The organism is Paenibacillus sp. BAC0078 (genome assembly GCF_054483875.1).
Window position 1 is genome coordinate 115,344 of record NZ_JBTLRW010000010.1, and the last position, 57,671, is coordinate 173,014.

Consider the following 57,671-nt stretch of genomic DNA (forward strand, 5'->3'; position numbering starts at 1 on the left):
CCGGGATAGACGGTCCGGCTGGTCGCCTTATCAATGACAATAAGCTGACCGCCATCCTCCGTCATGCTGGTGCTGTCAGCTATGATCCGATCTACGCGGATGCGGATAACCAATGTGCCCAGATTATCCAGCGTGAAGGTCGAGCCGGTGTACGACTTGATCTGGCGCACGGCCAGCAGGGAGTTCTTGCTGCCTTGGGTGTACCAGACATTACTGCCCGCACCCGCTGCCGCAAGCGGTTTCAACTCATCCTGCAGCGATTGGGACACTCCCTCCCGGTTGCCTGCTGTCATTGCTCCACCGTTCGTATCCATCAGCATCATCGAGTAGACATACTTCTCTGCACCCGCAAAGGCTACCAGCCGGTTAATGATTTTGTTATGCAGGAGCTGCCTTTCATATGGCGAAGGATCATTCTGTAGTTGCCGCAGGCATTGCTGAATTTGCTCATCCGAAACTACCGTAAAGGATAACTGCTCCAATTCCTTGAGCTCATTCTCAATGCTGATCGAGGACATTCCCAGCACCTCAGACGATTTTTCATAAATTTGATGGTCATAAATGCGGTATACATACTGCAGGAAGATGAGCGAAAACAGGAAGGACAGCAGGAGCAAAAATGAAATCAGCATAATCATTTTGTTAAAGATTCCGGAGTTTTTGAAAGCGCTCTTATTTTTGGAGGCCATAATCTTACTCACTCTGCTTTCTCTATGAATTTCTTATATTTTATACGAAAGTTTCTATTTTGGAAATATAAACCAAAGACCCGGGAACACAGTCCAATCCAACTGTACTCCCAGGTCTTTGGTTTAACTCTTTGGGGCAATCCCCGGCTTCGCCACAGTATTGCCTTAATTACCGGGTTTTCCTCAGCCCAGCATCATCCTGTCATCCGCCAGCTTATGCCCGCTGATGGATTCAAATTCACCCAGCAGGCGCTCGACGGTCAGGTCCTTCTTGCGCTCCTCATCAATATCCAGAATGATGGTCCCCTTATCCATCATGATCAGCCGGTTGCCTAACCGGATCGCCTGATCCATATTATGGGTAACCATCAGTGTCGTCAGCTTCATCTCACGGACAATCGACTCGGTCAGTCTTGTAATCAGCTCGGCACGCGAAGGATCGAGTGCCGCCGTATGCTCATCCAGCAGCAGAATCTGCGGCTGGGTGAAGGTTGCCATAAGCAGGCTGAGCGCCTGGCGTTCTCCGCCGGACAGCAGCCCCACCTTCGCACGCAGCCGGTTCTCAAGGCCTATGCCCAGCCGGCTGAGCTGTTCGCGGAACATCGTCCGGCGTGCAGAGGATACGCCAAAAGACAAGCCCCGGCTCTGCCCTCTCTTAAAGGCCATCGCCAGATTTTCTTCAATCGTCATATGCGGCGCCGTCCCTGCCATCGGGTCCTGAAAGACCCGGCCGATCCAGCGGGCACGCTGAAATTCCGGCAGGCTGCTGATGGGGTTGCCTTCAATGCGCACTTCGCCGAGGGCGGGCCTCATTACACCGGATATCACATTCATCAGAGTGGACTTGCCTGCGCCATTACTGCCGATAATCGTCACGAAATCTCCGGCACGCAGCTCCAGATCAATTCCCAGCAGCGCGATCTTCTCATCCGGGCTGCCGGGATTGAACAGCTTGGACACGTTATCAAGCTTCAGCATTAGCCGTGCCCCCTCTCTTGCTGCGCAAAGCCTGCTCGGCAAGCTCAGCACTCCGTTTGCGGGCCGTGTTCTTCTGCTTCAGGAAACGCCGTACTGACGGGAAGACCAAAGCAATGATGACGATAATTGCCGTAATCAGCTTCAGATCTGAAGACTTCAGCCACGGCACGCGCAGGGCCAGCGCCACCACGATACGGTAGACAATCGAGCCAAGTACAACCGCCAAAGTGGCGCGGAATATAGTTCCGGCTCCGAAGATCGCCTCGCCGATAATAACCGAAGCCAGCCCGATCACAATCATGCCAATCCCCATAGACGAGTCTGCAAATGAGGAATATTGGGCAATAAGTGCTCCCGAGAGCGCCACCATCCCGTTCGCCAGGCTGATGCCAAGAATAGTCGTTGAATCTGTATTGACCCCAAAGCTGCGGATCATCCGTGTGTTGTCGCCGGTAGCCCGCAGGGCAAACCCCAGATCGGTCCGCAGGAACAGATCCATCAGGAGTTTGACCGCAAGCATTACGAAGGGCATAACCAATAGAGGATTAATAGAGCTGAACAGGGTATCCTCGCCCATAAGCGAAACATTGGGTTTGTTGTCGAGTATCCGCAAGTTAATCGAATAGAGGGCAATCATCATCAGAATACCTGACAGCAGTCCATTGATCCTTCCCTTGGTATGGAGGAGTCCAGTGCACATGCCTGCCGCCATTCCGCCTGCCAGCGCACAGAGCGTTGCCAGCCAAGGCGAATAGCCATGTGTAATCATCATTGCGGCAATCGCTCCGCCGGTCGTGAAGCTTCCATCTACAGTCAAATCAGGAAAATCAAGAATACGAAAGGTAATATATACTCCCAAAGCCATAAAAGCGTAGATCAAGCCCATTTCTATGGCTCCAAGTATTGAATCATACATAGGCGTTTCCTCCCTGAAACGGATCCCGTCGTTTGATGGACAGCATAGCCGTTTCTGCTTGTGTCTATATGTTATTGAATAATATTGTTAGCCTGGTCAACTACTTCAGCCTTCATGGCATCAGTCACTTTAATTCCCTGCGCAGCCGCCGCTTTCAGGTTAAGGATGAGATCCAGCTTCTCCTGCTTCGTAACCTTCATATCGCCTGGGTTTTTGCCATTCTTCAGCACTTCCACAGCCATCTGCCCCACCTGGTAGCCATGATCATAATATTTGAACCCTACAGTAGCAAAAGCACCCTTCTCAACGGTGTCGCGGTCGGCGGAGAAGAATGGAATTTTGTTATCATTGGCAGTTTGAATAATCGTGTCCACGGCGCTTACCACCGAGTTGTCCAGTGTAATGTAAAAGGCATCCGCCCGGCCCACAAGCGATTCCGCCGCCTGCTTCACCTCTGAGGTATTGGTGATTGTTGCTTTGACCAGCTCAATGCCATGCTTGTCCAGCTCTTTCTTGGCAATGTCAGCCATAACCACAGCATTGGGTTCACCTTCGTTAATGATCAGACCCAGTTTTTTTACATTCGGGAACTGTGTGGCAATAAACGTCATCAGCCGTGTAATCGATTCAGGATTAGTATCGGATGCTCCCGAAACGTTCCCGCCGGGGTGATCCAGATCCTTTACAATCTTCGCGTCCAGCGGGTCGGTTACCGCCGCGAAGAGAACCGGTGTATCCTTGCTTACATTCTGTACAACAGCTTGGGCAGAAGGTGTCGCGATACCAAGCACCAGATCATTCTTATCCGCCGCAATCTTCTGGGCGATGGAGAGGTTGTTGGACTGGTCCGCTTGCGCGTTCTCCAGATCGACCTTCAGGTTCTCGCCTTCGACGATTCCGGCATCCTTGAGCGCGGCAAGGAATCCTTCCCGGGTAGCGTCCAATGACGGATGCTCAACGTATTGCGAAATAGCGATGGTATAAGATTTCTTGTCAGCAGATCCTCCGTTATCCGCTGCAGCACTTGCACCTGCTGAAGGCGCAGCTGCGCTGTCATTATTTTTGTTTGCTCCGCAGCCGGTAGCGGCCAGCATCAGGCACAGGCTCAAGCTCAACCATATTTTCTTTGTTTTCATAAATTAACCCCTTTTCTGGTTACAGGATCAGCGCGGGCATCAGAGTAAGCGTCTCAGCAGTATCGCTTTCATATATAAAAGCGTTAAAGCAAAAGCCCTCACGAATCCCGCAGCCATGTCGCAATTCTATTAGACCTATATTATATAAAGGATGATTTTCCGTCAATGATTTATCACTGCTAGATTACAATTGTTAGAAGCATAGATTTTTCCATATCATTTGCTGCTGACATTCATTCCCTTCCCCCGATCCACATAAAAATTCACTCCCTGCGCAAACTTAGATTACAGTTCTGAACATGGAGCGTGCCATATGACAACTAACAAACCTATAAAGATTGCTGCCGCCGTCCTCCTCACTGCAGCTCTTATATCAAGTACCGCCTGCAGCTACACTAAGCAAAAACAGACTCCAAAGGTCAATTCGATAACTCCTGCGGGTTCAAATGCAGGCAGCTACTATGAGAAATCCTCTTTCACCGACAAGAACGGCCTTTATTGGATTCCCTTAAAACCAGCGGCCGCATCCATCGGCTACCGGATGAAAGATGACACTTCGAGCGGAGGGTATGCCAAAATCGGATATACAGACGTAATGTACATGCTCCGTCCTAATTCCCCCCATGTATTCTCCCTCGGCCGGAAGGTTAAACTGCAAGAGGCTCCCATGCGGCGAAACGGTCAAATTTATATCACTCCGACCGCGCTGTCCAAGCTCCTGCAAACCGAGGTAGGCTGGAATCCCAGCACTGGAGAGATCAATATTGCTTCGCCGACTGTGCGTGGAGACCATACAAAGGCCGGGACAACCGCTACACCAAAGCCTTTGCGCATTCAAAGTCTGTCCGCAGCGGACAGCAGCGAGCTGGTGGCTTATGCCAAGAAGTTCCTGGGTGTTCCTTATGAATTCGGTGCAGGACCCTACGAAGAAACCAAGCGGTTTGACTGCTCCTCCTTCACCCGGCATGTCTTCAAGAAATTCGGGGTGAATCTGCCCCGTCTGGCCAAAGACCAGGCCAATCTTGGCACACGGGTAAACCGCGGTGAGCTTGCCGTAGGCGACCTGATTTTCTTCACGGTTCCCGGCCGCTTTGATAACAATGCGATCCCGGGGCATGTCGGCATTTATATCGGAGACGGCAAGTTCATTCACACCTGGGGTGATCCGGGCGTTCAGATCAGCGAGCTGGATAGCGGCTATTGGAGTAAAGTCATGCTGCATATGCAGCGGATACTCTAACCGGGCACAGCTGGCATACAAAAATTAATGCAAGGAGATCAGGGCTTCGGACAGCCGAAGCTCATTCAGGCTGCTGATCCGGCAGAAGAAGACTGGCCGCCCTTTTCCGCGACTAGCGTTCACTGCCTTAGCGGACTTTCACTGCCTAGTTATCGCCCGTACCAGGCACACCAGCAAAAAGCGTTCCCACGATGATACCGCAGGAACGCTTTTTTGTTTTGTCCGTTTCAGCAGTGGTTCCTTTCAGCGGAACATGCCCCATAACTTGATCAGGTGAAAAGTATTGCTGGGATCAATTTTTTGCGCGATAACAAATTTTACAATTTGGTCTTCCTGCACCGATGTCAGCCTCTCACCCAGAACTGCCGAAGCATTGCGCACCAGTCTTCGCACAACCGCTGTGTCCTGGAGCTCCTGCTTGGAAATTCCATTAATCATATTCTTAATGCGTTCTTTGACAGCCGGATTCTTCATCTTAAGCTTGATGCGTTCCACAAGCTGCGGACTGATTCCATATTGCTGATAACCCAAGCACAGCACCTCCAATCATATCCAATCATTCACAGTATATGAGGAGCAGCAGCGGCATGTGCCTGTTCAATCAATTAAATCTCCCTGGAAAATCTGCTCGTTCTGCAGATAACCCCGTAGTGGCGCATAATCGGGGGAGGTCCAGAACGCCGCATCCCTGAGCAGCCCTGCTGCATCATCACGGGCCATCTCCAGTACCTCGAAGTCAGCGGTCATATCCGCAAGCCGGAACTCCGGCAGCCCGCTCTGCTTCGTCCCGAAGAAATCCCCCGGTCCACGCAGCTCCAGATCTCGCCTCGAGACCTCAAAGCCGTCATCTGTATCGGTCATGGCTGTCATCCTCTCCCGTCCGATCTCCGACTTCGGATCGGCTATAAGCACACAGTAAGAGGCATATTGTCCCCGGCCTACCCGGCCGCGCAGCTGATGCAGTTGGGAGAGGCCGAAGCGATCCGCATCCATAATAATCATTAGCGTCGCATTCGGAACATCGACACCAACTTCAACAACGGTTGTCGATACGAGTAGTTGCAATTCATTGCTGTAAAAAGCGCGCATGACCTCGTCCTTTTCTGCCGGGGTCATCCGGCCATGCAGCAGACCTACCTTGTAATTTGGAAAAGCCTGCGACATCTGAATATGCAGATCAATCGCGTTCTGCACGTCCAGCTTCTCCGATTCCTCGATGAGCGGACAGATCAGATAAGCCTGCCGTCCCTGGTCAATCTCGCGGCTAACCAGCTTCAGGACCCTCTCCAGCAGATCAGGCTTGACCCAATAAGTTGTGATCGGAACCCGCCCTTTGGGGCGTTCTGACAGCGTGGATACATCCATATCGCCGAAGACGGTAATGGCCAGTGTACGCGGAATCGGAGTCGCGGTCATCGTCAGCACATCCGGGTTGTAGCCCTTGCGGCGCAGCACGCTGCGCTGGTTGACGCCAAATCGGTGCTGCTCGTCGGTGACCACCAGCCCAAGCCCACGGAAGAACACGTCGTCCTGGATCAAGGCATGGGTGCCGACCACAATGTCGAGCATTCCCATCTGCAGCGAGGCCAGCAGATCCTTGCGCTTACGTCCACTAACACTTCCTGTCAACAGGCCTACCGTAATCCCAAACGGCTCGAACATCTTTGTGAGCGAGCGCATATGCTGCTCGGCCAGAATTTCCGTGGGCACCATCAGCGCCCCCTGAAATCCCGATCTCACCGTGGCAAACAGCGCGATTGCCGCCAGCACTGTTTTGCCGGAGCCTACATCGCCCTGCAGCAGACGGTTCATACAATACTGCGCCCGCATATCATGCAGAATCTCCAGTTCAACATGCTTCTGGGCATCCGTCAGCTCAAAAGGCAAACTGCGCACGAACTGGCGAACGGTCGCGTTGTCCACGGTATGCACTACACCGTCCATTCTGCCGCGGGTCAGGACACGGAAAGCCTGCACCTTGAGCTGGAACAGAAACAGCTCTTCATACACCATTCTACGCCGGCCCTGCTGGCCTTCACGTGTATCCTCCGGCTGATGAATCGTGGCAATCGCCCGCTTGCGGGACATGAAATCATATTTCCGCATGATCGTATGCGGCAGGATTTCTGGAATCATCTCGCCGTACTGCTTAAGGCCCTGATTGATCATTTTACGAATCCAGGATTGGGTGATCTTGCCACCAACGGAATAGACCGGCTGAAGCGTACCGATCTTGCCTTCCCCCCGGTCCGTAAATTCATAATCTGTCACGGTGATGGCGTTCCGCTTCTGATCCCATTTGCCGGTAAGCACAATCTCACGGCCAACCGTCAATTGCTCCCGCACATAATGCTGGTTGAACCACGTAGCCGTGAACATCCACGGTTCCGCCACCATCTTGCAGCTTAAGCGCGACTTGCCTCCGAAACGCTGCAGTACGGGAATGCCAATGACCTTGGCAACCAGGGTCGCCTTGTCGCCATGCTTGACCTCGCTAAGCGAGCGGGGCCGAAAATCCTCATAGCGGAAAGGATAATACTCCAGCAGATCCTTCACTGTAAAGACGCCAAAGGCGTGAAGCTCACTTTGCTTTTGAGCGCTCACGCCATTTATTTGTTTCACTTCTATTGATTCGAGTGATAGCAGCATGTTCATCCCCTATTTACGCGGGCCAAATAAATACGGCTAAGGTTCCGTTGCCGACATGGCTCCCTACTACAGGTCCCACATTAGTCAGCACTTTCTCTTCCAGGGTAAAGTGCCCGGCTAGCTCCCTAAGGAACTCTTCGCCGGAAGCCGGTTCAGCCGTATGACCCACGGCCACATTGATTTTGTCCACACCCGGCAGATCTTTCTTGAACAGCTCGATCATGCGGGCTACTGCCTTCTTGCGGCCTCTCACCTTCTCGACCGCATAGATGATTCCTTCCGAATCAATGGAGAGAATCGGCTTAATATTAAGCAGCGTACCCAAAAAAGCTGAGGCTTTCCCGATTCTGCCTCCCTTTTGCAAATATTCCAGCGTATCTACGAGAAAATACAGCTTGCGCGACTGGCGCAGACTCTCTACTGTCTGTAAAATTTCCTCAGGACCTTTGCCTTCCGCAGCCAATCTCGCCGCTTGCACCACCATGAATCCGAACCCGTAAGAAGCGGATAGCGAATCTACAACGGTGATTGCCTCCCCATCCTCTTCCAGCATGGATTTAGCCAGAACAGCAGACTGGTAGGTACCGCTAAGTCCTGAAGAAATATGAAAAGATAGAATAGTGCTACCCGGGTTACGCTCCAGAAGGTCACGATATACGTTCATATATTGATCTGGCGACGGCTGAGATGTGGTCGGCAGTTGAGCCGCACGGGGTAGACGCTCATAGAATTGCTCCGGTGTCATATCCACATTATCCCGGAAAGTCTCCCCGCCGAACATCAAGTTCAGCGGAACAACCTCTATGCCATACGCTTCCGCCATGGCCGGCGGGATATCAGAAGTGCTGTCGGTGACGATAACGGTACGATTCATGAATTTCTTCCCCTACCTTTCAACTTAAGGCTCAACTGAGAAAAGATAATAATACAGCGGTTGTCCACCCTCATGAATCTCAACTTCAACCTGCGGATAGGTCTCTTCCAGCCAGCTTTCAAGCGATGCGGTAACATTATCTTCCGAATCCGCCCCGGTCAACACGGTGACAATCTCATCGCCGTTCTCCAGCATATTAGAGAGCAACGCCTGGCTTGCCGCCAGCAGATCATCCGCAGCGGTGACAATCTTGGAGTTCGAAATCCCGATATACTGGCCGGATTTGATCTCCAGATCCTCGATAACCGTATCTCGGACCGCATTCGTAATTTGCCCAGATTTTACCAGTGAAATGGCCTCAAGCATGTTGCTTGTATTGGCATCTACCGTATCTTCCTCCTGAAAGGCAAACGCAGCGGCAATTCCCTGCGGAATGCTCTTGCTTGGAATAACGGTGATCTCACGTTCACCCTCAAGCAGCTCTTTGGCCTGCTGGGCGGCAAGTACAATGTTCGAATTGTTAGGCAGAATGTAGACATGCTTCGCGGAAATAGACGATATCGCGTTCACGAAATCCTCCGTACTGGGATTCATCGTCTGTCCGCCGGACAGAATGGCATCTACGCCAAGGCTTCTGAAAATATCCGAGATCCCTTCCCCAGAAGAGACCGCAATGAATCCGTATAGCGCCATATCATCCGCCGGAGGAACCGCCGGTGACTGCACGCTGCTCTCTTCCTTCGGAATATCCGCAAATACATCCGGCATCGGCGCAATATCCATCCCTGCGGTCAGCAGGTCACGATGCTGCTCACGCATGTTCAGAATATGGATCTGGGTAATCTCGCCATACTGCAGCGCCAGATTCAGCACTTCGCCCGGAGTTTTGGAATGGACATGGACCTTGATGGTCTCATCATCCGAAATGACAATAATCGAATCGCCATTTACTGACAACGCTTTCCGAAAAACTTCCTCATCAAATTCCGCTTTCACGGCGCCGCCAAGCAACCGGTTAATGAAAAATTCCATATCATATAAAAATTCAATATCTTCCGTGGACAGTTGGGATTGTGCAGAAGACTGCACGGAGGACAATATATTCTCATGCTTAGTGAGCACCACTGCCGGTGCTGCGGCAGGAGCTGGAGCTTGTCCCTGAACAGACTGCGCTACTACTGCGCCACCACTCGTCAAGTACTGATGAAAGCCCTCATAAATGTACACCAAACCCTGACCGCCGGAGTCAACAACCCCAACCTGCTTAAGCACAGGCAGAAGCTCAGGCGTGTTGGCTAACGCTTCTTTGGCTTTGGCCAGGACTTCAGTCATAAGCTCAGTTACATCTGTTGTGCGGCGCGCATAATAGACGGCATGTCTGGCCGCTTCTTTGGCAACGGTAAGAATCGTGCCCTCTACCGGCTTCACCACCGCTTTATAGGCCGTATCCACACCGGTCTGCAGCGCTGCTGCGAACTGCTGCGCATTGAGTTCATCATATTGGGCTGCGTACCGTCCTAGCCCTCTGAACAGTTGTGACAAAATAACACCGGAGTTCCCCCGGGCGCCCATCAGGAGACCCTTGGACAATACTCCTGCACATTGGCCGACAGAGGCCGTATTATTTTTCTTCAATTCGTTCGCGCCTGCGGTCATCGTCAAATTCATGTTTGTTCCCGTATCACCATCCGGAACCGGAAAAACATTAAGGGAATTGACGTGCTCCGCATGCTGCTGCAGCTTTTCCGCTCCGGCGAGTACCATTGCGGTAAAATCTGTCCCGTTTATAGAACGCTTACTCAATGAGAATTCCCCTTCCTAACTTTATGCCTAATCAATTCTAGGATTAACTGGACATAATACACTAATCTATATTGTACTATAAGAGACTAAAGAAATAAATGTTTTTGAAGCGGTTGACGAAGCAATTTTTGCTGTGATATTATATTTAAGTATTGTTTTATGCAGGTGTAAGTAATCAAGGAGGTGTAATCTATGTCCCGCAAATGTTCTGTAACTGGCAAGAAACCAGGCAGCGGTAACCATGTATCCCATGCTAACAACCGCAACCGTCGTTCTTGGGGAGTTAACGTTCAGAAGGTCCGTATCCTCGTGAACGGTAAACCGAAACGCGTATACGTCAGCACCCGTGCTTTGAAAGCCGGTAAAGTTGAACGCGTTTAGTCTTGGATTATCCTAGACCCAACGATATCTCATATGTAGCAAAAAGCACCCTTTACATTCGTAAGGTGCTTTTTTTCATGTTTTCTGTTCAGATTCAGCCTCAGTTTTTCTGAAAAGTATTCAAAATCGCCTTAACAAAACCTCCCAAAAATTTTGGCAGCTTGAACGTGTAAAATTTCATCCTTAACCCTCCAATCAATTCATGCCGTACGGTAGGAGACTTTCCCGGCTCTCGGCCTTTCGTAACGAACTGCAGACCTCCCTTGTTGAACAAAAAAAGGCTACATGAGATTTCTGCTCATGTAACCATGTTTATGCGCTCATAACTTGGCCTATACCTTTAGTCTAAGCAGGTTAAGGATTAACGGAGTGCTGCCTCGGCAGCTTCCCGAATGGCCTTAATCGCTGCCGCGCGGTCACTGCGTCCAAAGACGGCATTCCCGGCCACCAGCACGTCGGCGCCTGCCGCTGCAACCAGCGGAGCCGTATCCTCAGCGATACCGCCGTCAACTTCAATGCGTAAATCCGTATGATTCACTCCCTTGGCCCATTCGCGGATTTGGCTAATCTTCCGCAGGGTACCCGGAATGAAGGACTGGCCGCCGAAGCCCGGGTTAACCGTCATCACCAGCACCAAATCCACATCCTCCAGCACCTCGCGGACAGCCAGCGCCGGAGTACCCGGGTTGATCGCTACACCTGCCATGATACCCAGCTCCTTGATCTGATGCACCACGCGGTGCAAATGGACACAAGCCTCGGCATGTACCGTAATCACACTGGCTCCTGCGGCTGCAAATTCGGCAATATAACGTTCCGGGTTCTCGATCATCAAATGAACATCCAGCGGCAATGAGGTGTGTCCCTTCACTGCTTTTACAATCGCTGGTCCAAGAGTAATATTCGGCACAAAATGGCCGTCCATGACGTCAACATGGATCCAGTCTCCGCCACTGGCCTGGGCTTCTGCAACCTCTGCGCCAAGTGCGGCAAAATCGGCTGACAATATTGATGGTGCGATTGTAATCATAATGTTAGTACCTCCGCTTTTTATCTTTCATTTCATTGTAAAACAGCTTGTAATGCTCATAACGGCTGCTGGCGATGTCGCCTGCCTGAAAAGCTTCAATAACACGGCAGCCCGGCTCATGCAGGTGGCTGCATCCGCGGAATTTACATTGTTCAGCATAAGGGGCAAACTCCCGGAAGCAGGTGGACAGCTCCTCAACACCCAGCTCCAGAAAGTCCAACTGGCTGAAGCCTGGAGTATCCGCCACAAATCCGCCTTCGCCAATGTCCATCAGTTCCACGTGGCGGGTGGTATGGCGTCCACGGCCCAGGCGCAGGCTGATCTCTCCTGTCTCCAGCTCAAGGCCGGGGACAAGACGGTTCAGCAGCGTTGACTTGCCGACACCGGATTGGCCCGAGAAGACGCTGATGCCCCCCGCGAGACGTTTACGCAGCTCATCGCTGCCCTCGCCCGTAAGGGAACTCGTCACCAGCACTTCATACCCAATACGCTCATAAAGTGCTTTGACCTGCGCAGTAGCTTCGCCCTCGTCATCGGCCAGGTCCTGCTTCGTGAGCACGATCAGCGTATTCAGGCCGGAATGCTCAATGTGCACCAGAAACTTATCCAGCAGATTCAGATTCATGTCCGGCTCGCGTACAGAGAAGAGCAGCACAGCCAGCTTGACATTGGCAACCGGCGGACGGATCAGCTCGGATTCCCGGGGGAGGATTTCATCGACCATGCCTTCCCCGTTCTCGGTCAGAACATAAATAATCCGGTCGCCAACCAGTGGCGTGATTCCCTTTTTCTTAAGTATTCCCCGTCCCCGGCACTGCACAGCTTCTTCCTCTGCTGCGATTGATCCTTCATGGAGCGGCTTAACGTAGTAATATCCGCTTAATGCTTTGACAATAATACCCTCAGGCATACATAATGAGCCTTCCTCTCCTGATATTGCACAAATGACCCAAGCCTGCAAGGTACCCGGGTCATTCTGCTGCTGCAGCCTTGCCTTGGAGAAACTTCAGGATCGGCTGCCGCTTTTATCTTTTAGTTGTCTTTCTTTTTTCCCTTGTCCTTAGCATTGGTTGTCACAAAACCTGTCTGGTTCGCCGACCCTGTATTCCCTCCATTATCCGTGCTTGGAGGCAAAATCTCCGGTTCAATGGTCGGTTCGCTGGTAACCGGAGTATCAGTAGGCGCCTGTGTTGGTACAGGCGTAGGATCGGCCGGGAGCTCAGGTTGCGGCACAGTACCGTTTTTGGCATCCGCATATTTAATCGTATAGGTTGCGATGAATTCCCCATCCTGGTACACGGAAATGGAACCGTCCTTATTAGGGGCGAGCAGCAAGTTCACCGACAACATCTGGCTCTTCGCAATCGTACGTGTTCCCCATTCCTGGTTCTCGCCATCCTTGCGTGCGTCAGCATAGATAATGCGGATTTTGGTCTTCTTGCCCTTGCTTGAAGGAGTGACCGGTACATTGAATGTATACTCCAATGCCTCAGGCGGGTAACCTGTGCTTACCGTAATATTAATTTTCTCGCCCGGTGAAGCCGTATCACCCTTCTCATAAGGCCATTGCTCCATTACCTTGCCTTTATCAACAGTAAAGCTGGATTCTTCTTTGATTTCACCCAGCACAAGTCCTGCTTCCTCCAGCTTGGCTTGGGCCTCTTTCTGGGTCGAGCCGACGAGATCCGGTATCGGCGTAGTCTCTTTCCCCTGGCTGACAATCAGCTTGATGGTCGCCGTCTCGGGATCATAATCGCTGCCGGCAGCAGGCTCCGAGCTGATAACCTGACCTTCAGGATAATCCTCGCTGAAGCGCTGGTCCTGACTGATCCGGCCTTGCTCTACCCCCGCCGCGATCAGCTCCTTCACTGCATCATCATAGGTTTTGGTAGAAAGCTCGGGCATTTTGGGCAGTACTTTGGCGGTGCTTACAGTAAGAGTGATATGTGTGCCTTCTTTGACCATAGTATTAGGATTCTTACTTTGCTTCCATACGATGTTAGGCTCGAAATTCGGATTGTATTCTTGCAGCGGAGGCTCCTCCGCGATAAGTCCGACTTCAGAAAGGGCAGTTTTGGCGTCCTCAAAAGATTTGCTCGTCAGGCTTGGAACAGCCACTTCATTAACAGCAAGCTTGGCGTTCACATACCATACCACACCGCCCATAGCCAGCAGGATGATCAGTGTGAGACTCACCCACAGCACAGGACGTCCCCGCTTTGCCTTACCGGAACCCGATGACGCAGCTTCCTCTTCGCGCCAGCCTCTGTCATCTCCCCCGCCGCCGCTGCGACTGCCGAGTCCGCGCTGCAGCGGCTTGATTGCCGGAATAATTCGCGTTCGATCCTCGTCATCATCGTCATTGAACATGGCTTTGGCCTCACTCCGCCGTTCCGGCAGCAGGCAGGTCTCCAGATCATGGAGCATTTCTTTGGCCGATTGGTAACGCTCGTCCGGATTTTTACGCATGGATCTTAATATGACATTCTCAACGCTTTGCGGAATCAGCGGATTCAGCAGGCGCGGCTCCTCAAACTCCTCCTGAAGATGCTTCAAGGCAACACTGATCGGGCTTTCGCCCAGAAAAGGAAGTACTCCAGTCAGCATCTGATAGAGTACGATACCTAGAGAATACAGATCCGACTTTTCCCCTGTAGTAACCCCTTTGGCATGTTCCGGCGAGAAATAATGAACCGACCCCACCACTGAGCCTGTCTGTGTAATGGTTGTAGAGGTGACAGCCCGGGCAATCCCGAAGTCCGTCACTTTCACCCTGCCATTGCGGCCAATCAGAATATTATGCGGCTTGATGTCGCGGTGGATAATCTGATTCTGATGCGCATGATCAAGTGCGTCACAGATTTGGGAAGCAATGCGGATGGATTCGTCAACCTGCAGCGGAGCCCGCTCTTTTATAATCTCATTCAAATTCTTGCCTTCGACATATTCCATAACAATATAATGAATTTCATCTTCTTGTCCCACATCGTATATACTGACCACATTCGGATGCGATAATGATGCAGCGGACTGCGCCTCCCGCCGAAAGCGGCGGATGAACTCCTCATCATGCACAAACTGGTTGCGCAATACTTTAATAGCGACGTTCCGGTTAAGCAGTATGTCATGTGCCCGATAGACGAGCGCCATGCCACCTCCCCCGATCCGTTCGATGACTTGGTAACGGCCGCCCAATTCGTGACCGATCATCTACCCCACTCCTTTGTTTCGGGCACTGCGGCCTCTCCTTGATGTTCTAACATAGCGACGCTGATATTATCGCCGCCACCGGCAAGCAATGCCAGTTGAAGTAATCGGTCCGCTCTTTCCTCTAGCGGTATTTCGAGGATTCCTGCAACCTTGCCCAAATGCTCCAAGCTGACGAAATTGCTCAGTCCATCGCTGCATAGCAGCAAAAGTTCTCCAAGTGCCAGGTTAACAGGAGCCAAATCCGCCACAACCTCGGCATCCGTCCCAAGCGCTCTTGTGAGCACATTGCGGCGCGGATGATTGTCAAGCTCCTCAAGGCTGATCTGTCCGCTCTTGAACAGCTCATTGACCAGCGTATGGTCCTCGGTTAACTGAATTGCTGCACCGTCCTTAATCAAGTAGGCTCTGCTGTCTCCGATATGGCCGATATATCCCGCCGGACCCTTCAGCAGCGCGGCAACGACAGTTGTTCCCATGTTATGGTACTTCTCGTCACTTGAAGCCTCTTGGTAGACCGTGCTGTTAGCTTCCAAAATAGCGGCAGACAACGCTTCGCGTAAGCTTTCCTCCGGAAGATCAGGCAAGAGCCCGTCCAGGGCATTCTTCATTGTCTCCAGAGCAAGACGGCTCGCGGTGTCGCCAGCCAAATGTCCGCCCATTCCATCGGCGATAATGCCGAGGGTATAACCGTGGCGTGTTACGCCGATCCAGACCGAATCCTCATTGACGGTACGTACCCGGCCAATGTCGCTGGCATGAACTGTTCTGATCAAATATCCTCACCCCAACTCCATGTGTTTGGCGCGCAGCTGTCCGCATGCGGCCGCAATATCATGGCCCTGCTCACGGCGGATGGTTACATTCACGCCATGATCGGCCAGAACACGCTGAAATTCAAAAATATCATTGCGGGAAGTTCGTACATATTTGCGCTCCGGCACATGATTGACCGGAATCAGGTTGACGTGGCAGAGCATGGTCTTAAGCACTCCGGCAAGCTCCTCCGCGTGCTCCTTCTGATCATTGACGCCGCCAATCAGCGCATATTCGAAGGTGATGCGCCGGCCGGTCTTGGCCTGATAATAACGCAGAGACTCGATAACATCATCAAAAGGATAACGCCGGTTGACCGGCATCAGCTTGGAGCGCAGCGCATCATTGGGCGCATGAATGGAGATCGCCAGATTGATCTGGGTGTCTTCATCGGCAAATTTATAGATGCTTGGCACAATCCCGCTGGTGGAGACTGTAATATGCCGCTGACCGATATTCAGGCCCTTCTCATGGATCATCAGACGCAAAAATCTCATCGTCGCATCATAGTTCTCAAAAGGCTCGCCTGTCCCCATGATGACAATGCTGCTGACGCGTTCGCCGCGCGCATCGAGGATCTGCTGGGAGCGGACAACCTGGGCCACAATCTCGCCGGCTGTCAGGTCGCGCTTAAGTCCTCCAAGCGTAGAGGCACAGAAGGTGCAGCCAATCCGGCAGCCCACCTGCGTCGTTACGCAGACGCTGTTGCCATAATTGTGCTTCATGATAACTGTCTCAATCGCATGATCATCATGCAGACCGAACAGGAATTTCACAGTGCCATCCTTGGACTCCAGCTTGGTAATCTCGGTCAATGCCGTAATTCTGAACTGCTCATTCAGCTTGGCGCGCAACGCTTTGGACAAGTTGCTCATGGACTCAAAATCATTAACGCGTTTTACATACAGCCAGTCGAAAATCTGCCCGCCGCGAAAAGCAGGCTCTCCGTTGTCCTTAGCCCACTGCTGCAACTCTTCCAGAGATAAATCATATATTAAAGGTTTCATCAAAATCAGCACCTGTTCTTTCTTAAAGTATAAAATTTCTTGGCTATACGCTATGTCATTTCTTCTTAAAGATATGCGTATTATTTCTCATTCTTCCTATTTTAACACAAATATTAGAGACGGTAAAAGAAAAGCCCGCCGCGCAAGTAAAACCCTGCGGGCGGGATACCTGTAAATGCCTTGCCGTTTTACTATATTACAAGAGCCGTTCCAGACGGGCGATATAGAACCCGTCACTGCCGTAATGCTGCGGGAGAAGCTGTATTCCCTCCCCCGCTGCCAGTGCGGTGCCTTCGAGACGCTCCCACACAGGAGAGCTGAACGTGACAGAAGCGAAACCGGGATTATTCTTCAAAAATTCAGAAACAATCCTGCTGTTCTCTGCCTGCTCCGTGGTGCAGGTACTGTAGACCAGCACGCCTCCGGGCTTCAGCAGGCCAGAGACCGATTGCAGCAGCTCGCCCTGCAGCTCAGCCACACTGGCTATATCCTCAGGCTGCTTGCGCCATTTGAGATCCGGCTTGCGGCGGATAACGCCAAGACCGGAGCAGGGAGCATCCAGCAGAATCCGGTCAAAGGATTCCGGCTCAAGAGCCTCCGCAAGCTCGAGTGCGTCGCTGCTGCCTGTGCGGATGCAATCTAGGCCCAAGCGCTGCGCCTGGTCCGCGATCAACTTCGCTTTATGGGGATGCAGATCGCTCGCATAAATGTAGCCTTCATTCTTCATCAGCTCGCCCATATGGGCGCTTTTGCCTCCGGGGGCGGCGCAGCAGTCAAGCACACGCATGCCCGGCTCCGGCGCTACTGCTTCCGCAACCAGCATCGAGCTCTCATCCTGTACGGACAGAAGGCCGTCCTGGTACCAAGAAGTAAGCGCCAGATTGCCGCCGCCTTTTACGACGATGCCAAACGGACTTACTTGCGAGGCGGAAGCATCAAGACCTGCTTCAAGCATTTGCGCAAGCAGCGCGTCGCGGCTGATCATAGTGGTGTTCACACGAACGCTGACCGCAGGCGGTTCATTGTTGGCTGCGCATATGGCTTCAGCCGTATCCGCTCCATATTCGGCTATCCAGCGCTGAACCAGCCACAGTGGGTGTGAATGCAGAATGGAGATGCGTTCCTCGCGGCTGAGATTCTCAGGAATCACCGGCAAATCACCGGCACGCAGCACACTCCGCAGCACACCGTTCACCATTCCGGATATTCCCTGATGTCCGCGTTTCTTGGCTATATTCACAGCCTCGTTGACAGCCGCATGCGATGGAATGCGATCCAGGTACATGATCTGATACAGGCTTAAGCGCAGCAGATTGCGCACCCAGGGCTGCACCTTGGCTATCCCCTTGCTGACGAACCCTTCCAGCACATAGTCAAGCGTGATCATCCGCGATATGCTTCCGTACACCAGCTCTGTAGCCAGCCCCGAATCCTCCCGGCTGAGCCCTGACTTCTGCAGACTGCTGTTCAGCAGCAGATTGCTGTACGCACCTTCCTGCTCGACACGGACAAGAATATCAAGCGCCACCTCACGTGCAGTTGCAGTTCCCGAGGTGCGGGTGCCGCCGGCGCGGTTATTCTTCCCTCCCGGCGCAGTTCCTGGAGTCTTTCGCGTGGTTCCGCCGGACGGCTGAACGCGCCGTCCGTGCCCGCCTGCGCCGTTATTGCCCGCGCTCAACCGAGCACCGTCCCGGGCTTCAGCGTCCCGCCGCGGCTGAAGTCAGCGGCGGTCATGGCTTTTTTGCCCGCCGGCTGAACCGAGGTAAGCAGCAGGCTGCCATCCCCTGTCTTCACTTCAACGCCACGCTCACTTACCGCCAGCACCGTACCGGGTGCAACTGCACCGCCGCTGCCGTTCTCGGCAGGCTTCAGTGCAGCCCACACCTTGAACGTCTCGCCATTCCAGAGCGTAAACGCACCGGAGAAGGGCACCAGCCCGCGTATGCGGTTGTAGATGCTGCGCGAGCCTGCGCTCCAATCAATCCGTTCATCTTCTCTGCTGAGATTGGGCGCGTAAGTGGCTTCACTGTCGTCCTGTGGCGTAGCCTGTACAAGACCGTTTGCGAGGCGCGGCATTTCCACCTTAAGAAGCTCTCGCCCGGCAAGGCTCAGCTTCTCAAACAACGTTCCCGAGGTGTCTTCATCCTCGATTGGCACTTTGGCGCGCGAGATCATGTCGCCGGTGTCTATACCTTCCGCCATGTACATTAGCGTGACTCCGGTAACCTTCTCGCCGTTGATAATGCAGCGCTGGATCGGAGCGCCGCCGCGATATTTCGGCAGCAGCGAGCCATGCACGTTCACACAGCCATTCTGCGGGAGTTCCAGCACCGATTTGGGCAAAATCTGCCCGTAAGCCGCCGTAACAATCATATCCGGCTCATAGGCGGCCAGCTCGGCCACCGCCTCCGGCCGCCGCAGCCGTTCGGGCTGCAGCACCGGCAATCCCAGAGACAGCGCCGCCTCCTTCACCGGAGAAGGCGTTAATGTCTTCTTTCTTCCCTGCGGCCGGTCAGGCTGGGTAACAACAGCTACAACCTCGTAGCCCTCCTCCACCAGCATCTGCAGGGAAGGCACCGCAAAAGCCGGAGTACCCATGAACACTATCTTCATATCAAATCACTCCTCAGTTTCGTTGCGCTCAGCCGTATACTCATAGACCTTCTCGGCTATATCCGTAAACAGCACTCCGTTAAGATGATCAATCTCATGCTGAAAAGCCCGGGCCAGCAGACCGCTTCCGGTGATTGTAATTTCCTGGCCTTCACGGTCAAGTCCGCGTACAGTTACCGTCTCAGCACGGCGCACATCGCCATTCAGGCCGGGAATACTCAGGCAGCCTTCCGGGCCAAACTGTTCGCCTTCCTTGCTGATGATCTCCGGATTAATCATCTTGATCAGACCATGCTCCTCATCGGCATCGACTACGATCAGCCGTTTCAATATACCAACCTGCGGCGCAGCGAGGCCAACGCCTTCAGCGTCATACATAGTATCTGCCATATCATCAAGCAGCTTTTGAACATTAGGGGTAACCTTGGTTACTGTTTTCGCTGTCTTATGCAGCACTTCATCCGGTTCTTTCACGATCAGCCTGATTGCCATTACATAAACACCATCCTTGAAAATTTCTATAGTAAAACAAAGCTGTATACCAGCATAAGCCCGATAATTCAGACTTCAATTCCCAACTTATTGTAACACGTGCGCCATTTACATCAACATTTGCGGGTCTACATCCAGACTGATCTGCAGCCCAGTGTCGCGGACCGAATCCTCAAGCTCCTCCGCCACCTGCCGGGCCAGTCCGATGGCATCAATGGACCCCCGCCATTTGATGATGCATTGGAATCTGTATCTGCTCTTAAGCCGGGGCAACGGGGAAGCCACGGGACCCAGCAGATCCAGCGCATCGGCGGACAGCTTATCCAGACTGCCATACCAGCGGAGCTGTCTTGCTTTGCCTTGAATATTGAGCGCATAATTCTCAGCCATGCGCAGAAGCACAGGCAACTGTTCATGGGACAGCGTGACCAGGATCAGCCTGCAATATGGGGGATAGTGCAACTCCCTGCGATGCTTCAGCTCTTCACGCACAAAGGAATGATAATCATGCCCGCTGGCATGAATGATGGAATAGTGCTCCGGTGTATACGATTGTACAACAACCTCACCCGGAAGCTGATGGCGTCCCGCTCTCCCCGCAACCTGGGTGAGCAATTGGAACGTCTTCTCGGCTGCGCGGAAATCCGGCAGATTGAGCGCGGAATCCGCAGTAATGACACCGACAAGGGTAACGTCGGGAAAGTCGAGGCCTTTGGCCACCATCTGCGTGCCCAGCAGCACATCGGCCTTCTTGTCCCTGAACTGGCCCAGCAGCTTCTCATGCGAGCCCTTCTCCGTTGTTGTGTCCACATCCATCCGGATCACCCGGATGCCGGGAAACAGCTTGCCCAGCTCTTCTTCAACCCGCTGCGTTCCTGTGCCGAAGAAGCGGATATGCTCGCTTCCGCATTCCGGACACAGCTTGGGCGACGGCTCGGCATGACCGCAGTAATGACAGCGCAAATTATCGCTGCGACTGTGATAGGTCAGCGAAATATCGCAATCCGGGCAACCGGCGACATAACCGCAGCTGCGGCACATCACAAAGGTCGAGAAGCCTCTGCGGTTCAATAGCAGCACGGTCTGTTCACCGCGCTCCAGCCTGCTCTCCAGAGCAGCATGCAGCCTACGGCTGAACATTGAGCGGTTGCCTTCCTTCAGTTCATTGCGCATATCGGTCACATGCACCTTAGGCAATTCATTGCCCAGCGCCCGGCTGGGCATTTCCAGAAGGACAGGTGAGAAATGAATGTCGCTCTGCGCTCTGGCGGCATGATAGCTCTCCAGGGACGGCGTGGCGGAGCCGAGAATCACCGCGGCCCCGCATTGCTCCGCCCTGCGTACAGCAACGTCGCGTGCATGATATTTGGGATTCTCCTCCTGCTTATAGGAGGACTCATGCTCTTCATCCATAATGATCAGGCCCAGATTGACAAACGGGGCAAACACCGCCGAACGGGCCCCCACAGCTACATTCGCCTTGCCTTCGCGGATTTTGCGCCATTCGTCATAACGTTCGCCGACTGACAAGCGGCTGTGCATCACCGCTACCCCGCTGCCGAACCGGCCCTTGAACCGCTCCACCATCTGCGGAGTAAGCGCAATTTCTGGAACCAGCACTACCGCCTGCCGTCCCTGATCCACACAGCGCTGAATGCACTGCAGGTAAATCTCTGTTTTCCCGCTCCCTGTAACTCCATGCAACAGAAAGACCTCATGCCGCTGCTCTTCAACGGTAGAAGCGATTCGCGTATATACGGATTCCTGCTCTGCTGTAAGCGGTAAAGGCGTGCTAGGCTTGAAATCACGGCCCTGGTACGGATCGCGGTACACTTCAATTTCACTGATTTCAATGAAGCCCTTGTCCTCCAGCGCCTTCACCGTGCCCGCAGTAACCTGCAGCACCGACAGCACATCCTTGAGCGGCATCGGCAGTGTTCTTTCCATGTCGATCAGGAAAGAGAGCACTTCCTTCTGCCGTGCGGAGCGTGCCGGGAAGCTGGCAAGCGATTCACGCGCTGCAGCGAGGCCGATTGCCAAATCAACCGCCTTCAGCTTTTTTTTTCCCATCTTATCTTTGATCGACTGGCTCTCGGCAAGCACGCCCCGCCGGAGCATAAACTTCACCGTCTCAGCCGCTTGCGGAAAGGCCCGGGTCAACTGCTTCATGGAAACCTCGCCGTTTCGCCCGACAAATTCGGTAATCCTGCGTTCCTCCTGGTCAGTCTCCAGGAACATTGGAAACAGCTCATCCATCGGGCCGCCATCCTCTTCCGCCGCCTCGCCGAGTATAATCAACCGCTCGGCTTTGCCTTTCAGGGCTGTTGGAAGCATGGCCTGGAGGGCAGATATCCGCCTGCAGGCATATCTTTGACTCATCCAGTCTCCCAGCTCCACAAGCTCGGGAGAGAGGGGCGGAAGCAGATCCAGCACCTCTTGAATCGGCTTCAAGCCGGAATTTGCACCGCTAACCCCCGATTCTACCGAAACAACAAATCCCTGCACCGTCCGATGTCCAAACGGCACGGCTACCCTGCTCCCCACTTCAACCCACAGCAGGAGAGCGTCAGGAATCAAATAATCAAACGGCCGGTCGGTGCTGCGCACAGGAACATCGACAATGACCTTGGCTATTTCCATTATAATGCGGCTCCCGCAATGCGCTCAGCCGCAAGCAGCAGCAACTGGCGCGCCACTTCATCTTTGTATACGAGCGGCAGATCCAGCACTAATCCGCCCGCATCATAGATGGACACGATGTTGGTATCCGTCCCGAACCCAGCGCCTTCCGTGGAGACATCGTTGGCTACAATCAGATCCAGATTTTTGCGGACTAGCTTGTCCTTGGCATAAAATTCGGCATTTCCCGTTTCGGCGGCAAAACCGATCAGGTACTGCTTATCCTTGATTTTCCCCAGACTTTCGAGAATGTCAGTCGTCTTCACCAGCTCAAGCGTCAGCGTATCGCCACTTTTCTTAATCTTGGATTCCGCGCTTTCTCTAGGCCGGTAATCCGCCACAGCGGCAGCCTTAACCAGAATGTCACAGTCATCCCAGCGGCTTATTACCGCCTCGTACATATCCTGTGCTGATTCTACCCGGACAACGTGAATTCCCGGTTCCTGCGGCGGCGCTTCATCTGTACGCGCTGCGATCAAGGTAACATCGGCTCCCATTGCACGTGCCGCACGGGACAGGGCAAAGCCCATTTTGCCGGAGGAGTCGTTAGATATGTACCGTACCGGATCAATGCGCTCGATTGTTCCCCCTGCGGTGATAATAACTTTTTTACCGGCAAGAGCTCCTGCGGCGGCGTTAGCCTGAGCTGCAAAATAATTTTCCACCACGCTAACAATCGCTTCCGGTTCCTCCAGACGGCCTTTTCCGACATATCCGCAGGCAAGCAGGCCTTCGCCCGGCTCAATGAACTTCACTCCACGGCTGTGCAAAGTGTTAATATTGGCGAGCACCGCCGGATGCTGATACATATGGACATTCATCGCCGGTGCCACCATCACAGGAGCAGTTGTCGCAAGCAGAGTGGTAGATAACATGTCATCAGCCAGACCATGCGCCATTTTAGCGATAATGTTGGCTGTAGCCGGTGCAACAAGCACAAGGTCGGCAGCATCGGCCAGATCAATATGTGAAATTGAGGACGGATCGCGCTCCTGAAAGGTATCGCTATAGACGCGCTGCTTGGACAAAGACTGCAGTGCCAGCTCGGTAATGAACTGCTTGGCCGATGCCGTCATAATGACATGAACCTCGGCCCCTTTTTGCGTCAGCTTGCTGGTCAAAGCCGCTCCCTTGTAAGCAGCGATTCCCCCGGTAATTCCCAATATAATCGTTTTGCCTTGTAAGCTTTTCAACATGGTCCCCCCCTGTTCCTTACCCTGCGCCAATCTAATGATCAGACTCAAAAAACTATATTTTGAGAAAAAAATAACAACCTTCCGGTTGTCAGGTACAGCCCGGTTCGGGCTATTCTCGAGCTGAATTTGTACGATTTGATCTACTAAGCCAAGCAGAAACGATATCAGCCTCTCTGAGGACGACATCGTTTCTGCAAGCGACCCTGTTCAAAGGCGATGTCCGCTTGTACAGGGCTTAGTAGGAAATTCGGAACTACTCTTCGCCGCGTGTTACAACAATACGGTCTTCATAGATTTCTTCCAGAGCAACACCCACATATTTGTGCGATTTCGGCGCTTTGATCTCAGTCTTGCCGCCTTCACGGAGTGATCTTGCCCGGCGTGCGGAAGCGACAACGAGCGAATACTTGCTGTCTACTTTGTTTACCATTTCATCAATAGAAGGATATAGCATGTAAGACACCTCTTCATCTTTTACTGTAACTATGATCTTATAACTGTTGCGCCTGTCATCTCACCTTACAATGTTCGGCGATAATGATGCTTTCTATTCGCTTGCAGGCCAGATCAATCTCATCGTTCACTACTGCATAGTCGTAATGCCGGATCAGGCCGATCTCATCCTCTGCCACGGACATACGGTGGCTAATGACATCAGGATGCTCCGTGCCGCGCCCGCGGATACGGTCCTTCAATTCATCCATGGATGGCGGAAGAAGGAACACAAAGATGCCCTCAGGGAATTTCTCCTTGACCTTGAGTGCTCCCTGAACCTCGATCTCTAAGATAATATCTTTTCCGCTCTCGAGTGTTCTCTCTACAAAGTCACGCGGAGTCCCGTAATAATTGCCTACGTACTCCGCAAATTCAAGCAGCTGGTCAGCTTCAATCATAGCCTCGAACTGCTCTTTCGTTTTGAAAAAATAGTTAACTCCGTTCTCCTCGCCTTCGCGCGGCAAGCGTGTAGTTGCGGATACGGAATAGACAAGCTCGGGCATCTTCGGCCGCAGCGCGGTGCACACGGTACCCTTACCGACACCGGAAGGGCCGGATAAAATGATCAGCAATCCTTTTGACATAGTACACTCCATTTGTTGTTATTCGTCATTATCGTCATCTTTGCTGGACAAGCGGTGCGCCACAGTCTCCGGCTGAACCGCCGAGAGAATAACATGATCGCTGTCTGTAATGATAACAGCCCGCGTCCGGCGGCCATACGTGGCGTCGATCAGCATATGCCGGTCTCTGGCCTCCTGGATGATACGTTTGATTGGTGCAGATTCCGGGCTGACAATGGAAATAATGCGGTTCGCCGATACGATATTTCCAAAGCCGATGTTGATTAATTTAATTGCCATGTTCCGGTTGTTCCCCCCATAGGTTACATCTTTGCTTACTCAGGTACCTGTCATTCAATATTCGCTGCTTGTTCACGTATCTTCTCCAGTTCGGCCTTCATCTCAAGCGTAAGGTTCACCAGAGTCAGATGATTGCACTTCGACCCGATTGTATTCGTCTCCCTGTTCATCTCCTGAATGAGAAAGTCCAGCTTGCGTCCTGCAGGCTCGCTCCCCTTGAGCAGAGCCTTGCATTGTTCAAAATGACTGTTCAGCCGGGTAAGCTCTTCATCAATATTACAGCGGTCGGCAAAGATAGCAATCTCCATCCCAAATTTATGCTCTTCAAAAGGGAACGTCCCGTCATTCAGCACGCTCAGCCGCTGCCGCAGCTTCTCGCGGTACTCGCTTACCACAGCCGGAGCAAGTCCGGCCATTTCGGTATGCAGCGCCTCCAAATGGGTCAGCCGCAGCGCAAGATCAGCGGCAAGATAACCGCCTTCCCGTGCGCGCATCTCCATCAGAGAATGCAAGCTCTGGTTCAGCCCAAGCTCAAGGACTTCCGCAAAATCTTCAAACGAGGCCTGCGTGTGGGCATCCTCCTTGAATTCCATTACACCGGGCATAGAGAGCAGGTCACGAAGACTCAGCTCACCCTTAAGTCCAAAATCATCTTTCAGCTGCTCCGCTGACTTCAAATAGGAACGCACCGCTGAACGGTTCAGCACCTGTGCAGGAGCCGATTCTTCGGTATGTTCCCTAGTAATGATGACATCTACCCGTCCCCGTTTGATATGAGCTTGAACCTGTCTTCGCAGCATATCCTCATAAACCGTCCAATCCCGGGGCATCCGCAGCACAACTTCGCAGTAACGGTTATTCACCGATTTGACTTCGAACGTAATCTTGTAACCGCCGAATTGCAGGGATGATTGACCGTATCCGGTCATGCTAAATGACAACGGAATCACATCCATTACACTATTGTAATTGATAATTACTAGCGAAACAAGGGGGACAATTTGCGCCCCTGTTTCTCCCACACGTACTCCAGAAGCTGCACACTCATATCATAGAACATGAATGGCGTCATCAGATAGATGCCGTTAAAATGCGCCATAGCCGCATCCAGCAGCTCCTTGGCAATCCGTACGCCCTCTGCGCGGCCCGCTTCTCCTTCCAGTCCCTCCATACGGCTGCGTACCTCAGGGGAGAGCTGGATGCCGGGAACCTCATTGTGAAGATATTCGGCGTTGCGCCCGCTCGCCAGCGGCATGATGCCGATAAAAATCGGGATATCAAGATGCCCGGTAGCTTTCGCAATGCGTGCAATCAATTCAGCATCATATACCGGCTGGGTCATAATATAATCCGCGCCGGAGGCAATCTTTTTCTCCAGCCGTTCTACCGCCTTGTCCAAATGTTTGACATTAGGGTTAAATGCCGCGCCGATGACGAAGTTCGCTTTCTGCTTCAGCGGCTTGCCGGAGAAGGCAATGCCGTCGTTAAGCTGCTTGATCATCCGGATAATTTCGAATGAGGTCAGATCGTAAATCGAGCTTGAGCCCGGCAAATCCCCAAAGCGGGCCGGGTCGCCGGTCACTGCCAGCACATGATCAATACCGAGGGCATCGAAGCCCATCAGATGAGACTGTGTTCCGATCAGATTGCGGTCGCGGCAGGCGACATGCACCAGCGGTCTCAGCCCCGTGCGGGCCTGAACCAAATGTCCAAGCGCCATGTTGCTCATCCGGGTCACCGCGAGCGAGTTGTCCGCCAGCGTCAGGGCATCCGCCCCCGCTCTGCGCAGCGCATCCGCGCCTCTCATGAATTTGGCGATGTCCAGGTCACGCGGCGGATCAAGCTCGACGATTACCGTATGCCGCTCTTTGACCAGATCGACCAAATTCGGCTCACCGCCGTCACGTCCCTCATCTTCGCCGAGATGCTCCTGTACGGCGATCCGCTCCACCTTGATGTGTAGAGTTGGCTCTGGCAGAGGCTGCGGCGCATAATCCTTCAGCGCTGCAGAGATTTCCGCAATATGCTGGGGCGTTGTGCCGCAGCAGCCCCCGATAATCCGGCAGCCCATATCCGCGAAGACCGGAGCCATCTGGCCGAAATATTCCGGCGAAGCGCCATAGCGGTATTGTCCGTCTACATAATCGGCAATACCGGCGTTCGGATAGACCGAGGCAGGAAGCTTAAGGCTTCCCTGCAGCGATTTGAGCGCCCGCTTGATGCCGTTCGGCCCGGTGCGGCAGTTGAAGCCGATAATATCCGCCCCGTCCTGCTCCAGAATATGAAAAGCCTCCTGCAGCGTCAATCCGTCAAGAGTACGAGCAGTCTCGTCCACCGCCAACTGGCAAATGACCGGAAGCTCGCTGAGCTTGCGGACCGCCCTTAACGCCAGATGCAGCTCCTCCACATCGTAGAAGGTTTCCAGTAGGATGCCGTCCGGCTGCTCATCAAGCAGCGCGGAAAATTGCTGGGCATAGAACCGCTTCAGCTCCGAGCTGGAGAGATTAGCCCTTTTGCCGGCCCGGATCGAGCCTACCGCACCTACGACATACCCTGCAGCACCGGCGGCCTGCCGCGCAATCCGCACACCGGCACGGTTAATTTCATTTACCTTGGCCTCCAGGCCGAACTTGGACAGCTTATCATAATTGGCCGAATACGTATTGCTCTCCAGCAGCACCGCCCCGGCCTCAATATAGCTTCGGTGTACATCCTCAATGACCCCCGGAGAGGTCAAATTCAATTCTTCATAGGAGATGCCGACAGGGAAGCCTTTCTGATACAAGAAAGTTCCCATCGCTCCGTCTCCGACCAATACGTTATTATTCCATGCAGAGCGCAAATCCGGCTTCACCGCAAGAACCTCCCCTATCAGACCATAGTTTCATACTAATGTAACATAAAACGGGATGGATGATAAGCTTTCACAGGTAAAAGCGAAGCATTGATAAAGCGGAAATTGCATGACGGCGGGGGAAATGATTCATACTAGCTGAAAGTGGTTCAATAGGAGGAAGTATTCGATGAAGAAAAAAACCAGAAGACAACTGCTGAAAAAATACACAATAATTCTGCTGCTGGCCGCGCTCTCTCTACTCTATTTATATTTTGGCGACTGGCTCTTCGGCTATGGCATGGGGAATATCAGCTACATTTTGAACTATTTATTGTATACCGCTTCCGAAAAGCTGGCCGCCGTGATCATGCTGCTGTGTCTCATTATCCCGGATGCCGTCTGCTTCATTCGGGGAAGTCAGCCCGGGCGGCGGGCCGAGAAATAACTTCTCAGCAAAGAGATCAGAATCAGAACAACCGGAACGGCCAGCATGAAAAAAGGGTACACCGTGTACAGCAGCCTTCCGCCCTCATCCAAATGCTCAGTGAAGCTGCGGGCGTCGAGCATGGAGGTGAACAGAATGATCAGCGCACAGGGATAAATCATTCTGCGGTAGGCGATTCCGAACAAATCGGAAATCCCGATCAGCGCTGCGGCAAAAAATACAGCCATTTTGAAAAATACTCCGATAATGAGCACCATGACCACAAAGATATCCACACGCTGAATGAAGTCTGAGATGGAAATCTTGCTGATCGTCGGCATGAGCGGCAGCGGAGAACGTTCCACAATATCTGCCCCCAGCACCGAAATGTTCAGAGCCATCGTGTAGCTGAGCATCAGGGCTGCGGACAGCATCGCCGCGGCGATAACCCATGGACCTTTTTTGCCATTGGAGAGGAAGGGCATCAGCATGGTAAAAGCAATCATTTCGCCAAAAGGGAACATGTAGTTCTGTTGCAGTACGGAACGAATCACAGGCTCTGCCCCATCCTCCAGCACCGGAAAGAGGCGGTTCAAATCGACAGACCCTGAGAGCACCAGCATAATTGTGCTGAATATGCCAATCAACAACACTATAATCAGAAAAACCATGGATGTCCGCGTCAGAACTTCAACACCTTTGTGCAGCACGTAGGCGCCTGAAAGAATCATCAGCGTACTTAGAATGAATAAGGGAGTATTATGCATCGTAGCCATCGCCAGCATGGTGCTGCCATCGCGCAAATCCCGGCCAGCCAGATTGATGTACAAAATAATATACATTAACGCAACCGGAGCTCCAATGTAGTTGCCCAGCAGCTTTCTGGCATAACCCGTTAAGGGCATTTCAGGATACTTCCGGTACAGATAGGCATAGCCTGCAAAAACAACCACACCCGCCACACTGCCGAATAAAATGGAGAGCCAGGCATCCCTGCCCGCTGCCATGCCCAAATTAACAACAAGCGCCGTTCCTAACTCGAACAGCAGGGTAATGCTGAAGAACTGGACAAGCCCGACTTTTACGGTTCCCATAATCTCTCCCCTTCCACTCTCATTAGTAAACCTGGAATGAATTCTCGCGCATATCTGTATGTCTTATTACGGTGTCCGCATCAATGTTGACGTTACAGGCCGCAAAGATATTCTCCCAATGATTTTTCACCTTCTTCCATCCGCGCGGATTTTCCCGCTCCACCACCTCACCGAAGCCAAGGTAATCACTTCCCAGCTTTTGGGCAGAGGCAATCGCGGTTTGAATTTGACTGCGGGTTTCTTCTGTCAGTTGATCCGACAGCCTTTCCAGTACTTTCGGCGAGGTAAGGTCAAATGAATTGGGAGACTCCTTAAGAGCCGCCTGCTGGGTAATTTTGATGTTAATTACGGGATGCTCCGGGTCCTTTGCCGATGCGGTAACCGATACCTGGGATTGATAGACATTGAAAGCCAGATATCCTTTCTCATTTTTTATCACTACCGGAAACTCTTTGGTTTTGTTGAGCAAAAGAACTGTGCCGAGCGCGGATTTCCCCTCAAGCCAGCCTCTCAGCTTATCATCCTTGAAAGCCGCCAGTTTGGAAACTCTCAGAATTGTTTGCGGTGCGATGGTTTTCAAATTGTCGTTGGTGTCCGCGCTCTCTCTGTTCCCGCTTGTAAAAACACCGTTAATGACCGGTCCGCCGCCCCTGATTTGAATCCCCCTGATTACATCATCGACCTCCATCTTGAAATTGTAGCCAAACTGCTTCGAGGTGGTAGCCAGCTTCTCAACCAGATCGCTCGAAGGAATCTTACTGAACACGGTCATCGTTGACATCACTTCGCGGGCCGGCTGATCCTTGGAGACAAAAACCAGGCTGGTCAGCCGCATGTCGCTCTCCCGTTCCATCACATCCAGCATGTCCTTGATGCCCTCCCGGGCAAACTTCTCGGAAATCACTATAACCCGGATATGCCCGAGGGATAAGAAACGCGCCGTCTGCCGCGAAGCATTCGCGAGCGCTTCATACATTGTGCGTCCGCTGCCGGTATATAAAGCCACCGGTGAAGTATTCCTGGTTTTTTCCCCGGAAATTTCTTCCGACACAATAACCTGAAAGGAAAGCATATATTTCTGGTCATCCGAAGGCCCCCTGTCGATGGCAACTCCGGATACGATCGCCCGGCGGTTAAGCTCGACACTGTCCCAGCAGCCGGTGAGCATGAGCGGCAGCAGAACCTGCATAGCTGCAAGCAGCGTGAAAGCGAGGCTTCTAATCTTCATCAGGCTGATCTCCTGTTCCAGATTTCCCTGCGGTCTTGTTCTCACGAATCGGCGGCGCCAGCGCTTCCTCATTTCCCGTTGTCACCCGCATAAACTTCGGCAGCTCGGCACGCATCTGCTGCGGTGATTTACGGGGAGACATGAGCCAGAGCGGCATTCTTAAGATCGTATCCTTTTGGCCTTTGACAGACAGCGGCACAAACGGAGATAAATACGGGATACCGAAGGAACGTAGGCTGTTCATATGCGCTACCATCACAATCAGCCCCAGGGTCACGCCATAGAAGCCAAACATCGCGGCAAGCAGCAGAAAAGCAAAGCGGATCAGTCGTCCGGCAATGGCCATGTTGTACGCCGGAATCGCGAAGCTGGCAATCCCGGTCAAGGCGACAACAATCACCATAATCGGGGCGATAATACCGGCCTCGACGACAGCCTGCCCCAGAATTAGCGCCCCGACGACCGAAACGGTCTGTCCAATGACACGCGGCATCCTTACTCCGGCTTCACGGAGGATTTCAAAAGCGCTCTCCATCAGAAGAGCCTCGACAAACGCCGGGAACGGCACATTTTCCCGTTGAGCCAGTAGACTAACGAGCAGCGTCGTCGGAATCATTTCATAGTGATAAGTCGTCAGCGCAATATAAACCGCAGGCCCAAGAATCAGGACAATAAAACTCAAATACCGTACAATCCGCATCAGAATGGCAATATCGAATCTTTGCGAGTAATCCTCTGCCGACTGGAAGAACTGGGTGAATATAGCCGGTAAAATGAGCACAAACGGAGTCCCATCGACAATGATCACTACCCGCCCTTCCAGCAAATTGCCGGCGGCAACATCCGGACGCTCCGAATTATAGATCGTCGGGAACGGCGTAAAGGTCTTGTCCTGAATAAGCTCCTCGATAAAGCCGGACTCCAGCACTTCATCCATAGCAATCTTGTTCAGGCGCTCCCGGACCTCGCGGAGCAAATCCTCCCCTGCGAAACCCTCTACATACATTAGCGCCACAAGCGTCTGTGTTTCGCTCCCGATCTTCATATACTCCAGTCGAAGCTTGGGGGACTTGATTCTCCGGCGGATCAGGGAGATGTTGGTGGCGACTGATTCGACAAAACCATCCTTCGGGCCTCTGACGACCATTTGCGAGGAGGACTCGCTGATCGAACGCCATTCACCGCCCTTCGTTGCGCACAGGATTGCCGCACTATAGCCATCAAGCAGAATTGCCGTATCCCCTGAGAGAACCGCCAGCATAATCTCTTTCCAATCTTCCATGATTTCCGCCTCGCCGATCTCCAAGGCCCGGCTCAGAATCATGCCTGGGAGCTGGCCGCTCCCGTCGTCACTCTCTGCACAGTCCATGATCAGGCCGTCCGTACTCACGGCAAGGAGTGAGCCGACCACAAATTCGTTCACAGAGGTGGAGTCAACCAGCCCGCTCAGGTGGATAGCCGCGGCGCGGATGCGGTGAGGCCCGCCAAGCTGGACCTCACGGATTTTGAGATCAGGGCTGTTTCCAAGCTCTGACTGAATACCCGCAAGGCTCTCGGACAGCTCCGTAGATAATCTTGAAGGTCCGCTTATCTGCGATGAACCGGATTGTTCACTCTGCGCCGTTTTGCCTCTGCTTGCAGCATTCCTCTTTGTGTCCATGTTAGCCCCCCATCCATACTGGGTGCTATTATTTGCATTAAGCTCTTCCATTATTCGGCTGCTCTTCCACAGCAGCACAACAAAGATGCCCCGCAGGCGTTTCGCCGCGGGGCATCTTTGTACTGTTCCTATTCGAAGATACACTAAGTTACAGATTTAGATTTCAACTGAACCCGTATATACAACCTTCGCCGGGCCGGTCATATACACATGGTTGTCTTGTTCGTTCCATTCAATAAACAGGTCGCCGCCCTTCAGGCTGATTGTAGCCGAGCGGTCGGTCAGACCGTTCAGCACAGAGGAGACCAGCGTAGCGCAAGCACCGGTGCCGCAGGCGAGTGTAGGACCGGCGCCGCGTTCCCAGACACGCATATCCACATGGCTGCGGCTGGTCACGGTAGCGAACTCTACATTAACTTTTCTCGGGAACAGCGGATGCACCTCCAGCTTAGGCCCCCAGGTGTTCAAATCAAAACCTACGGCATCGTCCACGTAGATTACACAGTGCGGGTTGCCCATGGATACGGCAGTGAACTTGAACTCAGTTCCGTCCGTTTCAATCGGCTGATTCAGCACAGGCTCGACATCAATGGCGACCGGAATTTGCAACCCGGACAACACAGGCTCGCCCATATCGACTGTAACGGTCTCCACTATGCCGTCCTTCACCTGCAGAGATACTTTTTGCTCGCCGGCACCAATCGTTTCAATAACAATCTGCTCTGAGCTGACAAGACCGTGCTCATAGACGTATTTGGATACGCAGCGGATCGCATTGCCGCACTGCTCCGCTTCCGAGCCGTCCGAGTTCATAATGCGCATCATATAATCTCCGCGCTCTGAAGGGAGAATGTATACCAGGCCGTCGGCGCCGATGCCGAAGAACCGGTTGCATAAGGTAACCGCAAGCTCCGAAGCATTGCCGGGCAGTTCCTGCTCGCCGAATACGATGATAAAGTCATTGCCTAGGCCATGCATTTTGGTAAATTCCATTGAAATTCCACTCCTAATAACAAAGTATCGTGAACCAAGCATACCTCAAGGAGTGGGTTTAAGCTATTGATTTTATGCCGAAATTTTTGTACTTTTTATCATTGCCCGTCCGCCGCTGCGGCTGCGGTTCTTCTTGCCTCCCCAAACGCTGCCTGCACCCATTACAAATGTAGGGATTCCGGCGGCGACCAGCACCAGGCTCCAGTCGCGTAAGCCGAGCGGCACAGTCTTGAAGACTGGTTGAAGCGGCGGCAGATACATCACAGCCAGCATTAGCAGAACGGATGACAGCACAGCAAGCACCAGAAATTTGTTCTGGAACGGATTGCGGTGGAACACCGAGCGCGAGCTGCGGCAGTCAAAGACATGGATCAATTGTGCCATAACGAGTGTTGCAAAAGCGACCGACTGCGCCCTGATTAGCTGCGCCGGGCTGCCCGGGTCAATCCGCAGCGTCAGCCAGAAGGCGGCCAGCGTGCACAGACCGATCAGCAGCCCGCGGCTGATGATTTTCCAGCCGAGGCGACGGGCGAAAATGTTCTCCTTCGCCCCGCGCGGCTTGTGCTCCATCAGGTCCTTCTCGGGCTGATCCACACCAAGCGCCATAGCCGGCAGTCCGTCGGTCACCAGATTGACCCAGAGAATCTGAATCGGAACGAGCGGCAGCGGCAGCCCCAGCATCATGGCGAAGAACATCGTCAGGATCTCTCCGACATTGGAGGCGAGCAGATAGCGGATAAATTTACGGATATTCTCGTAAATATTCCGCCCCTCCTCAATAGCCGCGACAATTGTGGAGAAGTTGTCGTCGCCCAGTACCAGCGCGGAAGCTTCTTTCGTTACATCCGTGCCGGTGATGCCCATGGAGATGCCGATATCCGCCGCTTTGATCGCCGGAGCATCGTTGACACCGTCCCCGGTCATCGCCACCACATGGCCGCGGCGCTGCAGCGACTTAACGATGCGCAGCTTATGCTCCGGGGATACCCTCGCGTACACGTACACATTATCCGAGACTTTATCCAGCGCATCGTCATCCATCCGGGAGAGCTGGCTGCCGGTCAGCACGGTTCCGCCGCGCTGCAGGATGCCAAGCTGATGGGCAATCGCCTCGGCGGTTGTGCCATGGTCGCCGGTGATCATCACTGTCTTGATTCCCGCACGGCGGGTAACGCTGATGGCATCACGGACTTCACGCCGCGGCGGGTCGATCATGCCAGCCAGCCCAACGAACACAAGCTGGGCTTCCGCTTCCTTTTCGCTCCCCGCCACTTCTCCTGTACGCATATCGCGGTAGGCCATCCCCAGCACACGCAGCGCGCCGGAGGCCATCTCCTCGTTCGCTTCCAGCACCTTCTGGCGCAGGGTTGGCGTGCAAGGCACAACACCGCCCTCCCACAGCATATAGGAGCAGCAATTCAGCAGCACGTCCGGCGCCCCTTTGGTGCAGATCATCCGTCCGCCGGGATGGCTCACAACGACAGACATCAGCTTGCGTTCCGAATCAAAAGGAAATTCCGTCTCCCTTGTATACGTCACCGCCAAGGTCTGTGAGGTCAGCCCCATCTTCGCGGATAAGGCAACCAGCGCGCCTTCGGTCGGGTCGCCCTTCAGCTCCCATACCGACTGGCCCACAGGGCTTTTGTCCGCTTCGCTGCCCTTCTCCTTCCCCTTGCGTCTAGCACGTGCTTCCCCGGGAAAGGTCTCTACGATCTCCGCATTGCTGCACAAGGCGCCAATCTGAAGCATGCGCCGCAGATTTTGATCATTTTTCAGATCAATGGGTTTGCCCTTTTGCAGCACATGCCCGCTCGGAGCATAACCTTCACCGGTGACCTCCAGCTTGCGTCCAGCGTTCCATAGCTGCGTCACTGTCATTTTGTTCTGGGTCAGGGTACCTGTCTTATCAGAGCAGATCACCGAGGCGCAGCCGAGCGTTTCCACCGAAGGCAGCTTGCGGACAATGGCTTTGCGCTTGATCATCCGCTGCACGCCCAGCGCCAGTGCAATCGTCACAATGGCCGGCAGCCCTTCCGGTATAGCAGCGACGGCAAGGCTGACTCCGGCCAGGAACATGCCCGCCGCCGGCTGGCCGTGCAGAATGCCCGCAACGACAACGACAATCGTTAATCCTAGGGATACATAGATCAGAATTTTGCCGAGCTGCTCCAGCCGGTGCTGCAGCGGCGTCTCCTGAGATTCGGTATTCTGAATCAAATCGGCGATTTTGCCCATTTCGGTATCCATCCCGGTACGGACAACAATCGCCTTACCGGTCCCTCTGGTGACCATCGTGCCCAGGAAGCCGATATTTTTCTGGTCGCCAAGCGGAATCTCCTCGGCATGGATCGCTTCCGAATGCTTGGAGACCGGCACGGATTCACCGGTTAATGCCGACTCCTCGGCGTACAGCGCGCTGCACTGCAGCCAGCGGACATCGGCGGGAATCCGGTCGCCGCTCTCCAGCAGCACAATATCTCCGGGGACCAGCATTTTTGCCGGAATATGCGCAAGCTTGCCATCCCGCAGCACCTTCGCGGACGGTGCGGAGAGCTGCTTCAGTGCCCGCAGTGAACGCTCAGCGCGGAATTCCTGCACAAAGCCCAGCACCCCGTTCAGCATAATAATGGCGACAATCGTTATTGCATCCAGGTATTCACCCAGCAGGCCGGACACCAGCGTCGCTCCCATCAGCACCAGCACCATGAAATCCTTGAACTGGTTCAGGAGCAACGTCAGCGGGGATACGGCCTTCCCTTCCGACAGCTCATTGTGCCCGTTCTCCTTCAGCTTCTCTGCGGCATCCTCTCCACTTAGGCCCGACTCCGGATGAACGCCGAACATCTTCTGCAGTTCCTCTGCACCGAGCCGGTGCCAACTTTTTTGTTCCATAATCCTTCTTTCCCCTCCCGGTCGTTTCTTGACTTCCGGCGGCGCACAGCTTTTCCACCTGTTCATGTCCAAGTGTATTCATGGTCGTCCCAAAATATCACTGCCGGCCGGCTTCTCCTTTTGCGCAAAAGTGTCAAAGTATGGCATCATAGAGAAGAGAACATTATTATCAGGCGACAGGAGAACATTATCATGGCATTAGACGGCATTGTAACAAGAGCGATCGTGCATGAGCTTGAACCCTTTATTGGTGCGCGCATCGGCAAAATATATCAACCAAGCACCCACGACCTGATCTTTATCCTTCGGGGCTCCGGCGGCGGCGGCAAGCTGCTGTTGTCGGCCAATCCGACATACCCGCGCCTTCATCTGACCGACAGGAACAGCATCAATCCGGCGGAAGCCCCGATGTTCTGCATGCTGATGCGCAAGCACTGCGAAGGCGGAACCATCGAGAGCATTAGCCAGGTCGGCATGGAGCGCATCATTCATATTAATGTCCGGACCCGGGATGAGCTGGGGGATGTATCCGCCAAAAAAATCATCATCGAGCTGATGGGCCGGCACAGCAATATCATTCTCACGGAGCTGGCCACCGGCACCATTATCGACGGGATTCATCACGTCACGCCATCCATTAGCAGCTACCGCAATGTAATGCCGGGTATCGCCTACATCGAACCGCCGCAGCAGCATAAGCTGAACCCGCTTGATGTCAGACGCGAGGCATTTCTTAATCTTGCGGCTGCCGCCGAGGAGGAGGCGCTGCTGGCTGACAGCGAGGAAGAGCAGGAACCCGAGGATATGATTGAGGGCGAGCTGGCCGACCTCTTGAAATCGCTGGAGGAGCCGAAAGCCGCAGGCTCCGGGGGACCAGCGCCATCAGCCGATCCTATAGGCTGGATGGTCCATGCCTTCAGCGGCATGAGTCCGCTGATTGCCGGGGAGATTGTGCTGCAGCGCAAGGCTGCAGCTTCAGAGAGGGATGCCGCAGGTGCAGCGTATAGTACTTCATCAGCGGCGGGCAGCGCCCGGGCAGATGCGGCTGCATTGTGGGAAGCCTTCGATGCGGTTCTTGCGCCGGTGCGGGAAGGCAGATTCTCCCCGATGTCGGGCTTGAACGCCAAAGGCAAACCGGTCTTCTCGGCGATTAAGCTCTCGCTTTCGGATGAGCATGTGAAGCACTACAGCTCCATCAGCGCCTGCCTGGAGGATTATTACGGGGATAAAGCCGAACGCGATACAGTAAAACAGCGGGTCAGCGACCTGATCCGGTTCCTCGGGAATGAACGGAGCAAAAATGTCAAAAAGCTGGCGAATTTGCAGAAGGATCTCGACGAAGCCCAGGATGCCGATCAATTCCGCATCTGGGGTGAGCTGCTGTTCGCTTCACTGCATGCGGTGTCCAAAGGCGACAAGCAAGCCACGCTTGTGAATTATTACGACGAAGACCAGGCGGAAATCACCATCCCGCTCGATCCGCTGCTGAATCCTTCGGACAATGCGCAGCGTTATTTCAAGAAATACAACAAATACAAGAACAGCCTGCTGGTGATCAACGAGCAGCTGCTCAAGACCCATGAAGAGATTACCTACATGGAGACGCTGCTGCAGCAGCTTGCCCACGCTTCACTGAACGATATCGAGGAAATCCGCGACGAGCTGGTGAGCCAGGGCTACCTGCGCGACCGCAGCAAAAAAGGCAAAAAGAAAAAGAAAACCGCCCGCCCTACGCTGCAGGTGTTCACCTCTTCTGAAGGCGTGGATATCTATGTGGGCAAAAACAATCTGCAGAACGAGTACGTCACCAACCGTCTGGCCTCTGCGAATGACACCTGGCTGCACACTAAAGATATTCCCGGCTCCCATGTCGTGATCCGCAGCGAATCCTTCGGGGACGCCACACTTGAAGAGGCTGCACAATTAGCCGCCTATTTCAGCCAGGCCAAGCAGTCCAGCAGCGTTCCGGTAGACTGCACCCTGATCCGACATGTCCGCAAGCCAAGCGGGTCCAAACCCGGATTCGTGATCTACGATCACCAGAAGACCCTATTCGTTACCCCGGATGAAGAGCGGATCAAAAGCCTGCCGAACACGCTTAGAAGCTAACGGCAGCCACAGAATGTAAGGGCGATCACGGATGGCCGTCTGCCATCCTAACAAGTAGAAACGGCTACGCCGTCCATATATTTTCAAAAAGAACCTCCAGCCATGTGCGGGTCATTCTCATGCCCGCCATTCGGCTGGAGGTTCTATATATTCTAGTGAGCGGAGTAAGCTGCCGCTTCCCGCATATGCAATTCTATCTTTCCAAGCACCGCTGCATGCTGCTCAGAGCTGCTCTGGCTTCTGTTCAAGCTGTCTGAGCTGCTCCAGCACTGCGGCCGGAACCGACACGCTGCCGATCTCACCGTGGAACACAACACCCTGGCGTGCTCCGTGGAAATCCGAGCCTCCTGTGACCAGCAGGCCGAATTCATTCGCCATCGCCAGATAACGCTCCTCGTCCTCACGGCTGTGATCCGAATGATACACTTCAATGCCGCGCAGAGCGCTACGCTCTATGATGCTGCGTACCAGTTCATCATCTCCGTAGATTCCGGGATGCGCAAGCACCGGAGTACCTCCTGCTTCGATAATCCACTCACAGGCCAGCTCCGGAGTAATCCGCGGCGGCGATACGTAGGCTGCAGCACCTTCAGCCAAATACTTGTCAAAGGCGTCCCGCATATTCTCCGCCGCACCCAGCCGCACCAGTTCATCGGCAATATGCGGACGGCCGACACTTTCGTCCGGCTTCAGTTCACGGCCTATGCCTGCTATTACCTGATCTAGTGTGATCCCTATACCCAGCCCCTGCAGCTTGGCGATAATGGCATCATTGCGCCGGGCGCGCGTATCCCTTTGCTCGGCAAGCCGGGAGAGAAACAGCTCCTGCTCCGTGTCGATGTAATATCCAAGCACATGAATCTCTTTGCCTCCCGCATGTGTGCTGATCTCCACACCCGGAACAACGGTAATTCCGTATTTCCGGCCTGCTTCAAGCGCTTCCGCCACTCCGGCTACCGTATCATGGTCGGTGATCGCCACCGCTGCAAGCCCTTTTTCATGGGCCAGCCGCACATTTTCCGCCGGGGGCTGCATGCCGTCCGAAGACAAAGTATGTGTATGCAGATCGCAGCGGCCTGCTGGTCCACCGCTATCTTTTAAATGATCATTATGGTTCGCTTGCTTCACCTGTCCGTCACCTCACAGTTCAAGTTAATGCCCCATTCCGGCTTCCCATTCCTCACGAAGAATTCCCATCTTGATTGCATCATAATACCCGCCGCGCACGATCCGCGCTTTACGGACCCGCGCTTCTTCGATCATGCCGCATTTGGCGGCCAGCCCCATCATTCTCACATTGCCGGACCACGTGCCAATCCCGAGACGGACCGTATCCATAGCTTGGAACAGATAACCCATCCACATCCGAAACGCCTCGGTTCCATATCCGCCAGACCAATAACGTGAATCATAGATCGAGATGCCAATCTCGAACCAATTCGTTTCCTCGGACACCCAATACCTGCTTACCATTCCCTTAAGTTCACCGTTAATCTCAATGATCAGACGGTTGCGGGGCATATCTGTACCTACCAGTGCGAGTGTATTAGCAAATTTCGGTTCGAAAGCTTCATAGCTTTCCCATTCCCGCTGGTAATACGGGCCGTCCCATTCCAAATGCTCACGATCATCCGCTTCAAAATTGTAATAATAGATGGTGCGGATATCCTCTTGCGTCAAGTCCCTCAGTGTGACTTTATCTCCCTGCAGCAAAATCGCCATACGTAGCCTCCTTTACTTATCCCCCGCATGCTGGCGTAAAAAAGTAAGAAACGTAACCGCCGAGATCGGCAGCAGCGTTGATTTGAGATGGATCGCATAAAATTGTCTTTTAAAAGATGCGTCCGTGATGTTCACGACCTTCAGCAGACCCAGCGCCACCTCATGCTTGACCGAAGAGGTCGAGATAATAGTAATCCCCAGCCCCGCTTCCACCGCCGATTTCACAGCTCCCGTACTTCCCAGCTCCATGACCACGCGCATCGCGCCCGGATCAAGTCCTTTGGCGAGCAATTGCTCCTCCATCACCCGGCGGGTTCCCGAGCCCTGTTCACGCAGCACAAACGGATGGCGCAGCGCCTCCTCCAGCGTCACCTCGTTCCTTCCTGCAAGCGGGTGCTCCCGGGGCACAATCAGCTTCAGCTCGTCACCCATAACCGGCTCTATAACCATGTCGGGATGAGATACCGGGGCTTCGATCAGTCCGAAGTTCAATTGGTGCTTGTGAATCTCCTCCATGAGCTGCGAGGTATTCATCACCTTCATCATAATCGAGATGTTCGGATATTCTTTGCCAAAAGGCCCCAGCAGCCGCGGCAGCACATATTCGCCGATCGTCAGACTTGCTCCGAGCTGCAGACGCCCCTCCAGCATGTGGGTAAAAGCAGACATCGCCTGGTCCGTCTCCCGCATGAGCTGAATGCTGCGCAGTGCGAACGGCAGCAGGGTGCGGCCGGCTTCGGAGAGCATGATCTTTTTGCTGGAACGGTCAAAGAGCTTGGTTCCGAAATAATCCTCAAGCGCCTGCACCTGCATCGTCACCGCCGGCTGTGTCATATGCAGCGTCTGGGCTGCGGCAGAGAAGCTCCCCCGCTCGGAAACTGTATAAAAAATATGAAGCTGATGAAAATTCATGCGTTCAGGACTCCTTCTCCTAGTTCAAAAAAAACATGCAGCCGTCAGCCGCATGCCTTCTTGTTAAATTTGTATGCGTCATCTGCGTCTGCGGCGTTTCTTCATCAGCTTCATCCGGCGGGAGTAGCGCAGCCAAGAATAGTAACTCCGCAAATCCCGCAGCTGGGGTGTGGCCGATATTTTGCCAAGAAACGATACAATCACCATAACATACAGCGGGTGGCCGGAAAGCGATGTTACCCCTTCCAGCTCCGTGAACTCAACGATAACCGCCATATCATTGTCGATCAGATACGCATTATACTCTCTGTGCGAATACGGTCTTAACCGGTTCATCTTCACACATTGCCAGATCCATGCACCAAGGTCCTCGTCCTTGCCTTCCTGATTGATTCTGTCCGCAAAACGGCTCCTCGCATGAGGGGTTATGAAGATATCAGCAACCCTGTATTCATTTAGCATGATGTGGAAGGGTTCATATACCCCCCATTCATCCATCCCCTTGCTCTGCATCTTCATCACACTCCACCGTGGCATGCTCTTATTGTTGTCAATCTTACCCTATTGACGTTTGTTGAGCAAGCATAGTCAGCCTGATTTCGTTGCCGGGATGCTTCTGTCATCCACATAGCTGCTGCCATTGATCATTTTGCATTTTTTCTTAAGCCGTGCCGCTTCACCTGAAATGTCCTGGGCGGAATCGAAGCGCCGGAAGCGGTTGGTGACGACAGCAATGGAGATCGAGACCAGCGGAATTTCTTCCATCATTCCTGAACGGCTTTCGGACAGCACATACTGCTGCGCCAGGTGAGTCTGAGTGTAGAAGCCTTTTACCGCCCTGTCGAACTCAGCGATAATTGTCCGGCAGTAATCCTCATAATGATAATTATCAATAAAAATAATAAAATCATCCCCGCCGATATGTCCGAGAAAACCGTCCAGCCGCAGTGTGCAATGCTTCAGAATTTCTGCCGTAGCCTGAATCATCCGGTCGCCTTCCTTAAATCCGTATGTATCATTGTATGCTTTGAAATGGTCCAGATCAATATAAAGCACACTGAACTGCTCCTGCAGCAGTGATTTTACCATCCATTCATTGATGCTGAGATTGCCCGGCAACCCAGTCAACGGATTCAGGAAGCTGGCGGCCACTGCCTGAATCTCGGCAAAGTTAAGCAATAAATCCCTTACGCTCACCGCCCCAAACAACGAATCCTCATGGACGACAAGCACATAATCATAGAGATTCTCTTCACTTCTGTCCATTGCCAGCCTGCTCACTTCGGTGATGGGCGTCTTATACTCCACAACCAGCGGATGCTTGTCCATGATCAGCCCGATAGATCTGCCCATATAGAGCGTGAAGCCATACAAAGTACCGATCTGCTGATAAAAGCGAATTCTCATGATCAGCGCCACAGGATGCCCATTATCCGTTACTGCCACCCCCTGAAGCTGGGGATTGCCTTTAAAAATCTGGTCCACATACTCACATTTATGATGAAGCGAAATCTCCGGGATTTGCTCTGCGATTTCACCGATCTGAAGAAACATGCTTATAGCCTCCTCTAACTGGAACTTTTGGCGAAGACGGCGGAAATTCTCCCTGAACAGGCCAGTGGCCCGGTCTGCCCAGCGCATACCCTTGTCCAAAATCAATGCCCGCCAGCTGCAAATACAGCAGCTCCTCCGGCGTTTCAATCCCCTCGGCAATCACCCGGGTTGCGGAACGTTCGGCATATTCACGGATCAGCTCCAGCAGCTCTTGCTGCTCCCTGTTGTCATGAATTCCACGGATCAGTGACTTGTCCAGCTTGATGAATTCCGGCTTCAAATATACCAGAGTCTTGAGACTGTTATACCCGGAGCCGGCGTCGTCCACTGCGATGCGAAAACCCTGCTCACGGTAATGGGAGAGCACCTTTTCAAAACCTACATAGTCCTGCACCGCCTGCCTCTCCGTCAGCTCGAATACGACACGCTCCGGAGAAAGTTCCAGCTCTTGCAGCAGACCGAGCGTCTCCCCGCTTTTATGTCGGACATCATTCAGCACCCCCGGATGCACATTGATAAAAACAAGCCTCTCCGTCCCGCACTCCGGCTCAGTTAATCTTTCCACATACCGCGAGAGCGAAATCCGCCGGCAATACTGCTCGAACTTGAACATCTGCTCCGTTCGTCCGGCAAATTCATAGAAATGCTCTGTGGTCGGAAAATGCGGGGAGGCCGGAGGCCGGTTCAGCACCTCATGTCCGATGGTTCGCCCGCTTCCCAGCTCCAATATGGGCTGAAAAAAGGTATCCAGTCTTCCGTTATCCATAATTTCCAGAAGCGCCGACAATCTTCCCAGCTCCTTGACCTCATTCCGCAGCCTCCCGTTGACATGCTGGAAATACTGGGGGATCGCAAGCAGCATTTGGGTTAACGCCTTACGTTTCGTCATTCAATCACCTGTATGCCTATCCTCGTGAATTTTGTCACTCTCTTATAAGCATATAACGGAAGTATTAACCAGCGATAAAGTACGAGGCTATCTCCTTCTATTCGTCAAATTTCTTCCCTCAGATCATGCTCCATGATTGATAAATTGTTCTTCAGTTCCTTCATAACGGCTCTTCGAATCCGCCCGGTCTCGAACATGTCCTGAATCTGATCGCGTTCCAATTGAATCCCAATTCTGGACAGCTCATAGAGCGCCGAGTCAACCTCCTGCTTCTTGGAGAACTTCGCCCCTGCTTCCTTTAGTACCGCCAGTTCTCTTTCATAACGTACAACCATCGAGCTGACAATCTCAATATCCCATTCGTCTCCGGCCAGCAGTTCATTCAACTGCTTGAGGACATAAGTACAATTAAGAATCCGCAAAGCCTTCAATTCTGCCCGTTTATCAGAAAAACTCATCGCGGCCTGTTGCAGCAGCTCCATAGATCGCGGCCAGTTCCTTAAGGAGCTCAGTTCCTTTTTATATTCAGCTTCATGGGTGTACATTAACAGCAGTCTATTTACTTTTCTCAAATAACGATGTGCTGTATAAGAGTTGATTTCTTTAGAACTGATTGCAAGCTGCGTCCGTTCTTTTTCCCATTTCAGCATACTAATGCCAAGGGCCCGCTCCTTTGATTGCGTTTGCGCGTTGTTCTGCAGCTTTTGAATTCTGGATTTATAAGTATCAATAGTCAGGCCCACGGCCAGTTTATTCTTGTCGGTAATTTGCTCATTCAACCCGGCAACGACATTGCGCAGAATATCAATTTTGGCCTGAGCCTCATCCTCACTTTGCTCCTCAGCAGTTTCTGTTCCCACCAACAGAGGCAGGAGGTAGTTCGCTCCAAGCAGCGTCCAGATGATCACACCGGCTGCCAAAAAAATGATCAGATCTCTTGCCGGAAACGGCAGTCCATTATCTAAAAAGAACGGCAGCGACAAAGTACTTACCAGTGTTATAGTGCCCCGTACACCGGACAAGGTGACAATGAGGGCATGCTGCATTCTGACGCGCCAAGGCTCACCTGTTGCCCTGCTGCGTCGAGTATCCATCACAAGAACCCAGAGCAGCCGCAGTCCGAGCACAAACACAGTGATCACTAAGGAGTAGAATATAACTTGAAAATTCCCGATTTCCGAGCTTTCCCATATTGTCTGAATAATGTCCGGCAGTTGTGTGCCCAGCAGCAGAAACACCGCTCCGTTCAAGACAAAGATGATGACGGACCAGGTGCTTTTGGATACAACTCTAAGCATTGCCAGCTCGGGATGCAATTTCTTGAACCCGAAAGAATGGGCGATTCCGGCACTGACCACAGCAAGAATTCCGTTGACCCCCAGCTTCTCAGCCGCAATAAAAATGGCAAACGGCGTTATGATTTCAATCAGCATGTGCAGCGTGACATTTTCCATTCCCAGGCTCCGCAGCCATCTCACAAGCAAATATTTGACGAAGGTCAGCAGCAGCCCCAGAACGATTCCGCCGAGCGAAATGCCAATAAAGCTGAGACCGGCGAGCTTGAACGAGAACGCCCCTGTTACCATAGCGGCTACAGCAAATTGAAAGGAGACCAGTCCTGACGCGTCGTTGATCAAGGACTCGCCTTCCAGTATTTTCATCGTTTGATGGGGAATTTTGATTTTTTCTTCGAGCGCACCGACAGCTATAGCATCCGTAGGCGCCAGCGCAGCAGCCAAAGCAAAAGACGCCGCTAACGGAATAACGGGCAGCAGCCAATTCAAGAAATAACCTAGAGCTGCAACCGTCATAAATACCAGGCCCAAGGCCAGCCACAAAATAGGCTTCCGGAGTTCCCACAGCGCTTCTTTATTTGCGAGCTTCCCGTCATTAAATAGCAAGGGAGCGATGAATAACAATAAAAACAATTCCGGGTCCAGTGTTAGCTCATAATGCAGGGGCAACAATGTAATTGCCATTCCCAGCACAATTTGAATGATAGGAATAGAGACGGAGGGAATAAACCGATGCACCAGATTGGACAGGGAGACAGCGGTCAGCAGCAATAAAATAAATTCAAACAATTGCAAAGGATTCAGCCACCTTATAAGTATTCATTCTACTATGAACCAGCTTTTTAAACTGAATATAAACTTGAATTTCAAAAGTGCACAGACAAGAACAAAACGACCACGCCGACCTTCATGGACAACTTAGCCGCTTTAGATTTCAGTTTAGCGTTGCCTGGAGGACCCTTTAAGAATCCTTCGGTAATTCCAAGTGGAAAAAGGAACACTAATTTGCTCGAGCACCCTATTCTCCGCAAGTGAAGTGGAAAAAGGTTAACTAATTCAGCTCATTTCGCTCTTGACGTAGGAATATGACCCAATTAAGTTTCCTTTTTCCACTTAAAACTCACATTTGTTGATTTTGGGGAGAAATAAGTTCCCTTTTTCCAACTATATAACTACTCTATATCCGAAAATCTATATAGCACCTTATCCACAAGAATGAGAAATCATAATTCCCTAAACAAACAAAAAAGCAAGCGCCAAAGGCGCCTGCTTCATCATTAAGTATCGGAAAACTACAAACCGTAATAACGGGTCTTGTCCGGTCCGTTGCTGGTGTATTCCGTCTTCAGCTCATTGCGGTAGGATCTTTCGATCTTGCGCACATAGGACAGTCTGCGGACATTCCGCATAACTTCCTCGGCGCGATCCGCATTCACATACATTACAGCGTAATGCATTTTTCGGGAAACATAATGCAGCGTCCCGTATTTCTCCAGGTTGCGTGCCGCTTTAACGTCGCTAACCCAGACAATATATCCTGTTCGTTCCGCAAACATCAGCTCATTCGCCTCTCTTTCTTTCTCCGTTACCCCCGCAGCTTATCCGCATGAGCATTTGCCGCCGCTGCCGCATCCGCCTTTGGGGTTCGGATCATTGCTTGGAACCTTGATGCTGTCCGATACCGAAAAAGCAATCGCTTCCGACATGGAGTGCAGCATATCATCCAGTGTTGTCTCCGCCAGCTTGAAGCGGACAACCTCTTCAAAACGCTCAAGCTCCTGCTCTACCGCCGCAACCTCATCCTTGGCCGAATGATAGTTAGGATGAAAATGTCCGAACCGGTGTGTCTCTTCAAACAGCTCTTTTTTGCTCTGCAGCCGTTTGATCATGGCCTGGATTTCCGGATTGGCATCAACCCGGCCTTTCCAGTATAAGTAATCCGACACCTCGACGGATTGATTAATCATATCGCCTAATTCATAGGCGTATGTCAGCACTTCGGCCATATCGACCGTATTCAACTCCGCTACGCTCATGAACTTCAACTCGTTTCTGCGTTAATGTTCTACCACATACCGTAGACTACCTTATCATAACATACCCGGTTGCCTAAGCAGAAGAGGAATTTCTCCGCACTATTGGGAGCACGAGCTGCATTTCCTGCCAATCTCCGGCGCGCAGCCGGACCTCTTCGGCAGCTTCCGAACCGGGACGAAGCACATATCCCTGCACTTCCCACGGCGTCCGGCTGATCCGTACAGGGATAAAATCGACGATCTGTGTCTCCAATGATAGCCGGACCTTGATGCCCCAGGCCATGGCCTGATTCATCACCTTCTGCGCGGTAGTGCTGTGATATTGCCGCCACTCCTTGATCCACATCTGCGGCACTGCTTCTACGCCGGACAGCAGATTCTCTTCGGCTTGAAGCGGAATCAGCGGCAGCAGCTCGGGAGCAGTCCCCCCGGCAAACAGCCCGCGTTCCTTCACGGACCCGGGTAGAGCATATGCCTTGAAAGCTTGCATAGAATCTCCAGGGAAAAGAGGCCATGGCTGCGGAATCTTCTCGTCCAGTCCGGCGATCAGCCGGGGCGGAGCCATTCCGGCCGTCCCCAGCTCCCTCCGCACCATTTCGATGCTCTCCGGCTGCACAATAAAATGCGCCCGCCCGATCCGGGCAAGGCAATGAGTCAGCCGGGGATGGGCGGCAATGTCATCGGCATCAGCCTCAGAACGGCAGTCCAGCAGGATGACCTGGGACAACACCGTCCGGCCAATTCCTCTGCTCCACTCAGAGAGCGACTGCTCCACCTGCGCCGGAAGTCCGCCCATTGCATGACTGCCAAGCCAGGCAATCATCGCATCGGGAGACAATCCCTGCTCCGCAGCAGACTGAAACCTCTCGCGGGTCAGCCGGAAGCTCCACAGGTCTTCGCTGTACAGCAGCTCTGCACAGCCCGCGAGAACCCACCGGACCTCATAGGAGCATTCCGGGGGAACCAGCACCTCAAAATCCGGCTGAACAATAAACATGGAGCTTGTAGAAGATGCTCCGCCCTCTTTCGAAGCCTTGTCCGCAGGCGGTTCAGCGGAGACAATCAAGCGCCGAAGGTCATCTGCTGCAGATGGAGCTTCTGCAAGCTGCGGCTTGCCCGCTGTCCAGCGGAAGATTAGCGCCCCTTCCCCTGTCTTCCCCAGCTCACACCAGCCGAATCCCGCCAGACAACTGATCCATGCCCGTGCGGATATTTCCAGGCTGCTGCCGGATGTTTCCGCAGCTAACCTCATCGCTGACATCCAGTCCAGAATTTCGGGTAAGGCAAACCATACGCCCGGAGAAAATTCAGGCGCGGAAATTAAATAACGGAAGTGCTGTTCTGCAGGCTCCGGGCAGCCATACCGCCCCAATACCACACCGTACAGTAGATCTGACATTTCCTGCTCGGAGAGCCGCAGCCAGCCTGCCAGCATTTCCGCGTCCACAGTATAAGCGGAAGCCCCGCGGTTGATAAGCCCCAGACAGAGCAGCAGATCCAGCATCAGCATGGCCGGAAGCGGCAGCTCCGCTGAGTCTGAATGCGGCAGCAAAGCGCGCACCTGTTCCTCCTGCAGTGATAGCTGAGCGGCCAGGCGGCTGATATTTTTTTTGTGAACAGCCCCTTTGGCGGTAAGGGGCAGCCCTTCGCGGGCAATAAATGCGAGTGCCCAAAACAGTTCACCCGGCAGTCCCGGTCCGGCTTCCAGTTCAATATTCACTGTACCTGCTGCCTCCATAACTGGAATACCGGGGTACAAAGCACGCCGGATCGCAGGCAGGTTCTGCTCAGCAATCTGATAAAACTTCTCCCCCCAAATTTTCCGGCGCAGCATTACTATTCCCGCCTCGCGCAGCTCCCTCAGCGCCAATTGCTGTTCAACCCGGCAGAGCGCCGCCGGACATAGCCGTTCTGTCTGTTCCTCCGCCACAGGCCTGGCTGCATAGGCTTCGAATATCCGCTTCAGCACTTCGCGGGCTTCCGGCGATAATCCGTTCACAGAATAACCTCCCCTTGTTGTTCCGCTATTCTCACCTCATATTCATAGCCCTGTTCTGTCAAAAATAGCCTGCGGCGCTGGGCAAACTCCTGCTCCCGGCTGTCGCCCGACACCAGCGTATAGAAATACGCCTTGTTCACACCTTTCTTTGGCCGCAGAATCCGGCCCAGCCGCTGGGCCTCCTCCTGCCGCGAGCCGTAAGCACCCGACACCTCTATCGCTACCGCCGCATCCGGGAGATTCACGGCAAAATTCGCTACCTTGGATACGATCAGCAGCCGTAGCTTTCCTTCATTAAAAGCGGCATACAGCTCGCTGCGCTCCCGCTGGGTCGTTCTGCCTGTAATAAGCGGCGCCTTCAGGCTTGCCGCCAGTTGTTCAAGCTGATCCAGATACTGGCCGATCACCAGAACCGCTGCCCCGGGATGGGCTTCGGCAATCCTTGCCGCAACAGCAGCCTTGGCCGGATTGCCGGCGGCGAGCCGAAACTGCTCTTTTGCCCCGGAATAAATGTATTGGTGTCTGACCTCCGGTGTCATCGGCACAACTACCTCAACACACTCCACGGCGGCGATCCAGCCTTGCTTCTCCAGCACCTTCCAGGGCAGGTCGTAGCATTTAGGCCCAATTAAGGAGAATACATCCCCTTCCTGCCCATCCTCCCTTACCAATGTGGCGGTGAGTCCCAATCGCCTTGTCGCCTGGATATCTGCCGTCGCCCGAAATACAGGAGCCGGCAGCAGATGCACCTCGTCATATATGATCAGTCCCCAGTTCCGCTCATTGAACAGATTCATATGAACAAACGGGCCGCCCTTGGAGCGGCGGTGCGTTAGAATCTGATAAGTGGCCACGGTCACTGGCCGAACCTCTCTTTTCTCCCCGCTGTACTCCCCGACTGATTCTCCGTCCAGATTGGTCCGCCGCAGCAATTCCTCGCGCCATTGTTCAACGGACGTAGTGTTTGAGGTCAGAATTAGCGTTTCACATTGCAGGCTTTCCAGTACAGCGAGGCCCACCAGCGTTTTACCAGCCCCGCAAGGCAGGACAACAACGCCGCTTCCGCCGCTGCCTCCTATGCCTTGGAACATGCGAACCGCCTCTTGCTGATAGCTTCTAAGACCGAAGGAATCCTCTATAGATCCCGTACTGCATCCGCCACCCTCTCTCCAGGCCAGACTCAGTCCCTGCCCGTCACGATAGCCCGCATAATCAAGAACGGGATAACCTAATCTCATGAGCTCCTGCTTCAGCAGTCCGCGATTCACCGCCGGGCAATAGCTCTCCAGAGGAGCAACTCTCCGCAGACCCAGCACCTTCAAGGAAGCTTCCCCTGCCAATGTTTCCATCAGCTCAGGTCCGTCGGCTCGCAAGGTAATCAGCAGGCTGTCCGCTGCATGTGCATGCAGCTGCAATCTCCCGTAACGGGAGACCAGCAGCTTGATCTCCTCCTCTAGTCCGGCAGTAATCCCTACACGTGAGAGCTGCTTCAGACTGTCTATGATCCCAGCGGCAGATCTGCCGGCAGCGGCGGCATTCCAGAGTGACAGAGGAGTGATCCGGTAGGTGTGGTAAGCCGGGGGACTTTTAACGAGTTCGGCAAAATCCGCCAGAGCCGCTCTTGCCGCCTCAAATCCGGGATGCCCGCATTCCAGCAGCACCGTCCTGTCTTTGCGGACGATGCATGCTCCATTTCCGTTGTCGTACATGCGCTCCCCTCCAATTCCTTAGTTGTTCTATTCCAGTTGAACTATAGATTCTCATAGTGGGGTCTGGTCGTAACTGCGGGGAATGTTTGGACTTCCGGCCGCTGTTATGTTTGGATTTCTCTGACTGGAACCGCTGATCGCGGTAGAAATCCAAACATAAAGGCGGACGCGTTCGCTCCTCCAGTTCCAAACTTCCCCTCCGTCACTTCGGCCCTTTTTATATTTTCTTTAGTTCAACTGATATAGCAGGCCCACAACTATGTATCCCGCAATAAGGCTGGATAGCAGGAAGAAGCCCACCTCCGCGGTAACGGACATGAGCTTCCCCTGTATGTCTATTTAATGCAGATGCTGCTGCGAAATCCCGGTCAGCGCTTCTCCGGCTTCATCTGCAAAAATGTTCTTCACTGCCATATCGCCAAGCGACACAATGCCAATCAGCTTCTTGCCCCTTGTTACAGGCAACCGGCGGATCTGCTTGGAGGACATAAGCTCGGCCGCTTCGTCCACGGAGGAGGATTCCGAAATTGCAGTAATATCCTTGCTCATCACCGTCTCCACGGAGGTAGAACCTGAATGCTTGTCTGCATAGCCCCGGATCACCAAATCGCGGTCTGTAATGACTCCAATCAAGGTTTCGCCATCAGCGGAATCAACCACGGGAATAAATCCGGTATCGGCATCTCTCATTTTCACGGCAACCTCATAGAGGTTGTCCTTCAAGGTGACACACACGGGCTGTGTCGTCATCACTTCTTTGACTGTTTTCAAGAATGAACCCTCCTGTCATGTTTCCATGTTATTCAGAAGTAGATTCTCCCCGGGCCGTGAAAATTATACAAAATCCATTTAATTATTCATTCAGGCAGGAATCCGCCATCGCGATCAGCAGCTTCGCCCCGTACAGCATCGCATCCTCATCGAAATCAAATTTGCTGTGATGATGCGGGTATACCGCATCCTTATCCGGATTGCCCGCACCGACAAAGATGAAGCAGCCGGGAATCTCCTTGACATAATAAGCAAAATCCTCCGCAGGCATGATCTTCTCCATCTGCACGAGCGCCACGGAATCCCCAAGCGCTTCCGGGGCTACACGGAGGAAACGCTTGAATTCAGCTTCATCATTTACAAGCGGCGGATAGCCCATCAGATAGTCTACATTCACCTCTGCACCGTAAGCGGCTGCTGTACCAGCAGCGATCTCTTCGATTCTCCGCCGGAGAAGATAACGTGTGTCCTCGTCGAACGCCCGCACAGTCCCGGTAATCCGGCAGCGCTCGGCCACAATATTTTGTGCGGACCCGCCCTGTATCGTCCCAACGCTGACCACTGCAGGCTGCAGCGGGTCCACAGACCGGCTGACAATGCTCTGCAGTTCGGTCACAAGTGCCGCCGCAGCCACAATACTGTCTACCGTGCGGTGCGGGGTGCCGGCATGTCCGCCTTTGCCGATGATATCAATAAAAAATTCATCGGCAGAGGCCATCAGCGGTCCAGGTGCGCTCGCTACCGTCCCGAATGGAAACGGCGTCCACAGATGCAGCCCATATACCGCATTCGCCCCCTCCAGCACGCCTTCGGCAATCATGCCGAGCGCTCCGCCGGGGCAAATCTCCTCCGCCGGCTGGAACAGGAAACGCAGCTCGCCCTGCAGCGTTTCCCGCTTGCCGCTATAGTAGGCCGCCGCAGCGAGCAGCATCGCCGTATGCCCGTCATGGCCGCAGGCATGCATAACGCCGTTATTCTGGGAGGCATATTCCCGCCCATTCTCTTCCGTAATGGCAAGAGCATCCATATCCGCGCGCAGAACTACCGTCTTCCCCGGCTGTTTTCCTTTTAGAATCCCGGTCAGTCCATAACCGGCCTTACTTTTTACAACTTCAATTCCAAACTCGGCAAGCTTCGCCGCGACAAATGCCGACGTCTCTTTCTCCTGATAAGACAGCTCCGGATGACGGTGCAAATGACGGCGCCATTCCACCATATCCGGCAGCAGCTGTTCAACCGCTAACTTCTCCATATTTTCCATTCCCTTCTCCCGGCTATATTTCTATTATTGTAGCAGAAACGCAAAAAAGAGGGTACCAATAGGCCCGCCCATCCCTTGCGCAACCTAGGGAAACATACTATCATGAGGAGGAACATCCAAATTTTTGAGCATGAATTTATCATTATACTTCATAAGGGGGATATGTGCGCTATGATATTTGAGAACTCGGGCCTCGTAGGATTGAAGAGCGACCTTCTCTATCTGGACGAAAGTGCAGCCAAGGCCGGATTCATCCGCTGGCAGTGGGAATACTCCCGGGCCACCTACGATTGCAAAATAGAAGACCGTCAGAACGGGGGAGAATACTTTTTGCGTGTCAATACGCGCGCCGTCGAAGGCAAGCTGGAGAAGCCGGATGCCGTGCTTGCCATTGAAGCCGTTTACCTGGGCAAAGCCACCTTCCCTCACGGCCTGGAGTATGAATCTCCGGTCCCCCAACCTGTTCTGGACGCTGCCTCAAGACATATACTTGAACTGAAAGCGCTGCTGGAAACTTGAGTACTGTAAAGGGAACGACGAAAAAAAATGTCAGCCTGCCCAAAAGAGGAACGCCCGATTTTCAGTTGCTTATTCTGACTCTCCTGCTTGTCGGCTTCGGACTGGTGATGGTCTTCAGCTCCAGCTCCAGCCTGACCCTGGCCAGTGAGAAATTCGGAAATGATCCCTTATTTTTTGTCAAACGCCAGATTATCTGGGTCGTGCTGGGAAGCATCGTTATGTTTGTGACCATGAATATCCACTACAGCAAATTCAAAAAGTGGTATGCCCCGATCTTCATGATCACTCTGGCTCTGCTGTTATTCGTGGTATTCGCGGCGAGAATTAACGGCGCCAAAAGCTGGCTCGGCATCGGAACGCTCGGCATCCAGCCGACAGAGCTGGCCAAAATCTCCATTATTCTCTATCTCTCCGCCCTTATTTCCAAGAAAGGGGAGCGGCTGAGGGATCTGCGCACAGGCTATATTCCGGTCATGGTTATTGTCGGAATTGTCGCCGGGCTCATTATGTTACAGCCGGATTTAGGCTCATGCCTTATTCTTGTGGCGACCAGCGGGCTTGTAATTTACGCCGGCGGAGCCAGCATGAAGCATATCATGGCCTCCATTGCACTCTTGGTGCTGGGAGTGGGCCTTGTCATGGGAGCCAAGACAGCCATTGAATCGTTGTCGCCGCCTTCAGAGACAGCCACTGTCAACAAGGACTACCAAAAAGACCGGATCACCGCCTTTATTAATCCCTATGCGGATGCCCAGGATAGCGGCTTTAATATCATTCAATCCCTGATCGCCATAGGTGAAGGCGGGACGAATGGCTCCGGCTTCGGAAAAAGCATACAGAAGCTGCACTACCTGCCTTATCCTTACACCGACTTCATTTTTTCAGTCATCGGCGAAGAATTGGGATTTGTGGGAACCTTCCTTTTCCTGCTGGTGTACCTGTATTTTATCTGGAGGGGCATACTGATTGCGCTCAGGTGCACCGACCCCTTCGGCACCCTCGTCGGCATCGGTGTCATGGGCATGATTTCCATCCAGGCCTTTGTCAATATCGGCGGTGTCACCAACACAATCCCGCTCACAGGGGTAACGCTGCCTTTCATTAGCTACGGCGGTTCCTCACTGCTCGTAACGATGCTGTCCATGGGCATCATGCTCAGCATTTCCCGGGAGACCAACCGGCCGGCCAAGGAAGAAGTCACCAAGTCTGTTACCACCGTCAGACAAGTTCGTGCCCGTTAAAGCTACATAAGAATCATGCTCAATGAGCAGCAAAAAGGCAGTCCGGAGATTACCACCCGGACTGCCTTTTACTTACCCTGATCTCGCAAAACGATGCTCATACCGCATGCCGCAGCAATACAACGCTTACGAAATTTCGTCGTTCTTGAAAGCCACGCCTTCCACCTTGACATTAACTTCAACAATATGAAGTCCTGTCATGCTCTCCACAGCCTCGCGCACGTTCTGCTGAAGCATCCGGCACACCTCGTGAATCGGTGTTTCATAGAGAACGATAATACGCAAATCCACAGCAGCTTCAAGCTGTCCTACTTCAACAGTTACGCCCTTTTGCACATTCTTGCCGCTCAGGCGCTTGGCCCAGCCTTCGGACAAGCCGCCAGACATGGCCGCGATTCCAGGAGTCTCCAAGGCAGCCAACCCGGCAATTTTCGAGACGACGTCATTTGATATCCGTATATTTCCCATTTCAAGTTGAAGTTGTTCCGCCATGCCATATCCCCCCTACACTCATTATCAATTATTGTAATTCGAAAACAGGCTAAAAAGCAAATGACTTTCTCGCATGCCCGTTTACAGACTGGAGCAATTTGGGTATATTGAGTATGAATTCAACCTACATAATAGAGACTGGGGTGTACCTTACTTTGAAAAAATGGATTTCTCCGGCGCTGCTGGTGATCACCTTCATCCTCAGTGCCATCGGACATTATGCGGACTGGGACCACACGCTGCAATTCGTCTTATCCGCCATTGCGGTTGTGTTCGTAGCAGGATTTCTGGGCCGGGCCACAGAGAGCGTAGCCCACTATGCCGGACAGCGGCTGGGGGGCTTTCTTAATGCCACCTTCGGCAACGCGGCCGAGCTGATTATTGCCTTCTTTCTGGTCAAGGAAGGTTTGTTCGACATGGTGAAGGCGAGCCTCACCGGCTCAATCATCGGCAACCTGCTGCTGGTGCTCGGACTCAGTATCTTCGCCGGCGGCATGAAATTCAAGGTTCAGAATTTCAATGTCACGCTGGCCGGTCTGAACGGCTCCCTGATGATCGTAGCCGTAATCGCCCTCTTTGTTCCTGCCATGTTCTTCAACACGCATTCCATCACAGAGAAAGATACGGATGTGCTCAGCCTTGTTGTCGCAGGCCTGCTGATCGCCGCCTATATGGCCTGGCTCATCTTCTCCATGATTACGCACAAGAAATACTTGGCGGACGTCACGGTGGACAGCGAAGAAGAGCTGCCGAATGAGCACAAGCCTGCCTGGTCCATGAGCAAATCGGTAATCTACCTGGTGCTCGCAACGGTTATGGTCGCCTTCGTCAGCGAATGGCTGGTCGGCACACTGGAGACATTAACCGAACGCTTCGGCTTCAGCGAGCTTTTTGTCGGTGCATTCCTTGTCGCCATTATCGGTAACGCAGCCGAGCATAGTGCAGCAATCATGCTCGCTATGAAGAACAAAATCGGCGCTGCGGTGGAGATTGCCGTCGGCAGCAGTCTGCAGATCGCGCTGTTCGTAGCCCCTGTGCTGATTTTCGCCAGCTATTTTATGGGCAATACTATGGACATTGTGTTCACAACGATAGAGATCGTTGCGATTGCCGTTTCCGTGTTCATCGCAAAGTCGATTATTCAGGATGGTGCAACCAACTGGTATGAGGGGCTGCTGCTGCTGGCAGTGTATATGATCCTTGGCGTCTCCTTCTATCTGGTGTAAGATCAGCCGAATAACCCTTAATAACGCAAAAAAAAAGCACATGAGCGGAACTCCCGTCCTCATGTGCTTTTTTATAAGTAAAGAATGAATAAGTTGTCTCTGGAGTTGTACCATTCTTTACTTGCAGGAAAGTTGGAATTTACAGCTCACGCTCTTCGGCCTTCTTGTTCAGCGCTTCGTACAGCACAGCCAGGTTGCGCTCCAGCTCACTCAGTACCAGCTTGCCTGTAACCTCAGGCACTAGTCCCGCTCTGACCGCAAAATCAACCTCTCTGGAGAAACCGTACATCTGGGTATCCAGCACTTCCTCATAGAGAGGGCAGTAACGGGTCGCCAGATTCTCCATCTGCACTTCGATGAGCTTCTGAATTTTATTGGCATCTTCTTGGAGAAGAGTGATCGCTTTAAGATTAAGCTGTTCCTGCAAATCCGATGAAGTCATGCATTTTCCCCCCCATGTCCAAAAGTTACAGCTGCTATTGCTATTTAGTTTAATATTAGACGAAATCGGAACCCAATACAAGAATCCAGTTCATTTTACAGAAAAAACGCCCCGCCGCATAGGGCAGGACGTCTTTGAGAATAATTGGATTACTCTGCTACAACCGTAAATTTCAGACCATGCTTGGCAAAAACCTCGCTCATTGCCTTCTTGGCTTCTTCAGCATCAGCACCATGAACATGAAGCTCGTAGCTTTGGCTAGATACAAGAGTTGTGAACAGACCCAGAATACTCTTAACATCAATGTACTTGTTCTCTGCTTGCAGAACGATAGATGAGTTGAACCGGCTTGCCGTTTGGGCAATATCCACAATTGCCGCATTGTTACTGGACATAGGAATCCCTCCGCAACTTGATTATGAAACTTAAGTCTTTTGTAACCAATTCCATGATACATTGAATCCGCTTACTCGACAAGGTGTTTTCTTGTCTTTACATTTTATTTCAGGTTTTCGGGGTTCAGACCTTCCAGCTCTGGAAGAACGAATATCCCATCCTTGCGGATCAGCACATCGTCAAAATAGATTTCCCCGCCGCCGTATTCAGGACGCTGAATCAGCACAAGATCCCAGTGAATCGAGGAACGGTTGCCGTTGTCAGTCACATCATACGCTTGCCCTGGGGTAAAGTGCAGGCTGCCGGCGATTTTCTCATCGAACAAAATGTCCTTCATCGGGTGCAGAATATAAGGGTTAAAGCCGATGGCAAATTCCCCAATATGGCGCGCGCCGTCATCGGAATCGAGAATTTCGTTCAGCCGCACCGTGTCATTGCTGGTGGCTTCAACAATTTTGCCGTTCTCGAATTTGAACTTCACATTTTCGAAAGTCACGCCATTATAGAGCGTTGCCGCATTGTAGCTGATCGTTCCGTTTACAGAGTCGCGGACAGGAGCGCTGTAGACCTCGCCGTCCGGAATGTTTTTTTGCCCGGAGCATTTCTCTGCACCAATTCCCTTAATCGAGAAGGTCAACTCCGTTCCCGGTCCTGCAATGCGTACCTTATCCGTTCTCCGCATCAGCTCGGCAAGCGCATCCTGGGCTCTATCCATTTTGGCATAATCCAGATTGCAGACCTCGAAGTAAAAGTCCTCAAACGCTTCTGTTGTCGTGTTGGCAAGCTGGGCCATGCTATTGTTCGGGTATCGCAGCACAACCCATTTGGTGTGCTTGACGCGCTGTTCACTATGTACCGGGTGGGAATACAGGGAATTGTACAGCTTCATGTTCTCTTCGGGAACGTC

General features: G+C 52.9%; 53 protein-coding genes (2 of these 53 cut by a window edge). 7 read left to right on the forward strand and 46 right to left on the reverse strand.

Annotation, left to right across the window (positions count from 1 at the left end; all coding sequences use genetic code 11):
* From ACX1DY_RS19165 to ACX1DY_RS19180, 4 genes are all read right to left on the reverse strand, one after another.
* A protein-coding gene (locus ACX1DY_RS19165) for a sensor histidine kinase (protein WP_458965930.1) crosses the window boundary here: on the reverse strand, window positions 1-689 show its 5' portion. Its footprint begins 1,087 nt before the window's first position; the window shows 689 of its 1,776 coding nt (coding positions 1-689); the start codon lies at window positions 687-689; the stop codon falls past the left edge of the window.
* Between the two features lie 183 nt (window positions 690-872).
* Window positions 873-1,667 carry an ABC transporter ATP-binding protein gene (locus ACX1DY_RS19170; RefSeq protein WP_458965800.1) on the reverse strand — a complete coding sequence of 265 codons (795 nt, stop codon included), beginning with the start codon at window positions 1,665-1,667 and terminating at the stop codon, window positions 873-875.
* Window positions 1,654-2,583: an ABC transporter permease gene (locus ACX1DY_RS19175; RefSeq protein WP_458965801.1), complete on the reverse strand. Its 930-nt coding sequence runs from the start codon at window positions 2,581-2,583 to the stop codon at window positions 1,654-1,656. The genes ACX1DY_RS19170 and ACX1DY_RS19175 overlap by 14 nt, the downstream gene beginning before the upstream one ends.
* A 71-nt stretch (window positions 2,584-2,654) precedes the next feature.
* A complete protein-coding gene (locus tag ACX1DY_RS19180) occupies window positions 2,655-3,719 on the reverse strand; it encodes an ABC transporter substrate-binding protein (protein ID WP_458965802.1) in 1,065 nt (354 codons plus the stop codon).
* Between the two features lie 313 nt (window positions 3,720-4,032).
* Between ACX1DY_RS19180 and ACX1DY_RS19185 the strand changes: the two genes are divergently transcribed.
* A complete protein-coding gene (locus ACX1DY_RS19185; protein ID WP_458965803.1) occupies window positions 4,033-4,959 on the forward strand; it encodes a C40 family peptidase in 927 nt (308 codons plus the stop codon).
* 243 nt (window positions 4,960-5,202) lie between these two features.
* Here ACX1DY_RS19185 and ACX1DY_RS19190 read toward each other — a convergent pair whose 3' ends face one another.
* The 4 genes from ACX1DY_RS19190 to ACX1DY_RS19205 all read right to left on the reverse strand — a co-directional run bounded on the left by ACX1DY_RS19190 (window position 5,203) and on the right by ACX1DY_RS19205 (window position 10,285).
* A complete protein-coding gene (locus tag ACX1DY_RS19190; RefSeq protein WP_458965804.1) occupies window positions 5,203-5,490 on the reverse strand; it encodes a stage VI sporulation protein F in 288 nt (95 codons plus the stop codon).
* Between the two features lie 66 nt (window positions 5,491-5,556).
* Window positions 5,557-7,608 carry an ATP-dependent DNA helicase RecG gene (recG, locus tag ACX1DY_RS19195; protein ID WP_458965805.1) on the reverse strand — a complete coding sequence of 684 codons (2,052 nt, stop codon included), beginning with the start codon at window positions 7,606-7,608 and terminating at the stop codon, window positions 5,557-5,559.
* Between the two features lie 13 nt (window positions 7,609-7,621).
* Complete coding sequence (locus ACX1DY_RS19200) at window positions 7,622-8,482, reverse strand: DegV family protein (protein ID WP_458965806.1); 861 nt, start codon at window positions 8,480-8,482, stop codon at window positions 7,622-7,624.
* 24 nt (window positions 8,483-8,506) lie between these two features.
* The gene (locus ACX1DY_RS19205; RefSeq protein WP_458965807.1) at window positions 8,507-10,285 is read right to left on the reverse strand and encodes a DAK2 domain-containing protein; all 1,779 of its coding nucleotides are present in this window, start codon (window positions 10,283-10,285) and stop codon (window positions 8,507-8,509) included.
* A gap of 192 nt (window positions 10,286-10,477) precedes the next feature.
* Here ACX1DY_RS19205 and rpmB point away from each other — a divergent pair, with 192 nt between their 5' ends.
* Window positions 10,478-10,666 (forward strand): 50S ribosomal protein L28, encoded by a 189-nt coding sequence (gene rpmB / locus ACX1DY_RS19210; RefSeq protein WP_458965808.1) that lies wholly within the window; start codon window positions 10,478-10,480, stop codon window positions 10,664-10,666.
* 100 nt (window positions 10,667-10,766) lie between these two features.
* Here the strand turns inward: rpmB and spoVM are convergent, their stop codons facing one another.
* The 16 genes from spoVM to ACX1DY_RS19290 all read right to left on the reverse strand — a co-directional run bounded on the left by spoVM (window position 10,767) and on the right by ACX1DY_RS19290 (window position 27,918).
* Window positions 10,767-10,847, reverse strand: a complete 81-nt coding sequence (gene spoVM / locus ACX1DY_RS19215; RefSeq protein WP_019424875.1) for a stage V sporulation protein SpoVM — start codon at window positions 10,845-10,847, stop codon at window positions 10,767-10,769.
* A 180-nt stretch (window positions 10,848-11,027) separates the two neighbouring features.
* Window positions 11,028-11,696: a ribulose-phosphate 3-epimerase gene (gene rpe, locus ACX1DY_RS19220; protein ID WP_458965809.1), complete on the reverse strand. Its 669-nt coding sequence runs from the start codon at window positions 11,694-11,696 to the stop codon at window positions 11,028-11,030.
* A gap of 4 nt (window positions 11,697-11,700) precedes the next feature.
* Window positions 11,701-12,606: a ribosome small subunit-dependent GTPase A gene (gene rsgA / locus ACX1DY_RS19225; RefSeq protein ID WP_458965810.1), complete on the reverse strand. Its 906-nt coding sequence runs from the start codon at window positions 12,604-12,606 to the stop codon at window positions 11,701-11,703.
* Between the two features lie 122 nt (window positions 12,607-12,728).
* Window positions 12,729-14,906, reverse strand: coding sequence for a Stk1 family PASTA domain-containing Ser/Thr kinase (gene pknB / locus ACX1DY_RS19230; RefSeq protein WP_458965811.1), 2,178 nt, complete (start codon window positions 14,904-14,906; stop codon window positions 12,729-12,731).
* Window positions 14,903-15,679, reverse strand: coding sequence for a Stp1/IreP family PP2C-type Ser/Thr phosphatase (locus tag ACX1DY_RS19235; RefSeq protein ID WP_458965812.1), 777 nt, complete (start codon window positions 15,677-15,679; stop codon window positions 14,903-14,905). Before ACX1DY_RS19235 ends, pknB begins: the two co-directional genes overlap by 4 nt.
* A gap of 6 nt (window positions 15,680-15,685) precedes the next feature.
* On the reverse strand, window positions 15,686-16,726 hold the full coding sequence (gene rlmN / locus ACX1DY_RS19240) for a 23S rRNA (adenine(2503)-C(2))-methyltransferase RlmN (RefSeq protein ID WP_458965813.1): 1,041 nt from the start codon (window positions 16,724-16,726) through the stop codon (window positions 15,686-15,688).
* Between the two features lie 196 nt (window positions 16,727-16,922).
* Window positions 16,923-18,404: a 16S rRNA (cytosine(967)-C(5))-methyltransferase RsmB gene (gene rsmB / locus ACX1DY_RS19245; protein WP_458965814.1), complete on the reverse strand. Its 1,482-nt coding sequence runs from the start codon at window positions 18,402-18,404 to the stop codon at window positions 16,923-16,925.
* Complete coding sequence (gene fmt / locus ACX1DY_RS19250) at window positions 18,401-19,339, reverse strand: methionyl-tRNA formyltransferase (RefSeq protein ID WP_458965815.1); 939 nt, start codon at window positions 19,337-19,339, stop codon at window positions 18,401-18,403. The genes rsmB and fmt overlap by 4 nt, the downstream gene beginning before the upstream one ends.
* 6 nt (window positions 19,340-19,345) lie before the next feature.
* Window positions 19,346-19,831 (reverse strand): peptide deformylase, encoded by a 486-nt coding sequence (gene def / locus ACX1DY_RS19255; protein ID WP_458965816.1) that lies wholly within the window; start codon window positions 19,829-19,831, stop codon window positions 19,346-19,348.
* Between the two features lie 108 nt (window positions 19,832-19,939).
* Window positions 19,940-22,471, reverse strand: coding sequence for a primosomal protein N' (gene priA, locus ACX1DY_RS19260; RefSeq protein WP_458965817.1), 2,532 nt, complete (start codon window positions 22,469-22,471; stop codon window positions 19,940-19,942).
* The gene (coaBC, locus tag ACX1DY_RS19265; protein ID WP_458965818.1) at window positions 22,471-23,706 is read right to left on the reverse strand and encodes a bifunctional phosphopantothenoylcysteine decarboxylase/phosphopantothenate--cysteine ligase CoaBC; all 1,236 of its coding nucleotides are present in this window, start codon (window positions 23,704-23,706) and stop codon (window positions 22,471-22,473) included. Before coaBC ends, priA begins: the two co-directional genes overlap by 1 nt.
* Window positions 23,707-23,959: 253 nt before the next feature.
* Window positions 23,960-24,160 carry a DNA-directed RNA polymerase subunit omega gene (rpoZ, locus tag ACX1DY_RS19270; RefSeq protein WP_019911455.1) on the reverse strand — a complete coding sequence of 67 codons (201 nt, stop codon included), beginning with the start codon at window positions 24,158-24,160 and terminating at the stop codon, window positions 23,960-23,962.
* A gap of 55 nt (window positions 24,161-24,215) precedes the next feature.
* Complete coding sequence (gene gmk, locus ACX1DY_RS19275) at window positions 24,216-24,785, reverse strand: guanylate kinase (protein ID WP_458965819.1); 570 nt, start codon at window positions 24,783-24,785, stop codon at window positions 24,216-24,218.
* A gap of 18 nt (window positions 24,786-24,803) precedes the next feature.
* On the reverse strand, window positions 24,804-25,064 hold the full coding sequence (gene remA, locus ACX1DY_RS19280) for an extracellular matrix/biofilm regulator RemA (RefSeq protein ID WP_006209218.1): 261 nt from the start codon (window positions 25,062-25,064) through the stop codon (window positions 24,804-24,806).
* A gap of 50 nt (window positions 25,065-25,114) precedes the next feature.
* A complete protein-coding gene (locus ACX1DY_RS19285; RefSeq protein ID WP_458965820.1) occupies window positions 25,115-26,005 on the reverse strand; it encodes a YicC/YloC family endoribonuclease in 891 nt (296 codons plus the stop codon).
* A gap of 38 nt (window positions 26,006-26,043) precedes the next feature.
* Window positions 26,044-27,918 (reverse strand): bifunctional homocysteine S-methyltransferase/methylenetetrahydrofolate reductase, encoded by a 1,875-nt coding sequence (locus tag ACX1DY_RS19290; RefSeq protein WP_458965821.1) that lies wholly within the window; start codon window positions 27,916-27,918, stop codon window positions 26,044-26,046.
* Window positions 27,919-28,087: 169 nt separating this feature from the next.
* On the opposite strand from ACX1DY_RS19290, the gene ACX1DY_RS19295 reads away from it, so the two are divergent.
* Window positions 28,088-28,345: a hypothetical protein gene (locus tag ACX1DY_RS19295; protein WP_458965822.1), complete on the forward strand. Its 258-nt coding sequence runs from the start codon at window positions 28,088-28,090 to the stop codon at window positions 28,343-28,345.
* Here ACX1DY_RS19295 and ACX1DY_RS19300 read toward each other — a convergent pair.
* The 5 genes from ACX1DY_RS19300 to ACX1DY_RS19320 form a co-directional block, all read right to left on the reverse strand.
* Entirely contained in the window at window positions 28,318-29,418 is a 1,101-nt protein-coding gene (locus ACX1DY_RS19300; RefSeq protein ID WP_458965823.1) for a GerAB/ArcD/ProY family transporter, read from the reverse strand. The two genes, ACX1DY_RS19295 and ACX1DY_RS19300, sit on opposite strands and share 28 nt — an antisense overlap.
* Before the next feature lie 22 nt (window positions 29,419-29,440).
* The gene (locus ACX1DY_RS19305) at window positions 29,441-30,646 is read right to left on the reverse strand and encodes a Ger(x)C family spore germination protein (protein ID WP_458965824.1); all 1,206 of its coding nucleotides are present in this window, start codon (window positions 30,644-30,646) and stop codon (window positions 29,441-29,443) included.
* Window positions 30,636-32,306 (reverse strand): spore germination protein, encoded by a 1,671-nt coding sequence (locus ACX1DY_RS19310; protein WP_458965825.1) that lies wholly within the window; start codon window positions 32,304-32,306, stop codon window positions 30,636-30,638. The genes ACX1DY_RS19305 and ACX1DY_RS19310 overlap by 11 nt, the downstream gene beginning before the upstream one ends.
* A 156-nt stretch (window positions 32,307-32,462) precedes the next feature.
* Window positions 32,463-33,299, reverse strand: coding sequence for a diaminopimelate epimerase (gene dapF / locus ACX1DY_RS19315; protein ID WP_458965826.1), 837 nt, complete (start codon window positions 33,297-33,299; stop codon window positions 32,463-32,465).
* Between the two features lie 72 nt (window positions 33,300-33,371).
* Window positions 33,372-36,191 (reverse strand): calcium-translocating P-type ATPase, SERCA-type, encoded by a 2,820-nt coding sequence (locus ACX1DY_RS19320; RefSeq protein ID WP_458965827.1) that lies wholly within the window; start codon window positions 36,189-36,191, stop codon window positions 33,372-33,374.
* A 192-nt stretch (window positions 36,192-36,383) separates the two neighbouring features.
* Here ACX1DY_RS19320 and ACX1DY_RS19325 point away from each other — a divergent pair, with 192 nt between their 5' ends.
* Window positions 36,384-38,300, forward strand: a complete 1,917-nt coding sequence (locus ACX1DY_RS19325; RefSeq protein WP_458965828.1) for an Rqc2 family fibronectin-binding protein — start codon at window positions 36,384-36,386, stop codon at window positions 38,298-38,300.
* Window positions 38,301-38,522: 222 nt separating this feature from the next.
* Here ACX1DY_RS19325 and ACX1DY_RS19330 read toward each other — a convergent pair whose 3' ends face one another.
* The 13 genes from ACX1DY_RS19330 to ACX1DY_RS19390 all read right to left on the reverse strand — a co-directional run bounded on the left by ACX1DY_RS19330 (window position 38,523) and on the right by ACX1DY_RS19390 (window position 52,448).
* On the reverse strand, window positions 38,523-39,428 hold the full coding sequence (locus ACX1DY_RS19330) for a PHP domain-containing protein (protein ID WP_458965829.1): 906 nt from the start codon (window positions 39,426-39,428) through the stop codon (window positions 38,523-38,525).
* Window positions 39,429-39,452: 24 nt separating this feature from the next.
* On the reverse strand, window positions 39,453-40,022 hold the full coding sequence (locus ACX1DY_RS19335; protein WP_458965830.1) for a GNAT family N-acetyltransferase: 570 nt from the start codon (window positions 40,020-40,022) through the stop codon (window positions 39,453-39,455).
* A 12-nt stretch (window positions 40,023-40,034) separates the two neighbouring features.
* Window positions 40,035-40,934, reverse strand: coding sequence for a selenium metabolism-associated LysR family transcriptional regulator (locus ACX1DY_RS19340; protein WP_458965831.1), 900 nt, complete (start codon window positions 40,932-40,934; stop codon window positions 40,035-40,037).
* Window positions 40,935-41,012: 78 nt separating this feature from the next.
* On the reverse strand, window positions 41,013-41,453 hold the full coding sequence (locus ACX1DY_RS19345; protein WP_458965832.1) for a hypothetical protein: 441 nt from the start codon (window positions 41,451-41,453) through the stop codon (window positions 41,013-41,015).
* A gap of 69 nt (window positions 41,454-41,522) precedes the next feature.
* Window positions 41,523-42,488, reverse strand: a complete 966-nt coding sequence (locus ACX1DY_RS19350) for a diguanylate cyclase domain-containing protein (RefSeq protein ID WP_458965833.1) — start codon at window positions 42,486-42,488, stop codon at window positions 41,523-41,525.
* A complete protein-coding gene (locus tag ACX1DY_RS19355) occupies window positions 42,469-43,377 on the reverse strand; it encodes an EAL domain-containing protein (RefSeq protein WP_458965834.1) in 909 nt (302 codons plus the stop codon). The genes ACX1DY_RS19350 and ACX1DY_RS19355 overlap by 20 nt, the downstream gene beginning before the upstream one ends.
* Window positions 43,378-43,481: 104 nt before the next feature.
* Window positions 43,482-45,467 carry a Na+/H+ antiporter gene (locus ACX1DY_RS19360; protein ID WP_458965835.1) on the reverse strand — a complete coding sequence of 662 codons (1,986 nt, stop codon included), beginning with the start codon at window positions 45,465-45,467 and terminating at the stop codon, window positions 43,482-43,484.
* 497 nt (window positions 45,468-45,964) lie between these two features.
* A complete protein-coding gene (locus ACX1DY_RS19365) occupies window positions 45,965-46,228 on the reverse strand; it encodes a YlbG family protein (RefSeq protein ID WP_458965836.1) in 264 nt (87 codons plus the stop codon).
* A 42-nt stretch (window positions 46,229-46,270) separates the two neighbouring features.
* Window positions 46,271-46,708, reverse strand: coding sequence for a YlbF family regulator (locus ACX1DY_RS19370; RefSeq protein ID WP_458965837.1), 438 nt, complete (start codon window positions 46,706-46,708; stop codon window positions 46,271-46,273).
* Window positions 46,709-46,781: 73 nt separating this feature from the next.
* Entirely contained in the window at window positions 46,782-48,707 is a 1,926-nt protein-coding gene (locus ACX1DY_RS19375; protein WP_458965838.1) for a helicase-associated domain-containing protein, read from the reverse strand.
* The gene (locus tag ACX1DY_RS19380; RefSeq protein WP_458965839.1) at window positions 48,704-50,416 is read right to left on the reverse strand and encodes a DNA repair helicase XPB; all 1,713 of its coding nucleotides are present in this window, start codon (window positions 50,414-50,416) and stop codon (window positions 48,704-48,706) included. The genes ACX1DY_RS19375 and ACX1DY_RS19380 overlap by 4 nt, the downstream gene beginning before the upstream one ends.
* 339 nt (window positions 50,417-50,755) lie before the next feature.
* Window positions 50,756-51,187: a CBS domain-containing protein gene (locus ACX1DY_RS19385; RefSeq protein ID WP_458965840.1), complete on the reverse strand. Its 432-nt coding sequence runs from the start codon at window positions 51,185-51,187 to the stop codon at window positions 50,756-50,758.
* An 82-nt stretch (window positions 51,188-51,269) separates the two neighbouring features.
* On the reverse strand, window positions 51,270-52,448 hold the full coding sequence (locus ACX1DY_RS19390) for an amidohydrolase (protein ID WP_458965841.1): 1,179 nt from the start codon (window positions 52,446-52,448) through the stop codon (window positions 51,270-51,272).
* A 171-nt stretch (window positions 52,449-52,619) separates the two neighbouring features.
* Between ACX1DY_RS19390 and ACX1DY_RS19395 the strand changes: the two genes are divergently transcribed.
* Both ACX1DY_RS19395 and ftsW read left to right on the forward strand, forming a co-directional pair.
* Entirely contained in the window at window positions 52,620-52,967 is a 348-nt protein-coding gene (locus ACX1DY_RS19395; RefSeq protein WP_458965842.1) for a YugN family protein, read from the forward strand.
* The gene (gene ftsW / locus ACX1DY_RS19400) at window positions 52,964-54,208 is read left to right on the forward strand and encodes a putative lipid II flippase FtsW (protein ID WP_458965843.1); all 1,245 of its coding nucleotides are present in this window, start codon (window positions 52,964-52,966) and stop codon (window positions 54,206-54,208) included. Before ACX1DY_RS19395 ends, ftsW begins: the two co-directional genes overlap by 4 nt.
* Window positions 54,209-54,334: 126 nt before the next feature.
* Here ftsW and ACX1DY_RS19405 read toward each other — a convergent pair whose 3' ends face one another.
* Window positions 54,335-54,700, reverse strand: a complete 366-nt coding sequence (locus tag ACX1DY_RS19405; RefSeq protein ID WP_019911482.1) for an Asp23/Gls24 family envelope stress response protein — start codon at window positions 54,698-54,700, stop codon at window positions 54,335-54,337.
* A gap of 155 nt (window positions 54,701-54,855) precedes the next feature.
* On the opposite strand from ACX1DY_RS19405, the gene cax reads away from it, so the two are divergent.
* A complete protein-coding gene (gene cax / locus ACX1DY_RS19410; protein WP_458965844.1) occupies window positions 54,856-55,926 on the forward strand; it encodes a calcium/proton exchanger in 1,071 nt (356 codons plus the stop codon).
* Window positions 55,927-56,065: 139 nt separating this feature from the next.
* Here cax and ACX1DY_RS19415 read toward each other — a convergent pair whose 3' ends face one another.
* The 3 genes from ACX1DY_RS19415 to ACX1DY_RS19425 form a co-directional block, all read right to left on the reverse strand.
* Complete coding sequence (locus tag ACX1DY_RS19415) at window positions 56,066-56,368, reverse strand: YlaN family protein (RefSeq protein WP_019911484.1); 303 nt, start codon at window positions 56,366-56,368, stop codon at window positions 56,066-56,068.
* A 149-nt stretch (window positions 56,369-56,517) separates the two neighbouring features.
* On the reverse strand, window positions 56,518-56,763 hold the full coding sequence (locus ACX1DY_RS19420) for an HPr family phosphocarrier protein (RefSeq protein ID WP_019911485.1): 246 nt from the start codon (window positions 56,761-56,763) through the stop codon (window positions 56,518-56,520).
* Between the two features lie 104 nt (window positions 56,764-56,867).
* On the reverse strand, window positions 56,868-57,671 hold the 3' portion of the coding sequence (locus ACX1DY_RS19425; protein WP_458965845.1) for an aminopeptidase. The gene runs 312 nt beyond the window's last position; 804 of the gene's 1,116 nt are visible here — the last part of the coding sequence; its start codon lies beyond the right edge, outside the window; it ends in the stop codon at window positions 56,868-56,870.

Bases quoted from the DNA above. Each gene is read 5' to 3' on its own strand.
- ACX1DY_RS19185 (WP_458965803.1), top strand. From the start codon at position 4,033: ATGACAACTAACAAACCTATAAAGATTGCTGCCGCCGTCCTCCTCACT.
- ACX1DY_RS19365 (WP_458965836.1), bottom strand. From the start codon at position 46,228: ATGTTTGCGGAACGAACAGGATATATTGTCTGGGTTAGCGACGTTAAA.
- ACX1DY_RS19355 (WP_458965834.1), bottom strand. From the start codon at position 43,377: ATGACGAAACGTAAGGCGTTAACCCAAATGCTGCTTGCGATCCCCCAG.
- spoVM (WP_019424875.1), bottom strand. From the start codon at position 10,847: ATGAAATTTTACACGTTCAAGCTGCCAAAATTTTTGGGAGGTTTTGTT.
- ACX1DY_RS19340 (WP_458965831.1), bottom strand. From the start codon at position 40,934: ATGAATTTTCATCAGCTTCATATTTTTTATACAGTTTCCGAGCGGGGG.
- ACX1DY_RS19320 (WP_458965827.1), bottom strand. From the start codon at position 36,191: ATGGAACAAAAAAGTTGGCACCGGCTCGGTGCAGAGGAACTGCAGAAG.
- ACX1DY_RS19380 (WP_458965839.1), bottom strand. From the start codon at position 50,416: ATGTACGACAACGGAAATGGAGCATGCATCGTCCGCAAAGACAGGACG.
- coaBC (WP_458965818.1), bottom strand. From the start codon at position 23,706: ATGTTGAAAAGCTTACAAGGCAAAACGATTATATTGGGAATTACCGGG.
- gmk (WP_458965819.1), bottom strand. From the start codon at position 24,785: ATGTCAAAAGGATTGCTGATCATTTTATCCGGCCCTTCCGGTGTCGGT.
- pknB (WP_458965811.1), bottom strand. From the start codon at position 14,906: ATGATCGGTCACGAATTGGGCGGCCGTTACCAAGTCATCGAACGGATC.
- dapF (WP_458965826.1), bottom strand. From the start codon at position 33,299: ATGGAATTTACCAAAATGCATGGCCTAGGCAATGACTTTATCATCGTA.
- ACX1DY_RS19305 (WP_458965824.1), bottom strand. From the start codon at position 30,646: ATGAAGATTAGAAGCCTCGCTTTCACGCTGCTTGCAGCTATGCAGGTT.
- ACX1DY_RS19370 (WP_458965837.1), bottom strand. From the start codon at position 46,708: ATGAGCGTAGCGGAGTTGAATACGGTCGATATGGCCGAAGTGCTGACA.
- ACX1DY_RS19350 (WP_458965833.1), bottom strand. From the start codon at position 42,488: ATGTTTCTTCAGATCGGTGAAATCGCAGAGCAAATCCCGGAGATTTCG.
- rpoZ (WP_019911455.1), bottom strand. From the start codon at position 24,160: ATGCTATATCCTTCTATTGATGAAATGGTAAACAAAGTAGACAGCAAG.
- fmt (WP_458965815.1), bottom strand. From the start codon at position 19,339: ATGAAGATAGTGTTCATGGGTACTCCGGCTTTTGCGGTGCCTTCCCTG.
- ACX1DY_RS19405 (WP_019911482.1), bottom strand. From the start codon at position 54,700: ATGGCGGAACAACTTCAACTTGAAATGGGAAATATACGGATATCAAAT.
- ACX1DY_RS19180 (WP_458965802.1), bottom strand. From the start codon at position 3,719: ATGAAAACAAAGAAAATATGGTTGAGCTTGAGCCTGTGCCTGATGCTG.
- recG (WP_458965805.1), bottom strand. From the start codon at position 7,608: ATGCTGCTATCACTCGAATCAATAGAAGTGAAACAAATAAATGGCGTG.
- ACX1DY_RS19170 (WP_458965800.1), bottom strand. From the start codon at position 1,667: ATGCTGAAGCTTGATAACGTGTCCAAGCTGTTCAATCCCGGCAGCCCG.
- ACX1DY_RS19325 (WP_458965828.1), top strand. From the start codon at position 36,384: ATGGCATTAGACGGCATTGTAACAAGAGCGATCGTGCATGAGCTTGAA.
- rpmB (WP_458965808.1), top strand. From the start codon at position 10,478: ATGTCCCGCAAATGTTCTGTAACTGGCAAGAAACCAGGCAGCGGTAAC.
- def (WP_458965816.1), bottom strand. From the start codon at position 19,831: ATGGCAATCAGGCTGATCGTGAAAGAACCGGATGAAGTGCTGCATAAG.
- rpe (WP_458965809.1), bottom strand. From the start codon at position 11,696: ATGATTACAATCGCACCATCAATATTGTCAGCCGATTTTGCCGCACTT.
- rsgA (WP_458965810.1), bottom strand. From the start codon at position 12,606: ATGCCTGAGGGTATTATTGTCAAAGCATTAAGCGGATATTACTACGTT.
- rlmN (WP_458965813.1), bottom strand. From the start codon at position 16,726: ATGAAACCTTTAATATATGATTTATCTCTGGAAGAGTTGCAGCAGTGG.
- ACX1DY_RS19335 (WP_458965830.1), bottom strand. From the start codon at position 40,022: ATGGCGATTTTGCTGCAGGGAGATAAAGTCACACTGAGGGACTTGACG.
- ACX1DY_RS19420 (WP_019911485.1), bottom strand. From the start codon at position 56,763: ATGTCCAGTAACAATGCGGCAATTGTGGATATTGCCCAAACGGCAAGC.
- remA (WP_006209218.1), bottom strand. From the start codon at position 25,064: ATGGCAATTAAATTAATCAACATCGGCTTTGGAAATATCGTATCGGCG.
- ACX1DY_RS19300 (WP_458965823.1), bottom strand. From the start codon at position 29,418: ATGGGAACCGTAAAAGTCGGGCTTGTCCAGTTCTTCAGCATTACCCTG.
- ACX1DY_RS19415 (WP_019911484.1), bottom strand. From the start codon at position 56,368: ATGACTTCATCGGATTTGCAGGAACAGCTTAATCTTAAAGCGATCACT.
- priA (WP_458965817.1), bottom strand. From the start codon at position 22,471: ATGGAAATAGCCAAGGTCATTGTCGATGTTCCTGTGCGCAGCACCGAC.
- ACX1DY_RS19345 (WP_458965832.1), bottom strand. From the start codon at position 41,453: ATGAAGATGCAGAGCAAGGGGATGGATGAATGGGGGGTATATGAACCC.
- ACX1DY_RS19310 (WP_458965825.1), bottom strand. From the start codon at position 32,306: ATGGACACAAAGAGGAATGCTGCAAGCAGAGGCAAAACGGCGCAGAGT.
- ACX1DY_RS19390 (WP_458965841.1), bottom strand. From the start codon at position 52,448: ATGGAAAATATGGAGAAGTTAGCGGTTGAACAGCTGCTGCCGGATATG.
- ACX1DY_RS19200 (WP_458965806.1), bottom strand. From the start codon at position 8,482: ATGAATCGTACCGTTATCGTCACCGACAGCACTTCTGATATCCCGCCG.
- ACX1DY_RS19295 (WP_458965822.1), top strand. From the start codon at position 28,088: ATGAAGAAAAAAACCAGAAGACAACTGCTGAAAAAATACACAATAATT.
- ACX1DY_RS19175 (WP_458965801.1), bottom strand. From the start codon at position 2,583: ATGTATGATTCAATACTTGGAGCCATAGAAATGGGCTTGATCTACGCT.
- ACX1DY_RS19395 (WP_458965842.1), top strand. From the start codon at position 52,620: ATGATATTTGAGAACTCGGGCCTCGTAGGATTGAAGAGCGACCTTCTC.